53 protein-coding genes and 2 pseudogenes (1 of these 55 running past the window's edge) are annotated in these 57,671 nt (G+C 39.9%); 31 read left to right on the top strand and 24 right to left on the bottom strand.

Annotation, left to right across the window (positions count from 1 at the left end):
- Nucleotides 1-177 precede the first annotated feature (177 nt).
- The gene (ppa, locus tag I2F31_RS08665; RefSeq protein WP_195768619.1) at nucleotides 178-702 is read left to right on the top strand and encodes an inorganic diphosphatase; all 525 of its coding nucleotides are present in this window, start codon (nucleotides 178-180) and stop codon (nucleotides 700-702) included.
- A 67-nt stretch (nucleotides 703-769) separates the two neighbouring features.
- On the opposite strand, the gene I2F31_RS08670 is transcribed toward ppa, so the two are convergent.
- Complete coding sequence (locus tag I2F31_RS08670) at nucleotides 770-2,044, bottom strand: OprD family outer membrane porin (protein WP_195768618.1); 1,275 nt, start codon at nucleotides 2,042-2,044, stop codon at nucleotides 770-772.
- A gap of 305 nt (nucleotides 2,045-2,349) precedes the next feature.
- Here I2F31_RS08670 and I2F31_RS08675 point away from each other — a divergent pair, with 305 nt between their 5' ends.
- A complete protein-coding gene (locus tag I2F31_RS08675) occupies nucleotides 2,350-3,126 on the top strand; it encodes a TorF family putative porin (RefSeq protein WP_195768617.1) in 777 nt (258 codons plus the stop codon).
- A 43-nt stretch (nucleotides 3,127-3,169) separates the two neighbouring features.
- On the opposite strand, the pseudogene I2F31_RS08680 reads toward I2F31_RS08675, so the two are convergent.
- A pseudogene (locus tag I2F31_RS08680) lies at nucleotides 3,170-3,820 on the bottom strand (ATP-binding protein); the annotation flags it as partial.
- A 114-nt stretch (nucleotides 3,821-3,934) separates the two neighbouring features.
- Between I2F31_RS08680 and I2F31_RS08685 the strand changes: the two are divergent.
- The 6 genes from I2F31_RS08685 to I2F31_RS08710 all read left to right on the top strand — a co-directional run bounded on the left by I2F31_RS08685 (nucleotide 3,935) and on the right by I2F31_RS08710 (nucleotide 11,152).
- A complete protein-coding gene (locus I2F31_RS08685) occupies nucleotides 3,935-4,630 on the top strand; it encodes a heteromeric transposase endonuclease subunit TnsA (RefSeq protein WP_032047828.1) in 696 nt (231 codons plus the stop codon).
- Nucleotides 4,627-6,516, top strand: coding sequence for a Mu transposase C-terminal domain-containing protein (locus tag I2F31_RS08690; RefSeq protein WP_195768616.1), 1,890 nt, complete (start codon nucleotides 4,627-4,629; stop codon nucleotides 6,514-6,516). Before I2F31_RS08685 ends, I2F31_RS08690 begins: the two co-directional genes overlap by 4 nt.
- Nucleotides 6,513-7,364: a TniB family NTP-binding protein gene (locus tag I2F31_RS08695; protein ID WP_195768615.1), complete on the top strand. Its 852-nt coding sequence runs from the start codon at nucleotides 6,513-6,515 to the stop codon at nucleotides 7,362-7,364. The genes I2F31_RS08690 and I2F31_RS08695 overlap by 4 nt, the downstream gene beginning before the upstream one ends.
- A 19-nt stretch (nucleotides 7,365-7,383) precedes the next feature.
- Nucleotides 7,384-8,475, top strand: a complete 1,092-nt coding sequence (locus I2F31_RS08700; protein ID WP_195768614.1) for a TniQ family protein — start codon at nucleotides 7,384-7,386, stop codon at nucleotides 8,473-8,475.
- A gap of 18 nt (nucleotides 8,476-8,493) precedes the next feature.
- Nucleotides 8,494-9,924 (top strand): hypothetical protein, encoded by a 1,431-nt coding sequence (locus tag I2F31_RS08705; RefSeq protein WP_195773771.1) that lies wholly within the window; start codon nucleotides 8,494-8,496, stop codon nucleotides 9,922-9,924.
- A gap of 181 nt (nucleotides 9,925-10,105) precedes the next feature.
- Nucleotides 10,106-11,152, top strand: coding sequence for a GIY-YIG nuclease family protein (locus I2F31_RS08710; protein WP_195768612.1), 1,047 nt, complete (start codon nucleotides 10,106-10,108; stop codon nucleotides 11,150-11,152).
- A gap of 189 nt (nucleotides 11,153-11,341) precedes the next feature.
- Here the strand turns inward: I2F31_RS08710 and I2F31_RS08715 are convergent, their stop codons facing one another.
- On the bottom strand, nucleotides 11,342-12,343 hold the full coding sequence (locus I2F31_RS08715) for an MBL fold metallo-hydrolase (protein ID WP_323127573.1): 1,002 nt from the start codon (nucleotides 12,341-12,343) through the stop codon (nucleotides 11,342-11,344).
- Nucleotides 12,344-12,534: 191 nt separating this feature from the next.
- Nucleotides 12,535-13,599: an alpha/beta hydrolase gene (locus tag I2F31_RS08720; RefSeq protein WP_195768610.1), complete on the bottom strand. Its 1,065-nt coding sequence runs from the start codon at nucleotides 13,597-13,599 to the stop codon at nucleotides 12,535-12,537.
- Between the two features lie 327 nt (nucleotides 13,600-13,926).
- On the opposite strand from I2F31_RS08720, the gene I2F31_RS08725 reads away from it, so the two are divergent.
- Complete coding sequence (locus I2F31_RS08725; RefSeq protein ID WP_195768609.1) at nucleotides 13,927-15,108, top strand: MFS transporter; 1,182 nt, start codon at nucleotides 13,927-13,929, stop codon at nucleotides 15,106-15,108.
- Nucleotides 15,109-15,129: 21 nt separating this feature from the next.
- The gene (locus I2F31_RS08730) at nucleotides 15,130-15,654 is read left to right on the top strand and encodes a cyclophilin-like fold protein (RefSeq protein WP_195768608.1); all 525 of its coding nucleotides are present in this window, start codon (nucleotides 15,130-15,132) and stop codon (nucleotides 15,652-15,654) included.
- A gap of 56 nt (nucleotides 15,655-15,710) precedes the next feature.
- Here the strand turns inward: I2F31_RS08730 and I2F31_RS08735 are convergent, their stop codons facing one another.
- Both I2F31_RS08735 and I2F31_RS08740 read right to left on the bottom strand, forming a co-directional pair.
- Nucleotides 15,711-16,757 carry an NAD(P)-dependent alcohol dehydrogenase gene (locus I2F31_RS08735; RefSeq protein WP_195768607.1) on the bottom strand — a complete coding sequence of 349 codons (1,047 nt, stop codon included), beginning with the start codon at nucleotides 16,755-16,757 and terminating at the stop codon, nucleotides 15,711-15,713.
- Nucleotides 16,758-16,884: 127 nt separating this feature from the next.
- Nucleotides 16,885-17,529, bottom strand: coding sequence for an NAD(P)H-binding protein (locus tag I2F31_RS08740; protein WP_195773773.1), 645 nt, complete (start codon nucleotides 17,527-17,529; stop codon nucleotides 16,885-16,887).
- A 151-nt stretch (nucleotides 17,530-17,680) separates the two neighbouring features.
- Here I2F31_RS08740 and I2F31_RS08745 point away from each other — a divergent pair, with 151 nt between their 5' ends.
- A complete protein-coding gene (locus tag I2F31_RS08745) occupies nucleotides 17,681-18,577 on the top strand; it encodes a LysR family transcriptional regulator (RefSeq protein ID WP_195768605.1) in 897 nt (298 codons plus the stop codon).
- 131 nt (nucleotides 18,578-18,708) lie between these two features.
- Here the strand turns inward: I2F31_RS08745 and I2F31_RS08750 are convergent, their stop codons facing one another.
- The 7 genes and pseudogenes from I2F31_RS08750 to I2F31_RS08775 form a co-directional block, all read right to left on the bottom strand.
- Nucleotides 18,709-20,541, bottom strand: coding sequence for a hypothetical protein (locus tag I2F31_RS08750; RefSeq protein WP_195773775.1), 1,833 nt, complete (start codon nucleotides 20,539-20,541; stop codon nucleotides 18,709-18,711).
- 44 nt (nucleotides 20,542-20,585) lie between these two features.
- The gene (cap4, locus tag I2F31_RS08755) at nucleotides 20,586-21,980 is read right to left on the bottom strand and encodes a CD-NTase-associated endodeoxyribonuclease Cap4 (RefSeq protein ID WP_195773777.1); all 1,395 of its coding nucleotides are present in this window, start codon (nucleotides 21,978-21,980) and stop codon (nucleotides 20,586-20,588) included.
- Nucleotides 21,981-21,982: 2 nt separating this feature from the next.
- Nucleotides 21,983-22,444, bottom strand: a complete 462-nt coding sequence (locus I2F31_RS08760) for a Mov34/MPN/PAD-1 family protein (protein ID WP_195768602.1) — start codon at nucleotides 22,442-22,444, stop codon at nucleotides 21,983-21,985.
- A 5-nt stretch (nucleotides 22,445-22,449) separates the two neighbouring features.
- A pseudogene (locus tag I2F31_RS08765) lies at nucleotides 22,450-24,158 on the bottom strand (ThiF family adenylyltransferase).
- Nucleotides 24,158-25,171, bottom strand: a complete 1,014-nt coding sequence (locus I2F31_RS08770) for an SMODS domain-containing nucleotidyltransferase (RefSeq protein WP_195773779.1) — start codon at nucleotides 25,169-25,171, stop codon at nucleotides 24,158-24,160. Before I2F31_RS08770 ends, I2F31_RS08765 begins: the two are co-directional and overlap by 1 nt.
- 114 nt (nucleotides 25,172-25,285) lie before the next feature.
- Nucleotides 25,286-25,465 (bottom strand): hypothetical protein, encoded by a 180-nt coding sequence (locus I2F31_RS13255; RefSeq protein WP_213014843.1) that lies wholly within the window; start codon nucleotides 25,463-25,465, stop codon nucleotides 25,286-25,288.
- Between the two features lie 205 nt (nucleotides 25,466-25,670).
- Entirely contained in the window at nucleotides 25,671-26,753 is a 1,083-nt protein-coding gene (locus tag I2F31_RS08775) for a helix-turn-helix domain-containing protein (RefSeq protein WP_195773782.1), read from the bottom strand.
- Nucleotides 26,754-27,180: 427 nt separating this feature from the next.
- Between I2F31_RS08775 and I2F31_RS08780 the strand changes: the two genes are divergently transcribed.
- Both I2F31_RS08780 and I2F31_RS08785 read left to right on the top strand, forming a co-directional pair.
- Nucleotides 27,181-27,369, top strand: a complete 189-nt coding sequence (locus I2F31_RS08780; RefSeq protein ID WP_195773784.1) for a hypothetical protein — start codon at nucleotides 27,181-27,183, stop codon at nucleotides 27,367-27,369.
- Between the two features lie 18 nt (nucleotides 27,370-27,387).
- On the top strand, nucleotides 27,388-28,245 hold the full coding sequence (locus I2F31_RS08785; RefSeq protein ID WP_195768598.1) for a hypothetical protein: 858 nt from the start codon (nucleotides 27,388-27,390) through the stop codon (nucleotides 28,243-28,245).
- Nucleotides 28,246-28,347: 102 nt separating this feature from the next.
- Here the strand turns inward: I2F31_RS08785 and I2F31_RS08790 are convergent, their stop codons facing one another.
- A complete protein-coding gene (locus I2F31_RS08790) occupies nucleotides 28,348-29,259 on the bottom strand; it encodes a YifB family Mg chelatase-like AAA ATPase (RefSeq protein ID WP_195768597.1) in 912 nt (303 codons plus the stop codon).
- A gap of 396 nt (nucleotides 29,260-29,655) precedes the next feature.
- Here I2F31_RS08790 and glnK point away from each other — a divergent pair, with 396 nt between their 5' ends.
- The 6 genes from glnK (at nucleotide 29,656) to I2F31_RS08820 (ending at nucleotide 35,098) form a co-directional block, all read left to right on the top strand.
- Entirely contained in the window at nucleotides 29,656-29,994 is a 339-nt protein-coding gene (gene glnK / locus I2F31_RS08795; RefSeq protein WP_195768596.1) for a P-II family nitrogen regulator, read from the top strand.
- Nucleotides 29,995-30,053: 59 nt separating this feature from the next.
- On the top strand, nucleotides 30,054-31,439 hold the full coding sequence (locus I2F31_RS08800; protein WP_195768595.1) for an ammonium transporter: 1,386 nt from the start codon (nucleotides 30,054-30,056) through the stop codon (nucleotides 31,437-31,439).
- Nucleotides 31,440-31,562: 123 nt separating this feature from the next.
- Nucleotides 31,563-32,033 carry a transcriptional regulator NrdR gene (gene nrdR / locus I2F31_RS08805; protein ID WP_195768594.1) on the top strand — a complete coding sequence of 157 codons (471 nt, stop codon included), beginning with the start codon at nucleotides 31,563-31,565 and terminating at the stop codon, nucleotides 32,031-32,033.
- Complete coding sequence (ribD, locus tag I2F31_RS08810; protein WP_195768593.1) at nucleotides 32,030-33,121, top strand: bifunctional diaminohydroxyphosphoribosylaminopyrimidine deaminase/5-amino-6-(5-phosphoribosylamino)uracil reductase RibD; 1,092 nt, start codon at nucleotides 32,030-32,032, stop codon at nucleotides 33,119-33,121. Before nrdR ends, ribD begins: the two co-directional genes overlap by 4 nt.
- Nucleotides 33,118-34,422, top strand: coding sequence for a DNA adenine methylase (locus I2F31_RS08815; RefSeq protein WP_195768592.1), 1,305 nt, complete (start codon nucleotides 33,118-33,120; stop codon nucleotides 34,420-34,422). The genes ribD and I2F31_RS08815 overlap by 4 nt, the downstream gene beginning before the upstream one ends.
- A 16-nt stretch (nucleotides 34,423-34,438) precedes the next feature.
- The gene (locus I2F31_RS08820) at nucleotides 34,439-35,098 is read left to right on the top strand and encodes a riboflavin synthase (protein WP_195768591.1); all 660 of its coding nucleotides are present in this window, start codon (nucleotides 34,439-34,441) and stop codon (nucleotides 35,096-35,098) included.
- Nucleotides 35,099-35,102: 4 nt separating this feature from the next.
- Here the strand turns inward: I2F31_RS08820 and I2F31_RS08825 are convergent, their stop codons facing one another.
- From I2F31_RS08825 to I2F31_RS08835, 3 genes are read right to left on the bottom strand one after another with little or no spacing between them, the layout of a single operon-like run.
- Nucleotides 35,103-35,708 (bottom strand): hypothetical protein, encoded by a 606-nt coding sequence (locus tag I2F31_RS08825; RefSeq protein ID WP_195768590.1) that lies wholly within the window; start codon nucleotides 35,706-35,708, stop codon nucleotides 35,103-35,105.
- 32 nt (nucleotides 35,709-35,740) lie between these two features.
- A complete protein-coding gene (locus tag I2F31_RS08830; RefSeq protein ID WP_213014844.1) occupies nucleotides 35,741-36,145 on the bottom strand; it encodes a DNA polymerase III subunit chi in 405 nt (134 codons plus the stop codon).
- 2 nt (nucleotides 36,146-36,147) lie between these two features.
- Complete coding sequence (locus I2F31_RS08835) at nucleotides 36,148-37,578, bottom strand: leucyl aminopeptidase (RefSeq protein ID WP_195768589.1); 1,431 nt, start codon at nucleotides 37,576-37,578, stop codon at nucleotides 36,148-36,150.
- Between the two features lie 348 nt (nucleotides 37,579-37,926).
- Here I2F31_RS08835 and I2F31_RS08840 point away from each other — a divergent pair, with 348 nt between their 5' ends.
- Nucleotides 37,927-39,276 carry a uracil-xanthine permease family protein gene (locus I2F31_RS08840; RefSeq protein ID WP_195768588.1) on the top strand — a complete coding sequence of 450 codons (1,350 nt, stop codon included), beginning with the start codon at nucleotides 37,927-37,929 and terminating at the stop codon, nucleotides 39,274-39,276.
- The gene (locus I2F31_RS08845) at nucleotides 39,273-39,902 is read left to right on the top strand and encodes a cysteine hydrolase family protein (RefSeq protein WP_195768587.1); all 630 of its coding nucleotides are present in this window, start codon (nucleotides 39,273-39,275) and stop codon (nucleotides 39,900-39,902) included. Before I2F31_RS08840 ends, I2F31_RS08845 begins: the two co-directional genes overlap by 4 nt.
- 64 nt (nucleotides 39,903-39,966) lie before the next feature.
- Here I2F31_RS08845 and I2F31_RS08850 read toward each other — a convergent pair whose 3' ends face one another.
- A complete protein-coding gene (locus tag I2F31_RS08850; protein ID WP_195768586.1) occupies nucleotides 39,967-40,236 on the bottom strand; it encodes a DUF2798 domain-containing protein in 270 nt (89 codons plus the stop codon).
- A 253-nt stretch (nucleotides 40,237-40,489) separates the two neighbouring features.
- Between I2F31_RS08850 and lptF the strand changes: the two genes are divergently transcribed.
- The 4 genes from lptF to I2F31_RS08870 all read left to right on the top strand — a co-directional run bounded on the left by lptF (nucleotide 40,490) and on the right by I2F31_RS08870 (nucleotide 45,502).
- Nucleotides 40,490-41,581 carry an LPS export ABC transporter permease LptF gene (gene lptF, locus I2F31_RS08855; RefSeq protein WP_195768585.1) on the top strand — a complete coding sequence of 364 codons (1,092 nt, stop codon included), beginning with the start codon at nucleotides 40,490-40,492 and terminating at the stop codon, nucleotides 41,579-41,581.
- 9 nt (nucleotides 41,582-41,590) lie between these two features.
- The gene (lptG, locus tag I2F31_RS08860; protein ID WP_195768584.1) at nucleotides 41,591-42,661 is read left to right on the top strand and encodes an LPS export ABC transporter permease LptG; all 1,071 of its coding nucleotides are present in this window, start codon (nucleotides 41,591-41,593) and stop codon (nucleotides 42,659-42,661) included.
- Between the two features lie 109 nt (nucleotides 42,662-42,770).
- Nucleotides 42,771-44,318, top strand: coding sequence for a 2,3-bisphosphoglycerate-independent phosphoglycerate mutase (gene gpmI, locus I2F31_RS08865; protein ID WP_195768583.1), 1,548 nt, complete (start codon nucleotides 42,771-42,773; stop codon nucleotides 44,316-44,318).
- Between the two features lie 11 nt (nucleotides 44,319-44,329).
- Complete coding sequence (locus tag I2F31_RS08870) at nucleotides 44,330-45,502, top strand: S41 family peptidase (RefSeq protein WP_195768582.1); 1,173 nt, start codon at nucleotides 44,330-44,332, stop codon at nucleotides 45,500-45,502.
- Between the two features lie 317 nt (nucleotides 45,503-45,819).
- On the opposite strand, the gene gacA is transcribed toward I2F31_RS08870, so the two are convergent.
- A complete protein-coding gene (gene gacA, locus I2F31_RS08875) occupies nucleotides 45,820-46,455 on the bottom strand; it encodes a response regulator transcription factor GacA (protein ID WP_195768581.1) in 636 nt (211 codons plus the stop codon).
- Between the two features lie 209 nt (nucleotides 46,456-46,664).
- On the opposite strand from gacA, the gene I2F31_RS08880 reads away from it, so the two are divergent.
- Nucleotides 46,665-47,690 carry a serine hydrolase gene (locus I2F31_RS08880; RefSeq protein WP_407647872.1) on the top strand — a complete coding sequence of 342 codons (1,026 nt, stop codon included), beginning with the start codon at nucleotides 46,665-46,667 and terminating at the stop codon, nucleotides 47,688-47,690.
- Nucleotides 47,691-47,750: 60 nt separating this feature from the next.
- On the opposite strand, the gene thrC is transcribed toward I2F31_RS08880, so the two are convergent.
- From thrC to xerD, 4 genes are all read right to left on the bottom strand, one after another.
- Nucleotides 47,751-48,890 (bottom strand): threonine synthase, encoded by a 1,140-nt coding sequence (thrC, locus tag I2F31_RS08885; protein ID WP_195768579.1) that lies wholly within the window; start codon nucleotides 48,888-48,890, stop codon nucleotides 47,751-47,753.
- A 60-nt stretch (nucleotides 48,891-48,950) separates the two neighbouring features.
- Nucleotides 48,951-50,252 carry a homoserine dehydrogenase gene (locus tag I2F31_RS08890; RefSeq protein WP_195768578.1) on the bottom strand — a complete coding sequence of 434 codons (1,302 nt, stop codon included), beginning with the start codon at nucleotides 50,250-50,252 and terminating at the stop codon, nucleotides 48,951-48,953.
- A gap of 100 nt (nucleotides 50,253-50,352) precedes the next feature.
- On the bottom strand, nucleotides 50,353-51,168 hold the full coding sequence (locus tag I2F31_RS08895) for a DsbC family protein (RefSeq protein ID WP_195768577.1): 816 nt from the start codon (nucleotides 51,166-51,168) through the stop codon (nucleotides 50,353-50,355).
- A gap of 109 nt (nucleotides 51,169-51,277) precedes the next feature.
- Nucleotides 51,278-52,198: a site-specific tyrosine recombinase XerD gene (gene xerD / locus I2F31_RS08900; protein ID WP_195768576.1), complete on the bottom strand. Its 921-nt coding sequence runs from the start codon at nucleotides 52,196-52,198 to the stop codon at nucleotides 51,278-51,280.
- Between the two features lie 140 nt (nucleotides 52,199-52,338).
- Between xerD and I2F31_RS08905 the strand changes: the two genes are divergently transcribed.
- The 5 genes from I2F31_RS08905 to ftsW all read left to right on the top strand — a co-directional run bounded on the left by I2F31_RS08905 (nucleotide 52,339) and on the right by ftsW (nucleotide 57,433).
- Nucleotides 52,339-52,602 (top strand): FeoA family protein, encoded by a 264-nt coding sequence (locus I2F31_RS08905; RefSeq protein WP_195768575.1) that lies wholly within the window; start codon nucleotides 52,339-52,341, stop codon nucleotides 52,600-52,602.
- Complete coding sequence (gene feoB / locus I2F31_RS08910) at nucleotides 52,599-54,452, top strand: ferrous iron transporter B (protein ID WP_195773786.1); 1,854 nt, start codon at nucleotides 52,599-52,601, stop codon at nucleotides 54,450-54,452. Before I2F31_RS08905 ends, feoB begins: the two co-directional genes overlap by 4 nt.
- Nucleotides 54,453-54,469: 17 nt before the next feature.
- Nucleotides 54,470-54,721, top strand: coding sequence for a DUF6587 family protein (locus tag I2F31_RS08915; RefSeq protein ID WP_195768573.1), 252 nt, complete (start codon nucleotides 54,470-54,472; stop codon nucleotides 54,719-54,721).
- Between the two features lie 155 nt (nucleotides 54,722-54,876).
- Nucleotides 54,877-56,232: a UDP-N-acetylmuramoyl-L-alanine--D-glutamate ligase gene (gene murD / locus I2F31_RS08920; protein WP_195768572.1), complete on the top strand. Its 1,356-nt coding sequence runs from the start codon at nucleotides 54,877-54,879 to the stop codon at nucleotides 56,230-56,232.
- Nucleotides 56,222-57,433 (top strand): putative lipid II flippase FtsW, encoded by a 1,212-nt coding sequence (gene ftsW, locus I2F31_RS08925; RefSeq protein WP_195773788.1) that lies wholly within the window; start codon nucleotides 56,222-56,224, stop codon nucleotides 57,431-57,433. The genes murD and ftsW overlap by 11 nt, the downstream gene beginning before the upstream one ends.
- Before the next feature lie 40 nt (nucleotides 57,434-57,473).
- On the opposite strand, the gene gluQRS is transcribed toward ftsW, so the two are convergent.
- Nucleotides 57,474-57,671 carry the 3' end of a tRNA glutamyl-Q(34) synthetase GluQRS gene (gluQRS, locus tag I2F31_RS08930; RefSeq protein WP_195768570.1) on the bottom strand. 690 nt of this gene lie beyond the right edge of the window, so only the last 198 of its 888 coding nucleotides appear in the window; its start codon lies beyond the right edge, outside the window; the stop codon is at nucleotides 57,474-57,476.

Raw genomic sequence — 57,671 nt, forward strand, 5'->3', positions numbered from 1 at the left:
TGTCGTTAAGATATGTTCAGGTACAGAAAAAACTAGATTTATCAGCTATAGTATGGCGAAGAGCTACGTCATACGATTGCAATACCCTATGAATGTTTGAAAAAGCAGTTAAAAATCATGGTGGTAAAATGTATAATTTATGACGTAATCCGTTTGACTGTCATATAGAGTATTGAAATGAGCTATAACAATATCCCTGCAGGTAAAGATGCACCAAATGATATTTATGTCATTATTGAAATTCCTGCAAATGCAGCACCAATTAAATATGAAATTGATAAAGATTCAGATGCTTTATTTGTAGACCGTTTTATGGGTACAGCAATGTTCTACCCAGCAAACTACGGCTATGTACCAAATACTTTGTCTGAAGATGGCGACCCGCTTGATGTATTGGTTGTGACACCACACCCAGTTGCACCAGGTTCTGTCATTCGTTGCCGTCCTGTTGGTAAATTAAAAATGGAAGATGACGGTGGTATTGATGCAAAACTGATTGCTGTACCACACGAAAAACTTTCACCTTTGTACAAAGATGTACAAGAGTACACGGATTTACCTCAGTTACTGCTGAACCAAATTGAACACTTCTTTGCACACTACAAAGATTTAGAGCCTGGTAAGTGGGTTAAGATCTCTGGCTGGGAAGGTGCTGATGTTGCTAAAGCTGAAGTACTTAAAGCCATTGAAGCGGCTAAATAATTTTAGTCCAAAAAAAACCTACACATTGTGTAGGTTTTTTTTTGCTTAAATATAACGTGATTCTAGATTAGAAGTTCACAGTGTATTCAATGAAGCCACGCCAATCGCTTGCATTACCTGCATAAGATTTGTACGCATCGTTTGCACGGTAAGTTGAGTTACGTAACTTAATGCTCAAGCCTTTTGCAAAACCACTTTGAACTGTGTATTTAACTTGGTTAAAGATTTCGTGCTCAGTGCCTTTTTTGCTTTGGCCATCAACTTTAATGTTCCAACCGTATAGGTAGGCAGTTGTCCAAGATAAACCAGGTACGCCGAACTGACCTAAATCGACTGAGTACATCGCTTGCATAGATTTTTCGCTATTGCCGTTGTAGTCAGAGAAGTATGAGTTAGGTAAAGCAAATGTTGCACCACCATCGCCAGCAACGCCGTAGTCGTAGCCTACGTTACCACTGCTTTGTTGGTACGTTAACATACCAGTATGTGGGCCTTGGTTATAAGTTGCAGATGTTGCCCAAAAGTTGTTCTTTTTGGTCGTATCTTTAGCACCAGTTGGGTAAGATAAAGCACTGTAGATGCCAGCATCATATTTGGTATGGTAGCCACTTGCATCGAGTGTTAACGATGCATTGTTTGCTAAAGCCATTTTATAGTTTAAGTTTAAGAAGTTACGCTCTAAAGCATCTTCAAGTTTTGAACCAAAGTATGAACCACTTAATGCATCTGTGAATTTATAGCTTGCACCCCAAACGTCAGCACGTTTTAAGTGGTTACCATCGCTTGAAATTTGGTTTACGTCTTGGTCTTTTGTGAAGTGACCATAGGTTAATTCAAGGTTTTTAATTTCACGGCTTGTTACTAATGTACCTGTGAAATATTCAGGGGTTAAGCGGTAGTCGCTACTTGCAAGTACAGGAAGTTGTAAGTATTGCGTACCATACACAACGGTTGTGTTTGAAACACGTGCTTTAATGTTTGCACCACCACGTGTCCATTGGTCACTTTTTTGGCCATTTGCATAAAGCATTTGGTTGCCAGCTTTGTTATTTTCGCCTAGTTTAAAAGAGAAGTCACCAATTAAGCCTGCACCAAAGCCTACAAGACCTTGGGTATAGCCAGAGTCTACTTTAACAATTGCAGTTTGGCCCCATGAATTTGTGTCTGCACGTCCACCTGTTCTGTCGCGGTAGATCCAGCCATTACGAAATAGAATAGATCCTTTTTCATCTTCAACAAAGCCTTTTGCTTCACTTTGTTCGCTAGCATGTACTGTTGCAGTTGAAAGTATTGCCGCGTTTACAACCAATGCAAGTGCGAGTTTTTTGTGTATTTTTGGCATTTATATCCCCGAAGGTGGACTGTAGTTCTGAGCTAATCGAAACACAGTAAGGTAACAGAAAGACTAAACAATTTATAACAAAGAAAATCTCATTTACAAATTTATTTACCATATAAAGAAGTTAACCTAACAATTTGTCAGGTTTTTTTCAATATTTTTGGTAAAATAGTCATCATTTTAATATTCAAGAATTATACCAACTTGTTTTATTTTGCAATAAAAATGTAATTTTTTTTAAATACTTGTGTTGTTGGTGCGGTCTTTGTTATTTTTGTCATGTGGTTAAACTATAGAAGGGTGTCAACATGATTAAAAAAATCGTAACTTTATCATTGCTTGCAACGGCTTCAGGGCTGGTTATGGCACAAGATAATGCACTTCAAGCATATGGCTTGACCTTTAGCGGTGCAGCAACGCTTGCTTCTGACTATCGCTTTCGTGGTCAATCTCAAACGGAAAATGACCCAGCATTGCAAGGTACATTTACGTTAGCACACACTTCGGGTTTATATTTTAATGTATTTGCTTCAAATGTGAATTTTGGTAGCGGTAGCCCTGCACATTTAGAGCTAGACCCAACCTTAGGTTTTACAACACCAATTGCACTTGGGCAGATTAAACCCAATTTAGATGTTGGTGTTGCATATTATAATTACCCAAGTGCAAGTGATTTAAATTACCCAGAATTTTATGCAAAACTTGGTTTTGCTGATGCGATCATTAAAGGTGATTTACTGACACCAAGCGTTGCTTATACCTACAAGTATGGTGGAAATTCAACGTCTGATGGCATGGGTAAAGATGTCACAAATTGGAACTTTAACTTGGCATATACAGCCCCATTTGCTGATACAGGCTTTGGTGGTGTAGCAAGTGTTGGCTATAGCAAAGCAAATGCAGAAATCTATGGGAATGATGATAACTTTGTAGACTGGAAAGTGGGTGTCACATACGGATTTAAATCAGTGGCTGGCTTAACTGCTGAACTAGATGCTGTAGGCTCAACCATTGATGGTTACACAGGTGCAGCAAACCGTGCCGTTGATTCAGGTGCAATGTTTAGTCTGACAAAAACATTCTAATATTTTTATGTTAAAAAACACCCTCAAATATGAGGGTGTTTTTTTATTCAAAAAGTGTTCTGTAGGACAGTGCTTCTGATAAATGTTTGCTCTGAATATATTGCATGCCGTCTAAGTCAGCAATTGTTCGGGCCACACGTAACACGCGATGATAACCTCTGACAGATAAATTCAGTTTTTCTTGGGCAAGCGATAACATACGTTGACACTGCTGGTCTAATAAACAATATTGCTCTAACTCACTGGTTTTTAATGATTGATTTTGTTTGTTCTGACGTTTGATTTGTTGCTGATAAGCCAGTTGAACACGTGTTTGTACTGTATCTGAGTTTTCAGAGGCTTGCTCAATGTGCATGTCTTGATAGCTCATAGGTGGTACGTCTATATGTAAATCTATACGGTCGAGTAGTGGCCCTGAAATACGATTTTGATAGCGTTTGATTTGATCTATACTGCATTGGCAACGTTGGTCTTGATTAAAATAATAACCACATGGACAAGGATTCATAGCAGCAATGAGCTGAAAGTCCGCAGGAAAAATAGCTTTCCCAGAAGCTCTTGAGATAGTTACTTCTTTACTTTCAAGTGGTTGCCTTAATACCTCAAGTACTTTTCGGTCAAATTCTGGTAGCTCATCTAAGAAAAGCACACCATGATGTGCCAAAGTAATTTCTCCAGGTTTGGGTTGTGAGCCACTGTCATTTCCAAAGAACTATGCGACAATATGAGCTAGGGTCAATGACTTAGACTGCTTTTTACAAATAACTATGCGACAAATTTTATAAAGAACTATGCAACGGAACCCAGAATGAACAATCAATCATGCGACACCGTTAACATCGTACCAGCTCGAAGAAAAATTGGTAATACACGGATTAGTGTATCTGGTTTATACCCTTTTAAAAAAGATTCGGCAGTGGCCTTTGAATCAACACTGGAACGCGATTTTCTCATTCGATTAGAGGTTGACCCTAATGTTCTTGCTGTTGAATCTCAACCCTTTACGATTGAGTATTTTGATAATGGGCAGAAACGAGTTTACACCCCTGACTACCTGGTAACTTATAAGCATGATGATTTTCTTCCATTTATTGCACCTAAACTGGTTGAAGTAAAACCTACAGATGAATTGCAACTTAATTTACATCTATGGAAAGCTAGATATCGTGCTGCCATGAGGGTATGCAAAGAAGAGGGTTGGAAATTTCATATTGCACATGAGGGTCGTATTCGGGACCAGTTATGGTCGAATGCCATGTTTTTACAAAAGTACCGAAAGATGGAATTTCCCCCTGCTGATTCAAAGCACTTATTGGATTATGTGAGAGATCGAGAAGTAGTAACTTTTGAGACTCTATTAGCCAGACATTTTCTTGGCAAATGGGACCGAGCAAATGGAATTAGTCAAATCTGGTATTTAGTTGCTCATGGTTATCTGGTTTGCGATTTAAGTGCACCTTTACAGCCATCTACTGAACTCTGGGTAAGTGGGAGTTTATCATGAATGATAGGCGTGTGAATATCAAAATAGCTGCTGGGGAACCTGTTCAGATAAAAGGGATTCCTCATACGATTATTGAAGTCATTGACCTGAAATCAGTTTTTGTTGAAAACAATAATACAGGTAGGAAAAATATTGCGGCTATCAGTGAATTAAGGCCGTCAATAGCTGTGGAACAGCATGAAGATCTAGAGCTCATCGCTGATAAAGACTGGATTGAGGCTGAAAGACGTTTCAACATCATCCGTCCTTTCATTGAGGGAGGTGTGAGTGGTCGTAAGGAAGTAGAATTACGTGCTCAGGCACATGATATAAATCCAGCCACCATATATAGATGGTTAAAAATTTATAAAGCATATGGAACTATTGATGGATTGCGACCTAGAAAAGAGGGATTGCCACAAGGCAAGAAGATAATTAATAAACATGCTGAAGCAATCATTGAAAAAGCCATCAACGATTTATACTTAACTAATCAAAGAATAAGTGTTCAAAAAGTTGTACTTGAAGTGAAACGCTTATGTCATGAATACCATATCCTAGAGGTGCCTCATGCCAATACAGTAAGAAATCGTATTGCAGCGATTAGCCAGAAAGACTCTCTTCGTAAGAGGGGACATAAGGAAAAGGCCGATAACAAATTTACACCTGCCGCAGGGAAATTCCCTCATGCTGATTATCCACTTGCCGTTGTACAGATTGACCATACACCCGTTGATCTTATTCTGGTTGATGATTTTAGCAGGTGCCCTATAGGACGACCTTTTCTTACATTGGCAATTGATGTCTATTCGAGGGTAGTTGTAGGTTATTACTTATCATTGGATGCTCCCTCTGTTATGTCGATTGCAATGAGTGTTTCTCAAGCAGTACTGCCTAAAGAGAAATGGCTAGCTTCGCGCAAGATACAAGCTGAATGGCCTGTCTGGGGAATTATGAACACTATTCATGTCGATAATGGATCTGAGTTTCACTCAGAAACTTTTAGAAATGCTTGTATGGCCCATGACATTCGTCTGGAATACAGACCAGTTAAAAAACCACGTTTTGGTGGCCACATTGAACGTTTGATGGGAACATTTGCAACCGATATTCATGCAGTTCCAGGAACAACTTTTTCAAATATTTTTGAAAGAAAAGGCTACAACTCAGATACAGAAGCAGTTTTCACATTCTCCGAATTTGAGGACTGGTTGATTGATTTTATCTGTAATGTTTACCATAAAAGAAAGCATTCCGCTTTAGGTACTTCGCCACTACATGCTTTTGAGTTGGGTATTTTTGGCGATAAAAACACGTTAGGTTCTGGAGCAGCCAGATTGCCTGCAAATGATCATAATTTCTTTCTTGATTTTCTACCAAGTTTTGAAAGGACGATTCAAACAACAGGTGTAACAATCGATGGCCTTGCTTATTATGCTGATGTGCTAAGAGGTTGGATTAATGCCGTAGATCCTGATAATCAAAAAGAAAAACGTAAATTTATCTTTAGGCGTGATCCAAGGAATATTAGTGAGATATGGTTCTTTGATCCCGAAATCAAAAATTATTTTAAGGTTCCTTTAGCTGATCAAAGTATTCCACCATTTAGTATTTGGGAACACAAAAAGATTCAGGAACTAAAAAAGGAAACTGGCGAATATCTAAAAGATCATGAACTTGGACAGGCTCTAGCTAAACTTCGGGAACGTGTTCAGGAAGCAAGCACAAAAACTCGACGGGCTCGCAGATCACATCAGCGCAGTACCCAACACCGACAGAGTGTTAACCCTGCGTCAATTCAGGGCAAAAAACCTCAACAAGAGAGTACGATTTTGGAGCAACAGCTTGAAAGCGTATATGGTTTATTGCCTCTCGATGAGCTGGAAAATGATGAGGATATTTCATGACTAACTATTCACATGTTTTTCAAGAGTTTCGCCCTATTGTGGAACAGTCTAATGAGGACAGACTCTACTTCCTGGAAGAGGACCGATGGATTGGGTATCCAGCAGCCAATAACTTACTAGACCAATTGAAAGGATTCCTGACCCTGCCGAAGCGGAGCCGTATGCCCAACTTACTGGTATTGAGTAAGCCAAATAATGGTAAGACTTCAATTATTAATCAGTTCTTTAAGCTGTATGGGGAGGGTTATGTCAATGCAGAAAATAATGCAGTAAAACCTGTAATTGTTGTGCAGGCACCTGTTTCACCTGATGAAAAAGCTTTGTATATGGCTATTCTTGATAAGTTCTGGGTTCCCTTTCGAGAAAGAGACCCTGTTGCGAAGCTACGTTACCAAGTGGTTCATTGCCTTAAACTTTACGAGGTAAAACTCCTCATTATCGACGAAATGAATTCTTTATTATGTGGCAGCCCGATTAAGCAAAGAACAGTAATGAATGCAATTAAGTATTTGTGTAATGAAACACAGATACCCATTGTTGGGTTTGGTACAGAAGAAGCGATTAGTGTCCTGCGTACTGATCCACAGCATGTAAGCCGTTTTCGTGTGGTTAATTTGCCCTTATGGAAACTAGATAAGGACTTTCAGGCCATGGTAAATAAGTTTGAAAAAGTTCTTCCACTCAAACAGGCTTCCAAACTAGCTGAGCCAGCAACAGTAAAATATCTACATGATATTACCGATGGAAATTTAGGTAATCTGCGAACGATTTTACGGGAAGCTGCAAAGAAAGCTATTGTTTCTGGTCAGGAGTTTATCGACCGTAGCTTACTAGAAAGTGTGAAATAAGCCATGTGGAGGACTAGGTATGATAGGTACAACAGAAGTCCATTCATGGTTTATCCCCACGACTTTACAGAAAGATGAGGCATTGTCTTCATGGTTGATACGTGCTGCACTCGATAGTGGTTGTGACCCATTAAGTCTAACTGGGGTACTCTGGCCTAAATGGCGAATTTGGTCAGTAGATGTAGATCGAGGTTTAAGCTCAGAGCATTTACGGGCCTTGGTCAATACAACAAAAATTGATGAAAGCCAATTTGATTCAGCTACGCTTAGCAATTTCTTATTTAAATATAACTTGGATAATCGAACCCTTGATTCATGGTATCTGGTATTAGGTACAAGAAACCGCAAGCATCGAGGTGGCTGGCAATATTGTCCTAAGTGTTTGTCTGAGGATGATGTTGCCTATTTCCGTTTGCCTTGGCGCTTTGCCTGGCATACAGGCTGTATGAAACATAATCAGCGTTTACATGATCAGTGTCCGCATTGTCATAATGCCATTCAACCTAGGCGTCTTGAAGCCCCTGATCAGGTTATGACTTGCTGTTCAATATGTAAAAAAAGCTTATTGGAGGTTAATGAACGTTTTATGGATTGTCATGCCTTGGCATTCCAAAAAATCTTTGATCAATTCTTGGAACAAGGCCGTGCAACCTATCAGGATAATTTGATTTCACTAAATGATTGGTTAACGGTGATTAAGTTATTTTCACAATTTATTAGAAAAGTTCTAGCTAGTTCATCAACTGGAAAAGGATGGGCTTTTCTTGAACAACTCAAGATTCAGGTACCCCATTCTGAGCTTATCTCGAATGGATTGGTTATTAGCCAACTTCAAGTTATCGAGAGGGAAAGGCTATTTTCCTGTATTTTTCAATTACTCATCATTCCCCTAGAAATATTTATTGAAACAGCACAATCTTTAAATATGAACAGATCTTCATTTTGGGATAAGAGAAACCAGTTGCCAGCCATATTAAGACCTATTGAAGAACAGTTAGGTTCGGTTTATCGGAATTACCCTCCAAAGAGAGCATTGGTTGATCCCCTGAAACCTAAAAGTAAGGAGGCTGTAATACGAAAGTTTTTGAGATTAAAAAGAAAATTAGGATAACCTTTGGAGGGAAACTCCATGCCTCAGTGTGATGAATGTGGTGATGCGGTTGAAAAGATACATCGATGCTATAAACAGCGAAATTATTGCCATAAATGCTATGTACGAGTTTTTAAAAAACAGGATTGCCCATCATGTGGTAAAAGCTCAAGATTGCACAAAACTGATCAATTGGCTGTTTGCCAAAAATGTGAAACTAACCGTCCCTGTATTCGATGTCAACGTATTGATTACCCTGTAGGCAAAATAACGGAACAAGGACCTGTTTGTAATAGCTGCTCAGTTTATTTTAGAGAGTTTCAAGCTTGTGAACGATGTGGCGTGGCATCACAACGTTTGTCTCGTATCAGCCGTTTTGAGGATAATTTAAGAGTTTGCACAAAGTGTGCAACCCGTGATTACCAGACATGCCAAAGTTGTAGAAGATATAGGTCGGTTGAACAGGATGCTGTGTCAGGCAAAATGCTTTGTAAAAAATGTTCATGCTGTCCACCACTTCAATGTTTAACCTGTCAGCAACAAATTCCTGCTGGATGTGGAAAATATTGTGAATCATGTTCATGGCGAAGAATATTGGGCAATAGGATTAAAGAACTAGTTAATACATTAGTGAATCCAAGTGTTAAAGGTTACTTTGAAGAATATATGAATTGGCTTGATCATGAGGTAGGACCACATAAGGCTGCATTGCTAATTCATAAACACATTCAGTTCTTTGAAAAGACCAATAATCTTTGGAGAGATCAGATCCCAGATTATGTCCCTTTATTACACAGACTAAGAGCAAGCGGTCTACGCAAATATGAGCTACCAATGCGATGGTTAGTTTCAATGTATAAACTAGAAATCAATACTGAATTAAAAGATCAGTGTTCAGAATTGGATCAATTGGAGAGGTTGGTAAAGTCATCCCCAGAATTAACCTTGTCTGCCCAAGTGCTTCAGGAATATGATCAATATTTAAAAAATAAAATGCAACTGGGTAACACCACTCTTCGCTCGACCCGTTTAGCCATGAAACCAGCCTCCGCATTAATGCAATTGGTTAATCAGTCTCGATTAGACTTACCTACGATGTGGCATGTGAAACATTACTTATATCAATCACCAGGACAAGCAGCGGCATTAACAGGCTTTCTTAACTTTCTAAATAAAAATTATGATACTCAGTTGAACTCAACAAGAATGTTGGATAAAGAATCGAAAAATAAAAGTAATTTGAAGAAGTTAGAAAAAGATTTACTAACAATGATGAAAAATCCAACAGAAAATTTTGATGAGTTAACCTGGGTGAGACTGTGTTTGGGATATTTTCATGGATTGGATAAAAACATTTGTAATCGTGTAGATAAAGTTGATATGAATGTTGAAATAGATGGTTTTAACGTCTTGATCAATAATCAGCAATATTGGATACCGAATATGGAGTTTTCCTCAATAAGATTCTAATCCAGAAGTAAGTATCTTCCTCACATGATTTCTGCCTATGAAATAGAAATAAAAATGAGAAAGAATAGTGGGGAAAATATCAATAAATAGGGTGAAAGTTAGACTTACTTGTTATAAACATGGTCTATTTATATTCTATGTTTCATAATTAGAAAAATGGACATCAACTATAGGAAAAGCAATGGATTATAAGTATTACGTTTATGTACATGAAACATTATCAGGTGAAGTATTTTATGTTGGCAAGGGATGTGGTGATAGAGCGTGGCGTAAAGGTCGAGATTTAAATTGGGATTTGTATGTTGAAAAATATCTAAATAATCAATACAACGTTAGAATCGTACTTGATCAATTATCAGAAAACCAAGCATTAGAAGAAGAGGAAAAGCTTTTTTCAAAATATGGTGATCAGTTGGTTAATCGTCAAAATATGAGCCGAAGCTTAAATATGGAAGCTTTAAGTCACCGAAATGAGATTGAGTCCAAGTTAAAGAAAGCTGAGTTAGATGCTGAGTTAGCGACGGAGGTGAATGAAAAGGCTGATCTATTTATAGAAGCATTGAGGTATCACAAATTATTTGCAAACACTATTATTGAAAATGGTTTACTGGCTGAGCTTCTTGCTCTACGCCCTCTGGGTTCTATCCAACTATTAGATAAAGCAGTCCGAGCATTGGTTGCTGCTAATAGACAAGAACAGGCTCAAATTGTTTTTGACCAATATTTTGTTGACTATCCTCATGAAAAAGAACTGACCAAGGTTGCTTTAATTGCCAAAGTCATTGAGCGTGGAACAGTACGATTAACAGAGCAACAAGATTTTGTACCGCCCGAACCCCTGCCACTAGGATGGCAATACGCTAAAGAGCGAAATGAGCAAGTCTTACGTTTAGATCACAAGATGTACGAAACAGATAAATCAGAAAATTATGATCTAGATGTACTTAAAAATCTGATGGATCAGGATATGTCGGCTGCAATGCTGTATGTGAAAAAGTGGATTGTTCAGGATGAAAGAGTTAGACGCAAAGATCCTTTGGATAATGCATTATGGTTGTATTCAGAAGCACGTAAAATTGCCAGTAAGCAGAAGAATCTGCTTGAGGAGTGTTTATTTCAGCAACGATTGACTAATTTACTTAAGGGGCGAAATAAACATTATGAAAAGAATTTAATAACATTAAGAAAACTTGCAGCAAAACTTTCCAAGCAAAAAATGGTGAAATGAAAAGATGACGTATTGCTTAAAAAGCTTAAAGAAACCTTTTTCATAATTGCTAGATAGATATCTAGTTACCTAAAAATATTAAACTCTTTAAATTTCTAGCTGAGGCATTTACTTCATTTTGCGCTGATCTTAGAAAGAAAAACTCAGCTAGAAGACTGTAAATAATATATTCAAGATATGTCTGTTTTTTTATTCATCCCACCACGCTGAAAACTCATTTTTTTGACCATCTAACCAAATTGGTTGTCCAATCTTAGGTGTATATATTGGCAACTTCGCTTTCTCACTGGCTTTAACTGCACGTTTAAAAGGTTCATCCCAAGCATGTGGTGAAAGAGAAAATCGTCCAATATGCATTGGCATCATGGCTTTAGCCTTTAAATCTACCGCTGCCTGTATGGCCTCTTCTGGGTTCATGTGGATGAGTGGCCAACGAGGATCGTATTGCCCGCTATCTAGCATCACTAGGTCAAAACTACCTAACTTGGATGCAATCTGCTGAAAGTGTGGGCCGTAGCCACTGTCACCACCGAAATAAATTTTGTGGTTCGGCGTTTCTAGCGCATAGCTAGCCCATAAGGTTTTATTACGGGTAAAGGTACGCCCTGAATAATGGCGAGCAGGTAAAATATGAATGTTTAGCCCAGTATCAGTTCTCAGGGTATCAAACCAGTCATTTTCATGGATTTTTGATAAGGGATAACCCCAGTATTCAAAATGCGAACCGATACCAAGCGGTACGATGACATTTTTAACCTTATCCTTGAGCTGGGTTACGGTCGCATAGTCCAGATGGTCATAGTGATCGTGGGAAATGAGTAGATAGTCAATCTCAGGAATATCTTTAGCTTTATATAGCGTACTTCCCTTAAATGCTTTCACTAAACATGAGAAAGGTGCAGCATGGTCACTAAGTACAGGATCAATCAGAATACGCTTTCCAGCCAACTGAATATAATAAGCAGAATGCCCTAACCAGATCACTACATCTTGTTGTGGATTCAAAGCCAATAAATTTGTCTTAACAGTTGGAATAGTCTGTGTGGGTACAGTCTGTTGTTTCTTTGCCCAGAAATTATCCCAAAAGATTTTTAGGGTACTTTCTCCATCACTTAGCATAGGAGTTGCGACAGGATAAACAAATTCATCCTGAATATAATGAGGAGATTGCTTGATTCGTTCCAAGCGCACCTGTTCTGGTAATTTTCCGAATTGTGGACGATGTAAAGTGGTACAGGCGGTAAATAGTATGCCTATACCCACTACAATCAAAATAAGGATAGCTTTATATTTTTTTCTCTTCATGGTTGGACAATAATCTGGGCTTCCGATAAAAAAAGCCAAGCTGACTTGAGTCTATTCAACTTGGCTAAATGATGGGCTTACTTTAAGTTTTTAGTAAAGAAGTCAGCTAATTTATCGAAAGGGATTAAATCAACACGGTCATAAAGATCGACGTGTCCAGCACCTTTGACGTAATACAGCTCTTTAGGTTCACCTGCACGCTTATAAGCATCTTCACTGAACTCCTTTGAATGTGCCTGATCACCAGTAATAAATAGCATTGGACGAGGTGAGATGGTTTCTATGTCATTAAATGGATAGAAGTTCATAAACTTGATATTACTCGTCAAAGTTGGATGTGTAGTCAACTCTGGGCTTGAGCCTTTAGGTGTAAATTCACCACGTGGCGTACGGTAAAAGTCATAAAATTCACGTTGAATAGGATGGGTATCGGCAGTGAGTTCATGTACTGTACCACTGGTATACTCTGTTTTACCCCCAGTAAACTCTACATAACGCTGTTGAGCTGCATCAGCAATAAGCTGTTTTCTCTGCTCTAAGGTTTGAGAATGGTTCAATGCATTACGAGCAGCAGAACCCATGTCGTACATGCTGACAGTTGCTATAGCTTTCATCCGTGGATCAATTTTCGCTGCACTAATCACAAAGCTGCCACTACCACAAATCCCTAAAGCGCCAATACGGTTACGGTCAATAAAATCACGGGTTCCCAAATAGTCTACAGATGCACTAAAGGCTTCTGCATAGATATCGGGAGCGACCACATTGCGGGGGTGACCATCACTTTCACCCCAGAATGATTGATCAATTGCAAGCGTTACAAAACCCTGTTCTGCCAACTTTTGGGCATAAAGCATGGAACTTTGTTCCTTAACCGCTCCCATCGGGTGTCCAATGACAATTGCAGGGGCCTTAGCATTTTTCTTGAGATTTTTAGGGATGACCAGATTACCTACAATATTCATGTCGTACTGGTTTTTAAAGGTTACCTTTTGGATAGTGACCTGACTGCTTTGATAAAAATTATTTGCACCGTTTGACATATCTGCCGCCATCGTTGAGGTTGAAGAAAATAAACCAACTGTAGCTGCCAGAGCAGCGGTTAGGGCCACATTAAGAAATTTTTTCATACGAGTTTGCATGATCTCAGCTCCCATATAAGATTTGTTTTAACGAGTTTAGGTATGGAAGAAGTCTAGCTGCTTTAGACGCTTAGGATTAGTCTAAAAAAACAGCATAGACTTATGAGTAATATTCATGAGTGGATAAACTAAGTTTTTTAATTTTTAGATATTAATAGGTTAAGAGTAAATTTCTTATTTGAAAAAATAGGTATTAGAAGCTATTAATCCCATAGCTTTAGAGATCGATTCATGAATTATATACATAACTCTATTCTGTATAATACCCTTATTCCCATGTATGGTTATTTTTATAATTGACGTCTCAATCTTATATCGGGAATAACGATGTCAAGTCCTCTAGAAAAACAAGATCATGTGGAACCACCTGCATATTGGAGTGGTGTTTTTGCAATGACCTTATGCGTTTTTGCATTGATTGCCTCTGAATTTATGCCCGTCAGTTTACTTACTCCGATTGCAGCGGATCTTAAAATTACTGAGGGAATGGCAGGGCAAGGAATTGCCATTTCAGGAGCTTTCGCTGTAGTAACGAGTTTGACAGTCTCCCGCTTGGCAGGAAGCATTAACCGTAAAACCTTATTATTAATTTTAACTGCCATCATGGCTGTGTCAGGTGCAATTGTCGCACTTGCACAAAGCTATACAATCTACATGATTGGACGGGCATTGATCGGTATGGTAATCGGTGGCTTTTGGTCAATGTCGGCGGCGATGGCAATGCGTTTAGTGCCAAGTGAACAAGTTCCTCGTGCATTGGCGATTTTTAATAGTGGTAATGCCTTGGCTATGGTCATTGCTGCACCTTTAGGCAGTTATCTGGGATCAATTATCGGTTGGCGAGGTGCTTTTTTTAGTTTGGTTCCTGTTGCTTTACTAGCATTTATTTGGCAGTGGATCAGTCTGCCATCCATGCAGGTTACATCTGAGCCAACAGAAAAGCGTCCATCAATTGTGGGATTATTACGCAATCCTGTGGTGATGATTGGCATGTTGGCAGTTAGCTTGTTCTTTATGGGGCAATTCTCACTTTATACCTATGTCAGACCATTTCTGGAAACCATCACCCAGGTTAATATTTCGACCTTGTCCCTGATTCTGCTTGGAATTGGAGTGATGGGATTTATTGGCACCAGCGTCATTAATACTTTCCTGAAACGTGGGTTTTATACAACCTTAATCACGATTCCAATCATGATGGCTGTCATTGCAATCAGCTTAATCTTTTTTGGAACATGGCCAATAGTAGTCGCTGTGTTGCTAGGTATCTGGGGATTTTTGGGAACTGCTGCCCCTGTAGGATGGTGGAGCTGGTTAGCCCGTACCTTGCCTAATGATGCTGAAGCTGGTGGTGGTTTAATGGTGGCAGTTGTTCAGCTCGCAATTGCATTGGGTTCGACACTAGGTGGTGTGTTATTTGACCATAGTGGTTATCAGGCGACTTTTGCAGTCAGTGCCATTATTTTAGTGATTTCTGCGATTTTAACTTCACGCTTAACCACGAAGTAAAGATTTTAAGGAAACATAAATATGAATATAAAACATCGAATGAGGGTGATTTTTGTCATGGTTATAGCGGCCATGACAGGATTAAACGTCTGTAGTGAAGAGCAAGGCACAGCAACAAATCTACCTGCAATGAATCAAAATTTAACCCAAATGGAAAGCATGCAAAATACAACGGAATCAATCAGGAAAAAGGAACAACTAAATATGTGGATGACAGCCAACGGACATCGTTTTGAAGTGATTCTTGAGGATAATGTCACGACACAAGCCTTGATTGCACAACTCCCAGTGACCTTGCATCTGGAAGAACTGAATGGCAATGAAAAGCACGGTCAGTTATCAGGTACTTTACCAACAGATGAAAAGCGTCTAGGCATTATTCATAATGGCGACCTTATGCTTTATGGTAATCAAACTTTAGTGGTATTTTATAAAACATTCTCTTCAATATATTCCTATACACAGATCGGTAAATTGAAGCAGCCTGAAGAATTACAGAAAGTATTGGGCAGTGGTAATGTAGGGATCACTTTTAATAAAGATTAAACAATAAAAATCAGCTTATCGACTATAGACAAGCTGATTCTTGTTATGGTTTTTAATCATTCAGTTAAGGTTTGATTATCAATTACAAATCGATATTTGATATCACCTTTCAGCATCCGTTCATAAGCAATATTAATCTCATTGGCAGCAATTAATTCAATATCCGCTACAATATTATGCTCGGCACAGAAATCCAGCATTTCTTGAGTTTCCGCGATACTACCAATCATTGATCCAGCAATTGATCGACGTTTCATGATGAGATTCATGACATTCGGTGACTGATGTGGAGATGCAGGTGCACCAACCAGTGTCAACGTACCGTCTCGCTTTAATAATTGAGTATAAATATCTAGATTATGGGAAGCTGCAACAGTATTTACGATTAAATCAAAACTTCTTTGATGGGTTGCCATCTCGTTTACGTCTTTGGAGATGACAACTTCATCAGCCCCTAGAGCTAAGGCTTCCTGCTTCTTCGATTTTGATGTGGTAAAAGCGACAACATAAGCCCCCATAGCATGAGCCAGCTTAATTCCCATATGTCCCAAGCCACCAATTCCTACGATACCCACTTTTTTACCTGGGCCAGCACTCCAGTGTCGTAATGGAGAATAGGTCGTAATTCCTGCACATAGTAAAGGTGCAACCTCAGCGAGTTGCTGTTCGTTATGCTTGATCTTCAACACATAGTTTTCATTAACCACGATGTCCTGAGAATAGCCGCCCAGCGTATATCCAGGTGCATCTGGGGTAGGAAAGTTATAGGTTCCGATCATGTTGTCACAGTAATTTTCCAGACCCTCTTCACAGTCAGCACAATGACGGCAGCTATCAACAATACAGCCTACACCAACCAAATCGCCTATTTTAAATTTGGAAACATGTTCTCCGATTTCGCTTACTCGCCCAACAATCTCATGACCGGGTACACAGGGATATTGTGTACCTTCCCACTCGGAACGTACCTGATGAATATCAGAATGACAGACACCACAATATGCAATATCAATTTTAATATCATGCTGGCCCACAGCACGACGTTGGATCGTCAATTTTTCTAAAGGTGAGGTGGCTGTAATCGCACCATAGGCGTGGCTCATCTTGAATTCTCTCATGAATATGTTTAAACCATTATGGAAACTTTACGGCAGACAGATAAAGCCCCAAAATCAACATAGTGTTATGAGTAGAATTCATCAATGAACTATTACCATTCAGATATTTGATTTAACGATAGGCTGCTGGTCGATCTCCCTCTGTATTAGGTTGACTAATTCCCAAATTCTCCCCGATATGCAGTTGTGGATTCTCTACAATATTCGCGATAAAACGTCCGAGACTTGCCCGTGAGGTTTCTGTTCCCTTAAAAACTTCCCCTTTTTTCGTTAGTTGGAATTCTTCACTTGATTTGTCCGTAAGCCATACAGGACGTAAAATGGTATATTCCAGAGGAGCATGTTCAATCACTTCAGCGGTTCTTAAATTAGTTGGTCGAGTATATCCAACCACCTGCTTATCCCTGGAGTTAAAAGGTTCAGGCAATTCATCATAAATACCCCCCGCACTGATCGCTATTAAACGTTTGACTCCAAGTTCTCGCATAACCTTGACGATATTTTCGGTTTTAACATCCAAATCCATACCTCCCAAGGTGCTGATCACAATGTCCTGTCTCTGGATGGCAGCTCTAAGATCATCCATATTTATGGCATCTCCCTCCAATATGTTGATCTGTTTATCGTCATGGACAGTATGAAGCTTACTTGCCTGACGAATAAATAAACTCAGTTGTACATTCGATTGTTTGATCAATCGTGAAATGATTTGTTGTGCTGTAAGACCATTTGCACCTATCACGATCACTTTTTTCATTTCAACTTATCCATTAAATTTATATTGTTACTAGTATAAGAATGGAAAAAGAGAAGATTAAGGACTTAAAATGGAATAGAGTCATGAACAAAACTAATCAATAAGTTCTATACTGATTTCAAGCGCAATTTAAAATAGGGATAAATGCATTGTGATTTCAAAAGAAAATTACAACGATCTTTATGCTTTCCTGATGGTGACACGGGAGGGTAGTTTTACCAAGGCAGCAGGAAAATTGGGGGTTTCTCAATCTGCCTTGAGCCATACGATCCGAGGTCTTGAAGAACGATTGGGGATGCTTTTGCTCACCCGAACCACCCGTAGCGTTTCACCCACTGAAGCTGGAGAGCGGTTAAGACAAACTATTAGTTCCAGCTTTGACCATATTGATAATGAGCTTTCATTACTTACCAAACTGAGGGACAGCCCTGCGGGAACTGTAAGAATTAACGCCAGTAGCCATGCAATCCGTCAAATTTTATTGCCTAAATTACAAAAGCTGACCCAGCTTTATCCCGACATCAATATCGAGTTAACAGCGAATAGTGGTATGGTGGATATCGTGGCAGAACGCTTTGATGCAGGTGTCCGTTTTGGTAGTCGAGTTGCTGAGGGAATGATCGCTGTTCGAATTGGTCCAGGTGTTAGAATGGCTGTCGTTGCAACACCTGAATATTTTGAAAAAAATGGTAGACCGCAAACTCCTCAAGACTTATACAATCATTCATGCATTGGCTTTCGATTAATGACTCAGGGAGGAATATATGTCTGGGAATTTGAACATGAGGGGTTGCAGGTTAAAATTAAAATAAATGGGCAATGGGTCTTTAACGAGTCTTATCATAGTGTGGATGCGGTGCGCTTAGGTTTGGGAATAGCTTATATTCCTGAGGACATGATTGAGGATGATCTGCTAAGTGGTCGTTTGATCAAGGTACTTGAACCATATAGTATTCAATTTCAAGGATATCATTTGTATTATCCACATCGACGTCAACAATCTCCAGCATTGAAGTTGGTCATAGATGCTTTAAGATTTAGTGGATAGACAAAAAATTAATCTTTCTAATAAAGTCATATACTAAAATTTGGGGGAGATCATGGAATTGTTGCAAATACAATTAAAAACACGTATTAAATTCTCATGCTTTATATAGAATAAATATATTTATTTTACTTTCACATTTTATGTTCCTTATCCTCTTTTAAATTGATATTCGTAATTCCAATTTTTCTAAGAGCGTTTAGCAATGTTGATTCACCCTCTGACAAACTAGCAGATTTTGAATGTCTAAAAACAAATAACTGGGTAACCATATTGGAACCCAAGAGAGTTGTTGTATAAGAGCCTTCAGATAAAGGTAAGCTCTCCATGAGATCAGAAATATACTGTTCAAATTGTTCTAGGGTTCTTGACCTAAATATTACTCCAGCATGCCCACGTTCCTTTAGGACGCTTTCTCCATCTACAGTTGAAACATAAGTCGCTGGTTGTATATCGAAAATATAAACTGGTGGGTAATTTATAAGAGATAATCGAATGACTAATGCCCCACGGAGTGCTGTCTTGGATGAATCAGCGTAACACCAGTTTATATGAGCTTGTTCTTCTGAACTTGTAATAAAGGCCATAAGAGTTGGTTTATCATCGTAATCAAATTCTTCCTCAAAAGTGTAATAGTGTACTGCATTGACAATACTGCGATTTAATCTGCGTGCTTTTAAGCAAGCATTCCAAAGGCCCATAATTCTTCCATGATCTGGAGCTTCAAACTCCGTTGCCTTATCTTCATCAGTAGTCGGCTTGATTTGGGAGTTGAGAACGTCTTTAGAGCTATCTGGTTGCCCTGTACCAATTGTATTTGTTTCCTTTGTATTTTTCTTTCTTTGTGGTTGGGTGATGGTTTTTTCATATTTTGTTTTACTTTTCTCTCCTACTGGTCCTGTTCCTAACCAGGTAAATTCATGACCTAAAATAACTGATTGTGATAATGGTTTGCGCCCTCCTTGGTCTTCAGATACGTTAATCTGGCCAGGACCTAGTTGCAATTGAGGAGGATTGGGTGAGTTAACATCTACAGGTTTCTTAACGCGGTGAATTACTTTTGGAACGCGTCTGATGAATGTTTGATCAGGTAATTCTATTCCAAGAATAGTTAAGGCTAAAAAGGCATTAGTGTCAGGGAGACAGAAACCTGAAACCCTAATTTTTCTCGTTTCCTCATGCCATGGCATTACTTTAGGGTATATATGGTTTCTTTGAGTAAAATCATCATGTTTTGCAATACTGCTAAATAAGATCCTTACGGCATCCTGGGTATATTCGCTGTATTTATAGTAGGCAATAAATACATGATCATCTGATGTGAGGCTATCACCAATAAGGATCGTCCAGGTATTTTCTTCTTCTGGATGAGGTGTGTAGAGCCGTTCATGTCTTTCGGCCTCATCATATGTTGGCAGAATTCTAGGAAGTTCTGTAGAGAGACCATATCCTCTTACCAGAAACTCAAAACAAGGTACGAGAAGCTCCTTATATTCCTGATCCTTTAAGGAGAAAGAAATACAATTCTCACGTTGGCCTGGGTTAATATAAAATTTATTCCTATCTGAGAAGAAATGATCTATTTTCCCTGTCTTTTCGTCTCGCTTATATGTTTGAACATAGGTATGTTTAAAATCCGTATGGTCAATATCAAACTCCCGTATTTCTAAGGGAAGATAATCAACCAATCGTTCATGATGCCAAACTGTGCCAATGGGCCAAGACACTAAATCTGTTATATTGGCATCAATAAAAATAAAATTATCTGTGGGTGTGTAATCTTCCAGAAGTTCCCTAAAAGCAATATGAACTTTAGGTTGGGTATTTCTACGTTCAGCTTTTGCTAACGCCCCATACCACCACACCATTAAGAACTTTTCAGCATTGGATTCAAGAACTTTGAATGCGGGTGATTTTTTTTTATCTGAAGAGTTATCAGTATTTTCTTCATTAGAATGATTGTTCATGATCAACCTCTCTATTGGTAATATTATCGACTAGTCAATTCTTCTTATAAGTTCAGTTCGGCTGTAGGGATATATTGCCCATCTACCCAATCGTAAAGCTGGATATCGCAAATACCATTCAAGCGATGTCCCAAGACCATTGCAAAAACTGAGGGTGCTTTAATAAAGAGGTGTAATTTAGATAACTTATTTTTGGATTTAAATGAAACTAAAGCAGATTTTGCCTCTCTCACAGCAAGATTTAGAGTCTCCATATTATCAATGGCATGGGAGCTTTCTATATTCAATCTAGGCAAGCTCTTTACTTCATTAATTGTAGAGTCAATGTCTTTACCTATAGCTGTAGGAAATCCGATAGTGACTATGGCTTCACTTTCATCCTGTCGTTCAACAGCGTCGATTTTAGTAAAAAATTGTCCCTCTTTTTGTTTATGGTCATCAGTGCGATATGCGAGGCCATTATGTTCTATTTCAAGTAGGAAATTACGTGTGGCACTAAAAATATAGCCAAGCATACATGCAGTGGACATTCTTTGTTTACCATCTATAAGGAGGGTTCTACGGTCACCACTGCTATGAATGAAATCCCCAATCGATACTGCTTTTTTGATTAGGCTGTTCCAGTCGCTGGAGGTTTTTTGAGCACGATCAGGACCATTGAAATCACTAATATCTAAGTTTAAGTCTTGATACTGACTGGATGATGCTGAAAGATTAATTTTAATAGGATCTAATAGCCACTGGCTTCTATCTTCTTCAAGAGCATGGCAAATAAAATTTTCAAAGTCTTTGCGATATATTGGACCAAAAGAAGAACGAGAAATCAGGTTTTTAAACTGATCTCTTAACTGTTTGGCTTTACGTGTAGTGAGTTCAATATTGGATAATTTCTCTTCAATTTCGCCTATAAATATAGAGTCACTATCTTCAGCATTGAAAGACAGGAAATCAACATGATCAAGTGCGAACTCAGCAAGTGAGGTTTCGAATCCCTTATCGCTACACCACTGAATAATATCCTGACGACTTTTTTGTAAAATCACAGAGTCTGCACTGTATGAAGAACCAACACCTCTAATTCTCTCAATTTGGGCAAGAAATGGGTGAAGTGTAGAGGTATAGAGTGGGCATACTAAACCAAAGCGAGTATATTCACTTGATGGAATATCAAAAGCCTCCTTGAAGCGCTTAATTTCTTTCCAAAAATCTGTAGAAGTCAGCGGATGATTTTTGGCTTCATACATGACACGCTGTAACTCGTTTTCTGAAGAGAAGTAGCAAACCTCGACATCACCTATTGATTCACTCACAATGTGGCTAAAAGCACTTTCAGATAGCCAGAGAGGCAAGTTCTTTAATACAAAAGCATCCTGATACTCAAACCCTACTCGTGCAATTGCACCACCAGTTGATTGTTTTTCTAACAGACTTGCAATCATTATTATCTCTCTAAATTTAGGGTGGATGGGTAACAGGAACCATCTGGTAGGTAGGTGTGGGCACTGCCCTCAAGATGATTGTTTTTTAAATGAAAAATCAGTAAGACTACAAAATTTGCACCCACTTTGGGATCGGACACCAATTCCCTCATGGTGTGATGGTCTTTACTGCTGGGTTGTACACTAAAGAGAGGATGGCTATGCCATTCACCTAAATAGTTAAATTTTTTATAATTATTGTTTGTTGATTTATGAAAAAGGCGAATTGCTTTAATAGCATCCGTAATTCCACGTACAAAGGATGCTATCGTTCCACTCTTTTGGACAGTTAATGAGCTAACTCTAAAATGGTTTGTACCTATATGCTCACCCATTAAAACACCGCCACATTCGTGGGTTCCAGACTTCAACAGGGCTTTTATCAGTAAAATTTGTATATCAGTAGGAATGGATATTTTCAGCATTAGTATTAACCTTTCATCGGTTCAGGCTCTTCAATAGAGTTGTCATTTTCACTTTCAGATATCTGTTTATCCGTAGGAGATTCTGTTACTAACGCACCTGAACAATCGATAGGATGGGTATCAAAAGGACATTGAAATATCCAATATTTACGGAACCCTATTAAATATGCTGAATATGGATAAGAGGATTGCTCATCAATTGTACATAAAGTATCTAATATGAACTGAGTCATAGACGCTGCAAGAGCCGTTACATCTGCATCTGATGCAATATATGTTTGGTTTTGTGTTTGAAAGCCGTAATTATTAACTTTGCCTTCTGGGATTGGTTTTAACGTTTGTAAGACACCATAAATATGATTGCGAAGCTCTAAAGGTGAGGCATCTAACGTTGGGCGACTACGAGCCATCATTGCTCCACCACCACCACCAAAGATTTCACCCCATACCATTGGTATATGTTTTCTTTTAGCAATCGCAGCTAAGGTTAGAAATGTATGTGAGCTTGCTGTCGCATCAATAATCAGATTACATGTACCAATGGCATTAGCAATATTGGAATTTAAATGAGGATTTTCCTGTCCACCAATTTGCATTTCATACGTTTCAACTTGCATGTCTAATGCAGTTCGTTTTAATGCTCTTTCAACAGCATGGGTTTTAGCAAAGCCAACATCTAACCAGTTGAGTTCATTACGGACAAGATTCTGGGGTGCCAGAATATCATCATCAATAAGTAGAAAGTTTTTACAGCCAGACCGTGCCAGTGAAATTGCAATTTTACTTCCTAACGATCCAAGACCAACAATTACTATCTTTGCATCATTGATATTGCTAAATTGTGCTGGCAATCTTTGATTCTGATCATCATGTAGATTAATAGCTGGATAACTTACGAAAAGTGGTGCTGTATTATTAATTAAGAATAGTTCCAAGTTACCTTTTAAGTCATATAACAATAGAGGCTTTATGGAACTTGTGAATTCCTCCTGAGTAGGCCATAAATTGCCTAAAAAGGATTCTAACGAAAGTCGATCATTTACAGATTCCTTTAATAAAGGAACAGAATCAACTCTTATTGCCCATCCAGACAATTCAAATCTTTCATTAGAAAATGATGGGACGATGTCAGGTAGAGGTTTGTTCTGAATATTTGTTGGAACAATAACAGTCTTGTCCCGAAAGCTTGAGATGGCAACCTTAAAGTCCATTTTTTCAGGGTCACTATTTAAGAGTATGTGACGTAACATTGGTGTTTCAATGAACCTTTCTGAAATACCTCTTAATTTTTGACCTATTGTTTCAGAATGCCTAGAGGGCACAGGTTCTACATCCATCTCCAAGTCATTGCGTCTGTTAATAAAAGAATCTGGGCACTTCTAATTAGTTCCACTCCACTGATATTGGTATTCCAATTATCTGGACCGTATTCTAGACACAGCACTCCTGAGCCACCGTACTGGTGCAAGATACTCCATCTTTCACCAGATTTTTGTGGGCGTATATATGCTGGTAGCTCTGGGAAAAGCTCTGGATATACTAAAACACCATTAAAATCTATAGTTCCTATCTTGAGAGAGAAGTTTAAATGCAGTTCATTAGTGTCTGTTGAGTTCCACTCCTGAATCTTAAAACTGTTTTCCTCATTTTCAAGATCGGTCAATAACTGCCGTTCTTGAATCAAGCGTTCTAATGGTGTTTTTAGCAGTTCCATTACGCAAAGCCTCCTGATTTATTTGGATAAACAGGGGTTGATGGAAATGTTAATCCTGCACCTAAAGCTGAACGGATTAAAGAGCTGGCCATATCAGCAGAATTTGCACTTTTGTGTGATGCCGAACGAGGAAAACGATTACCCAAGACCTGCCGCCATAGAGCTAATGCTTTATCATCATCTGTTTCATTTAAGGCATTTCGTGCAATAGCAGCTTGTTCTTTTACCTTTTCATAAAAGGTTTTGAACTCATCTGCTGTGACCGCAGAAAAAACATTATTGCCTGCAACACCAGGATCTTCTAAATGTGGAATTATGCCTAGTGACGCATAAATCCCATAAGAATCCCTGATTGTTTCTAAAAGATAAACAAACAACTTTTCATAGTTGGATTCGTAGTAATTCATATGCTTGGCAACCAGGCATTCTAAAATGAATCCTTTTGGTCGTTTTAAATCAGATAAGTTCTCACGACGCCACCATTTAAATAGCTTCACAAGAGGCTTAAATCGACCATTGGCATTTTTATTCACCTCAACAGTCCACTCGGTATGGGCTGGAGGGTTGGTAACTAGCCATTCTTCAAGATGAATGTCTGGAATCAGATAGCCACCATATCCATCTGAAATGATAGGGACAACATCCATATCAACTTTTTTCAACTTAACATTTACTGAACGACGGTTAACGGTAAGATCGGTATATCCAATATCCTTTAATGCTGTATGGACTGCATCTAAGACAATTTGGGGATCATCGTTAATTGTATGGTTGGTGCGAGCAATAATATCTACATCTGGTCTTTGTGTAATCCCGCCTATGGTGGTCGGACGTACTGCCGTATTTCTTTTATAAGAACCTGATAAGAATGTATGCACATGTACTTTGCTGAATTCATTATGCACTTTTAAAGCATCACGAAGCGTATTATGTGCGCTTGAACAATCATTAACCGTTGTTGTAGATGGTTCAATATCGGAAAGTAGGTCGAGAAACTGCTGCTGAGTTGTCATAATTCTCTCTGAGCCCATGTATTAAAATGGGGCATAAAATTAAGTGCGATCAGAAAAATTAAGTAACCTACTGCTGTGAACTTTGATGCACAGCAGTAGGTTATTTAACCTCGTTTACGATATTGAGTTTGAGTTATCAGGATCATCCGATTTTTTATTACGGATAGCACCCTTTTCTTCTTTCAATGGCCGAGTTCTGGGAAATTTAAAATATCCAGTTGGATGGACAATAATTTTTCCAGATTTATGGCGATAAGATTTACAAAACACGAAGTCTTGATTTTCGGTAGGCATTGTTAGCCCTCCTATTTTGGCGGCTCGTTTTTCAGGGCGCATACCAAAATAAGCGGGTAAATCTTGAGATTTACGGGCCTAAATGTTAGAATGGGGTTCTGACAGCCAGATCTAACATGAGGTATGCGTAGGGCTTAGAGCCATATGCCTTTCCTGTGTGAAAATCTATCAAGCCGACTCTACCCAATAGAGTCGGCTTTTTAATTTATGAAACCATCTCGATAGTCTCCATTGAATCAAGTTCAAAATAATATAGTTTTTTAAAGTCATCTTCATATAAGTCAAATAATTGAGATAACTCACTAATGACAGATGTTGATGTTTTTTTTGCGTCTATTGCGTAGTCAAAGAGCATTGAAGCTACTCTATATGTCGCTTCTCGATCCAATTCATTTGGTTCAACTTTACGATAACCACGCATAGCCATTTGCCGCCATAAATTGGCACTTTGACTTGAAGTTATAGTTCCTAACTCTGACGCCCTATAGATTAAGGCCGCCATTGAGGTTTTCCATTCCTTTTTAAGTCTTAGATAATGAGCTAAATTGGTTGAACCTAATTGATCAATAATTTTTTCTTCTGGCATTAAGAATTCGGCAGCAAAATCATTTGCTTCTTTTTCCATGAACTCAGATGGTTCTTCATGGAGGACCAAATGCCCAAGCTCATGTGCTAATGTGAAGCGTATTCTATCATTTGGCTGGTTTGCATTTAGAAATACGCATGGAGACACGCCATGCATTTTTAAGGATACGCCATCAACATTGTTATCTTTAAAGTCGCATAAAAAGACTAAAACCCCTGCATCTTCCACAGTGGCAGTTAGGGTTTCAAGAGGTTCATTTCCTAACGCCCACAATGATCTAAGCTTTTTAGCCGCTTCTTGAGGAGTGTTTACATCTAGGCCAATTTTAAAAGTTGGTAAGGAATTTTTTCTTTTTGGCACATTTGTGAACAATTCTAATGTTTGTACATGGCCCATTTTTAACATCATTTCAGCATTCATGCGGCTCAATGCTTTAGCTGTGGTAGAGCTTTTTTTTCTATATGCATGCAAACTAATTGGTAGTGCATTTAGCTTTTCAATATGTTCGAAAAATCGTATAGGGAAATGTAGGGCATTGGATAGATTTTGGATAACTTCATCGGAGGGTTTTAAGTCCCCACTTTCAATTTTAGATAATGAAGCCTGGGTAATAGACTGTCCCATTACAGCAATTAGTTCAGTTTGACTAAGACCACGAAAGTTTCGTGCAATACTAAGCATGTCAGGATTGAAATGAGTCATATTCACCTCCAAGATCATTGACTTACAGATCAAGTTAATCGAATGATAACTGAACAAAAAAGCATATGCAAATTTTTCTTCAAATTATTCCTAAAATGTTTCGTTTTTATCTAATCTTGCTTTATGTAGTAGTGGTTTTTTATTCAGGCACAATATATAGTGTTTTTGATTTTACATTTTATTTGAATTTTTTAAATTTACTTGAAATCTTATATCAAAATTTGAGCATGAGAATATTATGGCAAAGATAGAAAATGATCAGTGTTCTTGTGAGAGGTAGCTTAACTTTTGAGTATTTAGAAAAGGCTACTTTATTAAATCTTTGATCATTTTTGGGGATGTTAAAGTGATTTATTCTTATAAAAATCAGGTTTAAGGGCGATTGGGTTTTTTTGGTAAGTTAATTTTGATTATTTGAGGCGAGATAATGACTGAAGATGCGAAATGTAAGATTCTAGATATTCTGTTGGAAAAGTGGAAGAAAATTTTACTTGGGCGTTATCTTGGCTGTGAAGAGTTAATTGAATTAGCACTTAAAAATCTTGAAGCATTAACAGAACGCTTTTATGGTTATGAACTTAATGATACCCAATTCGACACGGCTATTTTATTATAACAACAATATCATCAAAGATTGGGTGAATTAATTGTTGCTGACCGTCTTTTAAGAGATGGATTTGAATTGAGTAGTAAAGATTTCGGACCTGATTTCAAAGCTACAAAAAACGGGAAAACAGTTTGGTTTGAAGTTGTTACTCCGAATCCAAATTATGAAATGGTTCAAATCTTGGAAGATGTGCAAGGACGGTTATTTCCAAAACATGAAGCTAATTGTCGAGAGAATTCTTTAGCATTGCTGAAAATGACAGGGGTTATAGAAACTAAGGCTAATATTATAAAAGGTTATATTGAGAATAAAATTATTCCTGAAGATGAGCCAGTTGTAATTGTTGTAAATGACTCATTGTTTTATCCACTAGATGTCTATATGGTTGGGGTAACTGAAGAGGTACAAAAAGGGTCAAGTGGCTTACCACTTGTTATAGAAGCTTTATTAGGTTTAGACAGGCCTTATTGGCAGCCTCCAGAATCCCCAACTGAGCCTTATCAACTTAAATGGAATACAAGAACTGATGTATTTAAAGATAATGGCAGCCCTGTATCAATAGATAGATTTCAATCGGACGAATATAAACATATATCTGGTGTGTTTGTAATGACTGCACGAGAAGATTACGGAATTAGCCTTTCTGTATATGGTGATGAAAAAAATGTAGGCTTATTGGTTAAGAACTTAAATAGTAATAATATTCTGCCAGATGGCCTACTTAAGACACGCACTTATGATAGTAATGAATTGCGTAAGTTAATAGATCCAACTATGCGTAAGCCAATAACTAGTTTAGTTACCCGCACTTTACATGGGCAGTATTTCTTCATGGTTCAGCATCTGAACAAACTTTCCCAAGAACATGTAATAGAGGAATCGTAGTAGAAAATAAATTTAATGAAAAATACAAATACAAAAGATATGGCTGAAGTTTTTTAAAAGTTAGGAATAGATTTGACTATTTTGAAGCAATTTACTCTTCTTTTAGGTGTTATTAACTTTTTTAATTTTGTCGCACAGTTCTTTGTAATGTCGCATAGTTCTTTGGAAATGACAGCCACCACCCACCAAAGCGACTGCCGAGCAGGTATGATGCGGTGACCTGAATGGGCGTGTGCCTAAAAGATATTTTTGGTCTGCAATTGAATAGATGTTTGCCACTTCTAGCATGTGCTGATGTTCTAGTTTTGGTAAAATTCCTGCCAAACAAGAAGATAAAAGGGTTTTTCCTGTGCCAGGTGGCCCTCTAAAAAGTAAAGAATGACCGCCAGCTGCTGCAATTTCAAGCGCTCTTTTTGCTGCACATTGCCCTTTTACATCGGCAAGGTCTGATGTACGTTTGTAATGTTGTAGTGTAGTGTCTGCTTGCCCTTGTGTAAGTGGCTTTAGCTTTAAAAAGTGATCGCAAACAGCATTTAATGTTAGGGCTGTGAACCATTTTAAGCGGCTGAGTTGTTGAATATGTTGCTGGTTTTCTATAGGTAAAATTAAAGCACGTTGATCTTGTTCACATGCCATAGCAATGGTCAGTATGCTACGAACAGAGCGTAAACGTCCATCGAGGGCTAATTCTCCAACAAACTCATAATCATTGGCATGTAAGGATGGAATTTGCCCAGAAGCCATTAAAATGCCAATCGCAATGGGTAAGTCTAAACGAGTACCTTCTTTGGGTAAGTCAGCAGGAGCTAAATTAATGGTCATTCGTTTGCTTGGAAAGGTGAAACCACTATTAATAATTGCAGAGCGTACGCGGTCTTTACTTTCACGTACTGCAGTTTCAGGTAACCCAACAATGGTGAGAGAGGGAAGACCCTGACTAATATGGACTTCAACTTCAATACATGGTGCAGATAATCCACAAATACTACGAGTATATATTTTAGAAAATGACATTTTTATTCCACTTCAGTGCCTTTTTGTGACGCATTAAATTGAAATGTTAAGTTTTGGTGCGAAATATATGCACTATTATTGTGCTATCAATAGCATGAACACTGAAAAAACATTGAACAATTTTATATACCATATCTTACTTTAAGAAAAAGTAATTTATTGGAGCGGAGTCTCGATGGGTAGATCATTTGTTATTGCATTAAAAAAGATCAGAAATAAGCAAACGGTGAAGAGATACTTACACAGACTGATTAAATTATATTAATATAAAGTGAATAATTTCAATATTAAAGCATGACATTTAAGCAAAACTAAAAAGATTATAAGGTATTATTGGCACGAAATTTGAACATAAAACCATGTAATAACTAAGCAATCAGGCGAAGGAAATAAAATATGAAGCTCGTAACTGCCATTGTAAAACCATTTAAGTTAGACGATGTCCGTGAAGCCCTTTCGGAAATTGGGGTTCAAGGGATTACCGTTACAGAAGTCAAAGGCTTTGGTCGTCAAAAAGGGCATACTGAACTGTACCGTGGTGCAGAGTATGTGGTTGATTTTCTTCCTAAGGTTAAAATTGAAATTGCAATTAGTAGCGAGATGTTAGACAGCGTTATCGAGTCAATCACGCGTGTTGCAAGTACTGGTAAAATCGGTGATGGTAAAATTTTCGTCACTAGTCTTGAACAGGTCATTCGTATTCGTACGGGTGAAACAGGGCCAGATGCTGTATAGCTTGGCATAAACATTGCTAACAGCTGAGTAACTTGCAAAACATACAGCTTGGGGGAGTCATGAAAAAGATAATAATGGCACTAGGTTTAGCCAGTGCATTGTTCGGTGGTAGTGTAGCATGGGCGGAAGACGCCAGCTCTGTTGCTCAAACATCTACATCGGTCAGCACAAGCACAGCGACTGCACCTGCGACAACAACTGCAACAGTTGCACCTGCAGCAACGCCAGCTACACCTGCAACACCAAAACTTGACACAGGTGATACTGCTTGGGTACTCATTTCAACAGCACTGGTGCTGATGATGACAATTCCTGGGCTTGCATTATTTTACAGTGGTATGGTGCGTAAGAAAAACGTCCTTGCAACCATGGCACATAGCTTAATTGCAACTGCAGTCGTGAGTATTGTATGGGTTGTCATTGGCTATACGCTTGCATTTGATACGGGCAATGCCTTTATTGGTGGTCTAAGTAAAACCATGCTTTCAGGCATTACGTTAGATGCATTACAAGGCACCATTCCTGAAATTCTATTTGTTATTTTCCAAATGACATTTGCGATTATTACTGTTGCAATTATTAGTGGTTCGGTTGCAGAACGTATGAAGTTTGGTTCATTTGTGGCCTTTATTGCGATTTGGGTTGTTGTGGTTTACGCACCAATTACCCACTGGGTATGGGGTGGTGGCTGGTTAGGTGCAGATGGTGCACTTGATTTTGCAGGTGGTACAGTTGTTCACATTAACTCAGGTGTAGCAGGTTTAGTGGCTGCATATGTATTGGGTAAACGTGTTGGTTTAGGCAAAGAATCAATGGCACCGCATAATCTTACACTAACTGTAATTGGTGCAAGTTTACTTTGGGTTGGCTGGTTCGGCTTTAATGGTGGTTCTGCTCTAGGTGCGAATGGTGCTGCAGGCTATGCGTTGGTAACGACACAAGTTGCAGCAGCAGCAGCTGCCATTTCATGGGGTTTAATTGAAAAATTTGTAAGAGGCAAAGCTTCTATTTTAGGTATTGCTTCTGGTGCGGTTGCAGGTCTGGTTGTGATTACACCTGCTGCAGGTTTTGTCACTGTAGGTGGTTCTCTCGTGATGGGTCTGATTGGTGGTGTTGTATGTTTCTGGGGTACAACTGCACTTAAACGTGCATTAAAAGCAGATGATTCACTCGATGCATTTGGTTTACATGCAGTCGGTGGTATTGCGGGTGCAATTCTAACAGGCGTATTTGCAAGCTCATTTATTATGGGTGATAAAGCACCAACAGACCTAATGCATCAGCTTTGGGTACAAGTTGAAGGCGTACTTGCAACCATCGCTTATAGTGCTGTATGTACATTTGTGATCTTAAAAGTGATTGATGTCATGATGGGCTTACGTGTAAGCACAGATGATGAACGTATGGGCTTAGACCTTAGCCAACACGGTGAACGTGTCGAGTAAGAGGTTTAACCACTAAAAATAGCTCCTATATAGGGGCTATTTTTATTTTAAACACAACATTTAGTATCTCTAAGTTTTTTGATACACTAGATGAAACAAAGCTGATTGACAGAAAAAATCATAATGTATTGTCCATTTTGTAATGTTCCAGATAGTAAAGTCATTGACTCACGCCTTGCCGCTGAAGGGAGTCAAATTAGGCGCCGTAGAGAGTGTGCAGGCTGTGGTGAGCGATTTACCACGTTTGAAACCTATGAAGTGGTCATGCCTCGTGTGATTAAATCAAATAAAAAAAATGAACCTTTTGATGAAATGAAGCTGCGAAAATCTTTGATGCATGCTTTACAAAAACGCCCTGTCACACAAGAAAAAATCGAAGCAGTGGTGAATGACATTCAACAAAAAATTCGTAGATTGGGCGAGCGAGATGTCACCTCATTAAAAATTGGTGAGATTGTGATGCAGGCTTTGTTTGTACTAGACCATGTGGCGTATGTGCGTTTTGCATCGGTCTATCAAGATTTCCAAGACGTTGAAGCCTTCCGTAAACATATTGCACAAATGCAACAAATACAAAAGACAGGCAACACATGAGTGAGCATTTTTCGGTACAAGAACAACAATATATGTTAGAGGCGATTACTCTTGCAGGTCAATCACCTTATGCCACCAAACCTAACCCAAATGTAGGGTGTGTGCTTGTTAAAGATGGCAAGATTGTAGGTAGAGGTTTTCACCCAAAAGCAGGTCAACCGCATGCGGAAGTGTTTGCATTGGCTGATGCTGGTGAGCAGGCAAAAGGTGCAACAGCTTATGTAACTTTAGAACCGTGTGCACATTTTGGAAAAACGCCACCCTGTGCATTGGCTTTGGTGAAAGCAGGTGTGAAAAATGTAGTGATTGCAAATTTAGACCCAAATCCACTGGTGGCAGGTAAGGGTATAGATATACTCAAACAGGCGGGTATATCTGTACGTCACGGTCTGTGTGATGCAGAAGCGAAAAAGTTAAATCTGGGTTTTTTAAAAGCCATGGCCATAGGCTCACCGTATGTACGTTTAAAAATTGCCTCTAGCCTAGATGGTCGAACGGCCATGGCATCGGGTGAATCAAAGTGGATTACGGGTGTTGAAGCTCGCCAAGATGTACAGCATTTACGTGCAATTTCTGGGGCGGTTGTAACAGGCATAGATACGGTTTTAGCTGACGACTGTCAGTTAAATGTACGTGAACTGACAGGTGTCGATATAACTAGCATTACACAGCCGAAAAGAGTGGTATTAGATCGACAAGGGCGTTTGCCATTAAATGCCAAAATCTTACAACACCCTGAACAAACCATTGTGATGACGCCTTTTCGTAGCGAACTTGAGGCACTGGGTGTTATACAAATTGAGCCACAACCTTTAAGTTGTTTATTTCAGTTATTAGCTAAACAATATCAAATCTATGATGTTTTAGTAGAAGCAGGGGCAACACTGGCCACCGCATGTTTAGAGCAGGGTTTAGTTGATGAATTCATTCATTACATTGCCCCAACCTTACTTGGGCAAACGGCACGTCCAATGTTTAATGCACAGCTCGATGCGTTGGTATTGCAAAAGCGGTTTAAACTCAACGATATAACAAAAATTGGGCAAGATGTACGCCTGACCATGACACCTGTTACAGGGGGCGTATGAACGTAGAGCAACAACAAACTGTTTACCATAAACGTAAACATGCAGCCCGCACCACAGATGAATATTTGTTTCATCAGCTTGTCCCTTATTTAGGCAATAAACGCCGTTTATTACATTTAATTTTAGAAGCCCTTGAAATGACGGGCACACTCAATACTGATTATAAAAAGAAACGTGCGCCCATCTTTGCCGACTTTTTTGCAGGCAGTGGTGTGGTCTCTCGCTTGGCACGTCAAAATGGTTATCGTGTGATTGCCAACGATTGGGAACCTTATAGCCATGCACTGAATCATGCTGTTTTAGCCAGTACAGAAGCACCTGAATTTAAACAATTGGGTGGGTATCAAAAAGCCATCGACTATTTAAATCGGTTGCCTTTAGCTAAGGGCTGGGTGACGCATAACCTTTGCCCACGTAATGATGAAGAGTATGATCCTGCCAAAGACCGTTTGTTTTTTAAGCGTAGAAATGGCATGCGGATTGATGCAATTCGTCAGCAAATTGCCATTTGGCAGTCTGAAGGTGCCATTGATGATGTAGAAATGAGTGCACTTTTAGCACCACTGTTGTATTCAGCCAGTTTTGTGAGTAATACCAGTGGTGTATTTAAAAGCTTCCATCATGGGTGGGGTGGAAAAACGCAAACGGCTTTAGAGCGTATTGAGTCTTTATTGTGGCTTACGCCAAGTCGCTTTTGTGATAAAGGTGATTTGAAGCAGCCGATGGCAGAAATGTGGTGTGTTGATGCCCAGCATCTTGCCAATCAAATGCGTGACTTTGAAGTGGATGTGGCCTATTTAGATCCACCGTATAATCAGCATGCGTATAGCAGTAACTATCATGTGTTGAACTCACTCACGTTATGGGATCAAGTTGACTTACCATCACCAGATACCAAGGGTTTTAAAAGTGGGATTGACCGTGCATGGCGTAAAGAGCGGCCGAGTCTTTATAATTCATCTAAATACGCCAAAGAAGCCTATGAGAAATTGCTAGAAACAGTAAATGCTCGCTTTATTTTGACCAGTTATTCAACTGATGGCAATATTTCAGCCACAGACTTACTCAAAGCCAATTTGGCGCGTGGTAAAGTAACACTGCTCACTCAAGACGTGCCACGTTATCGGGTGAGTAAACAGCGTCAATCTGAACGGGCACGTGTACTTGAGTTTATTGTAATTACAGACACAAAAGCCAAGTCAGGGCCTCCATTACGCCAACTGTTGGCACAGTTATATCATTATGCTGAACTGGGTGGCGTAGATACCTCAGGGGTCAGCTCACAACTTGCATTGTGGTAATGTTGAAGGAAAATATATGTTTACAGGTATTGTTGAGCAAGTTGGCCGAGTTAAAAGCCTACAAAATATTGCAGGTGATGTACGCATTACCATTCAGACTGACTTAGATTTATCAGACGTACAATTAGGTGATTCTATTGCAACCAATGGCATTTGCTTAACGGTAGTGGCTTGGGGCACAGACTGGTATGCCGCAGATGTATCTGTTGAAAGCTTAAACCGAACCACATTGGCACATTGGCAAATGGGGCAAGTGGTGAATGTAGAAAAAGCCATGCTTCCAACCACCCGTTTTGGTGGCCATATTGTGAGTGGGCATGTAGACGTTGTGGGTGAGATTACTGCTACACGTATTGATGCACGTTCGTTATATTTTGAAGTGACCGCACCTAAAGAGATTGCAAAATACTTAGCTGAAAAAGGCTCAATTACAGTGGATGGTATTAGTTTAACCATTAATCATTTAAATGGCTGTGTTTTAAGTTTAAATTTGATTCCGCATACTGCTGAACGTACCAATATTTCATCTTGGGTCGTGGGTGCAAAAGTCAATTTAGAAGTTGATATTTTGGCACGTTATATTGAACGCTTATTGTTGGGTGACCGTGCAGCGGACAGTACCCCAAGCTCTAATATTAGTATGGAATTTTTAGCCAATAATGGCTTTTTAAGATAGTAAACTATTTGTTTTTGGCATGTGTGGCCTCTGCCATTTGTGCCAATGAGAGTTTAATTTCTTCTTGAGTGGCTTGATGCAAGTTTTGAGTAAACTCATTCACCACTTGCTTGAGTTTATTGGCTAACTCTTCGGCCTCAAGCTCTAACAATATATTCATACTTTCAAGTGCTTGTTGCTCTTTTTTATTGCTTGTTTTAATGGTGCTAATACCTCGGCTTGCTTCGAAAGTTGACTGTTGTAAGAGTTCAGTCTTAAGTTGCTGTAAGCTTTGCATACGCTGTTGTTGCTGTTCATGCTCATGTTCGGTGAGTGCCAGTTGTTGCTCTTTTTCTTGTTGGCGTTGTTGTGCTAAGTTTTGCTCTCTTCTAAGTTGTTCTTGTTGTTTGGCTTTTTCCAAACGCTGTGCTTTTAATTCGGCATAGGTCGCATCAATACATTGTTGAGACTGTTGTTGTGCTTGCTCATTGTGTTGTTGCCACTCATCAAGTTGACTATTGGGCTGTAGTAACTGACAAATACGCTCAAGGTCTGCAATATAGGTTGCACGTACAGCATCTGGGGTATTGAGCCAGCGTGTTGTAAAATTTTCTCCAACGTTTAAAGTCATGTGATTTACTCCCGCTTTAAGCAACAATGTATTTATAGTTTAAATGTTTTGGGGCTGATATTGAATTGTCGGTAGTATTTAAACTTATCTCGTCCAATGATTTTGGCATTTTCGTTATTTTCTATGATTTCAATAATATCGCTGATTTGATCAGGTGCACTGATGGGTTGGTCTGAAAAATTAAACACAATCCATTCATGGCTCGTAGGTAGTTGTGCAGAAATGCAGACTTGGCCACGTTGACATTCAATACCGTGAGTAATAAAACTGGTGGGGTCAAATGACCATAATAAGTCATCCAGTTGTTGCTGTTGTTCGGGGTTTGGACAGTACCACCATAATTTCGAATGGTTTTTAACAATTTTACGTGCCAAACGGCAGGCACTGTGTGCCTGCGGTTCGGTACTCGTTTCAAATAGATAAAAACGAACTTGCATGATTACGCTTTGACACGGTTTGCAATAAACTGTGTAAGCAGTGGTACAGGACGACCTGTTGCCCCTTTATTTGCACCTGACGTCCACGCTGTACCTGCAACATCTAAGTGTGCCCATGTGTAATCACGGGTAAAGCGTTGTAAGAAGCATGCCGCTGTTGTTGCACCTGCACCTACAGGGCCAGTAATGTTGCCCATGTCTGCAAATGGTGAGTCTAGGCCATCTTGGTAGTCATCAATGACTGGCATACGCCATACACGGTCAAACGTTTGTTCGCCCGCTGCATTTATTTCGCTCACCAGTGCATCGTTTGGAGAGAACACACCACTTAAAATTTTACCTAGAGCAACCACACACGCCCCTGTAAGTGTTGCAATATCAATCACTACTTCAGGGTTAAAGCGTTTTACATAGGTCAGCGTGTCACATAGCACTAAACGACCTTCTGCGTCTGTATTTAAAATTTCAACCGTTTGACCGCTCATGGTAGTAACAATATCACCTGGGCGAGTCGCATTGCCTGAAGGCATGTTTTCAGCAGCAGCAATTGCACCAACCACGTGAATTGGTAGACGTGCTTCGCAAAGTGCACGGATCGTACCAAATACAGAGGCAGCACCGCACATATCAAACTTCATTTCGTCCATGCCTGCACCAGGTTTTAACGAAATACCGCCTGTATCAAAAGTCACACCTTTACCGACTAAAACAATTGGTGCTTCTTCACGCTCGGCATTGTATTCAAGTGTAATGAGTTGGCCTGCACGCTCAGAACCTTGGCTGACTGCTAAAAATGCACCCATACCAAGGTCTGCCATTTTTTGTTCGTCAAGCACAGTGACTTTCAATAGGTCAGGGAATTCTGCAGCGAGTGAATGAGCAAGCTCTGCTAAGTATGCTGGAAAGCAAACATTACCTGGTTTGTTGCCAAGATCACGTGCAAAGTTTTGACCTGACTCTAATGCATTGAGAAGTTCAACTTGAGCTGTTGTGAGCGTTGTACCAACAAGATGAATTTCAGTTAAGACTTGTTCGTGTTTTTTTGATTTAAACTCATCAAAGTGGTAGTTGGCTTGAGTCAGGTTTAAGGCAAAAATGTAGTGAAATTGTTCAGGTAAAGCAGACAGATCAACCTCAATTACATCAAACTTTTTTTGTGCAAGTTGAATCACCTGTTGAGCCAGTGTGCTGAGTTGACGAGTATTGAGGGTACTTGCATCACCTAAACCAATTAAAGTTGTGGCAACTGAATAGGTGCTTTGACCAAGTGTTGGTAACACTTCATTGAAGTTAGCCGTAAATTTTGCATGCTGTGTAAGGGTGTCTAGCTGTTCGATGCCTGTTTTTTGAGATGCTTGAGCAAGCTGTGTACAATCAACGAGAGAAAAAAGGGCAGGGCTATTGTTAAGTTGAGGGGACAAGAAAAGTTTCATATGTACTGAACGACCTTTAGTTTATCGATGGTTTGATTAATATCGCTGGCAATTTAAGATGCCATTTTACATATGTACACGCCTAAGTTGAGGAGGTGATGACGATTGGAAAAATGGCAATATTGTACTAAAACCTGAGGCCAATGATATTAACATGAGCGAGTCATAATATATGGCTTATTTCACTTAAGTTTAGCTTAAGCAATGATGAGAAAATAGGTTTTAATGGGTTTATTTGAAAATAAAAAAATCTGAAAATGTCATTTTTCTGTTGATTATCTGTAGTTTTTTTGTACGTGGCATAACTATTGCTTTAAAAATGTACAACATATCTTCTTGGATAGACTTATGACCCAAAGTAATGACATTTTGTCTGTGGGTATTGAAGACAAACTCCCATGGAATCAGACCATTTTATTTGCAGTACAACATCTTCTTGCTTTAACAGGAATTTGGATTTTTCCTGTGATTATTGGTGCATCTTTAAATTTAACGCCTGAACAGACCGGTATGATGGTACAGGCCTGCTTTTTTACCACAGGGATTGTGACACTTTTACAGTCGAGTCGGTTATTACGGTTGCCGATTGTACAAGGGCCAACAGCAGCATTTATGGTTGCGGTATTGGCGTCAGCACATTCTGTAGGGCTTGGAACAACATTTGGTTCAATGATGGTGGCGGCCTTAATTTTTGCTTGCCTTTCTTTACCATTTAAGTCGTTTGGCATAATGGGTAAGCTGAGTCACTTTATTTCTCCTCCAATTGTATTTGGTACATTGTTGGTTATTATTGGCGCACAATTGGCCAGTATTGGTCCGATGGGGTGGTTTAGTACACGTAGTGGTGGAACACTCACAACCAGTTTAATCGCCTCTTTAGTAACAGTTATGACGATTATTGCGTGCATGGTGCTGTTTAAAAACCATCTGATTAAGCGAGGTGCTTTGTTATGGGGCATTGTTGTTGGTGTATTGACTTTTTATGCATTAACTTCATGGCATTTACCCAACTTTAGTCAGGTGAAGGTTTTTAATTTTCCAGATTTTTTTGCATTTGGATTTGGGGTGTCATTTCCTGTTGTATTACTGATGATGCTGGCTTTTTTACAGGCCTCTGCAGAAGCGATGGGAATGTATGGTTTAGTGGCAGGTTGGGGTAAGCAGACCTTAACTACTCAACGAATTAATCGTGGTTTATTTACAGAGTTTTTGGGCTGTGCAGTTGGGGCTGCTGCTGGTGGATTAGGTACAACATCGTATCCTGAAAATGTAGGGATTATTCGAGTATCTAGAGTAGCTAGCCGTTATGTGACATTAACTGCAGGCGGGTTAGCATTGATGTTGGGGCTATTGCCTCAAGTTGGCCTCTTTTTTGCCAGTTTGCCCGAACCTGTGCTTTCAGCAGCATCGTCTATCTTGTTTGGAATTATTGCGATTAGTGGTATTCAAATGCTGGCTAAAGTGCATTGGGATGAATTGAATCTTGCCGTTGCAGCACCTGCATTTATTCTTTCTTTAGGCAGTATGTATTTACCACAAAGTGTGTTGGATGTATTACCTGCAGAGGTGAAGGGTTTGATTGCTCAGCCCATGATGTTGGGAGTGATTTTGCTTATGGTTTTACACGTGGTGATTAATATCTGGATTCGTGAAAAAGTGCAAGCAACAGCACAACATACAGGAGAGCATATCGGATGACAAAAAAAGTCACATGGGATATTAATCCACAGCGAACGGCCCTGATTATTGTAGATATGCAAAAAGTATTTTGTGAGAAGGGGCAAGCATTATATGTTCCAGATACAGCACAGATTATCGGTCATATTCAATCTTTAACTGCTTTGATGCGAAGTAAAAATATGCCTGTTATTTATTTACGTCATGTTGTCCGTGGCGATGGTAGTGATACAGGACGCATGAAAGATTTATATCCAAATGTAGATGAGATTTTGGCAAGAACGGATCCTGCCGTTGAAATTATTGATGAGTTATCTCCTCAAGTTGGCGATATTATTGTCGATAAATTATTTTATAGTGGATTTCATAATACAGACTTAGATGCCATCTTACGCATGAAAGATATAGATACATTAATTGTTTGTGGAACAGTGACCAATGTGTGCTGTGAAACGACGATTCGTGATGGTGTGCATCGCGAGTATAAAATGATTGCAGTGAGTGATGCGAATGCTGCAATGGCTTATCCTGATATGGGCTTTGGTGCAGTGAGTGCTGCAGAGGTACAAAGAATATCATTATCTGCGATGGCTTATGAGTTTGCAGAAGTCACTACGACAGAAAATTTGATCCAACGTATGGCTTAAGCTCAGTTTATTCGTTGAGATCACGTGAGTATCTATGACTAGGACTGATTGAATGTGTATTGAATCAGTCCTGTGAGGTATACATAAAAAAGGTTAAAAAACGCCGTACAAGCGGCAGAAAAATTAAAATACATGGGTAGGCGACGAGCCAAGAGATACCCCATGCTGAAAACCACAGAGAGATAAATGAGCTGAATTGGTCTGCTCGATGCTGTAAGGCAAGGTTAACGCATGAAAGAATGCCACTCATGATTCCAGAGAGAAATAAGGGCATGAGCCAAGAAAGATGTTTGATATGTATTTTCTTGTGACGACAAGGAGCATTGTGTGCCATAGGTCAATAAATTATCTCAAATATTGATTGTATTTTACACAAAAAATAACAAAAAAAGTCATGATTTTTAACATTTATACCCATCATGGCGGATTGCGTTTGACTCGTGATATTCCTTTTTTATCATATGGTGTATGCCATCGTGATTAGATGAGTAACAAACTGACGATTAAAGACTGTGCCATATGCTTTTTTATTCTGTGTATTCAGTTAAACTAGGCGGATATTTGTTTTTCGATCATGGAAAATACTTTTGATTATTCGGCGTTATCTGGTGAAACAGGTTGTGGCAACCACAGTTGTTGTGGTGGCATTGCTCACACTCATTATGATGGGTGCACGACTCATTAAATATTTTGGTGTTGCCGCACAAGGGCGTTTAGACAGTGGGGTGCTCTTTAGTATTATTGGCTATCGCTTACCCGAGTTTCTTACACTGATTATTCCATTGGGCTTTTTTATTGCTTTAATGCTGGTGTTTGGGCGTTTGTATACCGACAATGAAATGGCGGTGTTTAATGGTAGCGGTATTAGTCGCAACCGTTTAGCAGGGTTACTCATACCTATGACAGCATGCCTATTGGCCTTACAAGTGGCACTTATGGGTTGGATTTCTCCTTGGGGGTTACGTCAATTTCAACAGCTCACCAGTGCGCAGGCCATTCGTACAGGGTTTGATTTGGTGCGTCCGAAAGAGTTTGTTTCTTCTGGTCCATACACCATTTATGCCAGTGATTTATCTGAAGACCGAAAGAACTTAAAAGATGTGTTGTTTTACCAACGAGCCCAAGCTGAAAATAAGCCTGATGTTGTTATTTTAGCCCGTGAAGCCAAGCGTGTAGACATTCCCGATAACACTGCCAATGTCGTAGATTTGATAGATGGTCGCCGTTATGAGGTACGGCCAGGTCAAGCACAATATGCACAAGCTGAGTTTAAGAACTATCGTTTACGGATTGAAAATGACCGAGAAGCGGCGGTGTCTGGCGACCAAGTCGAGTCGATGAGTATGGCGAAACTTTGGAAAAAACGCAGTGATACTGTGGTGCAAAGTGAGCTGGGCTGGCGTGTTTTTGGCCCTTTTGTGATTGTGATTGCACTGATGCTTGCCACCATTTTATCTGAGGTGAATCCAAGACAAGGGCGTTACTACCGCTTACTACCGGGTATTTTAATTTTTGCCAGTTTGATTGTGGCACTCATGGCCGTCAAAACACGTATGACCCGTGGTGAACTACAAATGTGGGTATATCCTGCAGTGATTTTATTGTACGGCGTAGTCACATTGGTGTTTATGAAGTCGCCAAACCTAGCCCCTAAAATTAAATCTAAATTGAGCAAGTGAGGTTTATCAATGTTTGCACGTCGTCTTATTGCTAAGCATGTGACAAAAACCACAGCACTTGCCATGTTGGGGGCAACCGCTGTTTTAACCATGCTACAAGTCTTATTTACTTATTTAGCTGAATTGAGTCAGTTAAAGCATGGTTATAATGCCATTCAAGCGTTGCGGTTTGTTGGATGGAATACACCACATTATTTATATCAGATTTTACCTATTTCTGCCCTTATTGGTGCAGTAGTGGGGCTAGGCACATTGGCATCGAACAGTGAGTTAGTGGTCATGCGTTCGGTTGGCGTGAGCCTATGGCGTATTGTTGGCTGGGTTGTTCGATCAGCCATGCTTCTGGTGATTTTATCTTTTGCACTTAGTGAGTGGGTGATTCCCTATAGTAGTGAAAAAGCAGACAACTTAAAAAAATATCAAACAGTGGCTTCACTCGGTGAAGTGAAGGGTTATTGGACACGTGAAGGTCAACGCTTTATTTATATAGACTATGCTAATGCACAAGGAGCTTTAAAGGGTGTACAAGTACTGAACTTTGATGATGAATACCGTTTAAATACGCTGACCAATGCACAAACAGGCCAGTTCGAAAAAGATGGTCATTGGTTATTGGGTGACAGCGATGAAGTAACAATTCAGCAAACGGGCAACGCCGTATTGCAACATTTAAAACAACAAGATTTTGAGTTGGCACTACAGCCGAAATATGTACATATGGTGACCATCGACCCTGAAGACTTATCGCCAAGTCAGTTGGTTTCATTTATTGGTTATCTATCTGAATACAGCCAAGTGCCTAAAACGTATCAATTGGCATTTTGGAAAAAAGTAGCTATGCCATTTTCCTTAATTGCTTTGGTTGTTGTCGCATGCTCATTTATTTTTGGCCCACTTCGCCAACAATCAATGGGTTTTAGATTGGTGATTGCTTTATTTGTTGGTTTAGGTTTTTACTATTTACAAGACTTTTTAGGCTATGCCAGTTTGGTCTATACACCGTCACCTGTATGGTTTGTTTTTGGCCCTGTTGCACTGATTTTACTGATTGGTGGTTACTTATTACACCGCGCGAAATAATGCGTATTTGGGTTGTAAATCTTTGTAGCCTACCACCTTGGTAACATAGTCTATTGGTTAGAAATTAGGTAATATAGATATTTCAAGTAGACAACAAAGAGAATATATAATGACGGACGCTAAGGTTGGCAAGATTCCGCATATCTTGGTCATAATGGATGGTATAGGTCATAGAGAAATAGCTGCTGATAATGCTGTGCTTGCAGCAAAAACGCCAAATCTAGCCCAAATGAAAAAGAACCACCCACATAGTTTGATCTCTGGTTCAGGTGAAGACGTAGGATTACCTGAAGGCCAAATGGGTAACTCAGAAGTTGGGCATATGAACCTTGGTGCGGGGCGTATTTTATATCAGGACTTTACCCGTATTACTAAAGATATTCGCACAGGCGAGTTTGAAAAAAATCCAGTACTTGTAGATGCAGTAGAAAAAGCCAAAGCAACTCAAGGGGCAGTACATATTCTTGGTCTGCTTTCAGCAGGTGGTGTACACGCACATGAAGACCATATTGCTGCCATGTCTGAGCTTGCACTTAAGCGCGGTGCAAAAGTCTATTTGCATGCATTTACAGATGGTCGTGACACGCCACCCAAAAGTGCACAACCCTCATTAGAAAAGCTAGATGCTGTATTTGCTAAATATCCAAACCAAGGGCGTATTGCCACAATGGTTGGTCGTTACTTCGCAATGGATCGTGACAACCGTTGGGATCGTGTAGAACAAGCTTACCGTGTGATTACAGAAGGCGAAGGTTTACGTACCGCAACTTCTGCACAAGATGCTTTAGCTCAAGCCTATGAAGCCGGTGAAACCGATGAGTTCGTGAAAGCGACGCGTATTGGCGATAAAGCCCCTGTACAAGATGGCGATGTTGTCATTTTTATGAACTTCCGTGCAGACCGTGCACGTGAGTTAACCCGTGCGTTTGTAGAAACAGACTTCACAGGTTTTGAGCGTAAAGTACAGCCAAAATTGTCTGAGTTTGTGATGCTGACTCGTTACCAAGCTTCCATTAAAGCTCCCGTTGCTTATATGCCTACAGAGCTACACAACAGCTTAGGTGAGTATGTATCTAGTTTGGGTAAAACACAGTTGCGTATTGCGGAAACTGAAAAATATGCTCATGTGACTTTCTTTTTCAGTGGTGGCCGTGAAGACGAGTATCCAGGTGAACAACGTATTTTGGTGAAATCGCCAAATGTTGCGACTTATGACTTACAGCCTGAAATGAGTGCGTATGAAGTAACAGACAAAGTCATTGAAGCACTTGAGTCTGAAGCGTTTGATTTGATTATTTTAAACTTTGCCAATGGCGACATGGTTGGTCATACAGGCGTATTTGATGCTGCAGTGAAAGCTGTGGAAACAGTAGATACCTGTGTAGGTCGTATTTACGATGTTGTGATGGCGAAAAAAGGCCATATGTTAGTGACAGCTGATCATGGTAACGTAGAGCAAATGCAAGACTACGAAAGTGGTCAAGTGCATACGCAACATACCACTGAGCCAGTACCGTTTATCTATGTTGGTCCAACGCAAGCGACTATTGCAGATGGCGGTATTCTAGCCGACGTTGCTCCAACGCTTTTAGCACTTATGAAGTTACCACAACCTGAAGAAATGAAAGGTCGTAACTTAGTGACACTAACCCCTTAAAAGGAATGTACATGATTGCACCACACAAAATACTGATCCTGTGGTTGGGTTTAATAAGTTGTGTGGGCAATGTTGCATCTGCTGCCGATACACAGTTTTCGGCAGCACCTTCAGATTTTGATAAAAATACTGCAAGTAGCCAAGAGATTCCGATAGAGTCTATTCAAAGCTTTGTGCAAATCTATGCCTTAATTAAAGACAATTATGTTGATGAAAAAGCAGATGACCAACTGTTTGACCAAGCCATTAAAGGTTTGGTGGGTGGTTTAGATCGTTACTCACGTTATTTGTCGCCAGAAGATTATAAAAAATTATTACAGTATACCGATGGTGATTTGGCATCGATTGATTTTGAACTCATTTTAGACAAATCAAAACAACAGTGGTTTATTCGTGGTTTAAAAGATACTTCAGATTCAGCAAAGCTTGGCTTACATAATGGCCAGTCTATTTATAAAATAGATGGCGTTGAGTTGAAAGATTTAACAGTCGAGCAAGTCAAAAATTTGGTTTATGGTGCAATTGGTACAGCCATTAATGTGCAGACTACGCCAACATCACCCATAACAATTATTATTAGAAATCGCAAAATTGAAGCAGAAGTGAGTAGTACTTTATTAAAAAACCAAGTCTTAGTCATTAAAGTACCTGTCTTTCAACAAGAAACAGCCAGTGAAATTAAAAATACTCTAGATCGTTACGCGCGTAAACATGTAAAAACTGTACTTATTGATTTAAGAAATAACCCTGGTGGCTTATTGTCTTCAGCGGTCGAAACAGCAGATCTGTTTTTAACCAATGGCATGATTGTAAAAACGGTGAGTCGCTCTGAAGGAAGTCAGACTTTTCAGGCTTTGCCAAATAAAGAATTTAATGATTTAAAAATAGGCATTTTAATTAATCAGCGATCTGCCTCTGCGGCTGAAGTGTTTACTGCTGCCTTAAAAGACCACAGCCGTGCATGGGTCATGGGTGAAAAAAGTTATGGTAAAGGCGTAGTGCAAAAGTTATTTCCATTGCCGAATGGTGCTGCCGTGCAAATGACTGTGTCGCATTACATTACCCCAAATGGCAGTATGATTGATGGTAAAGGAATTATCCCTAATCAAGTCATCACGCCTGTAAGTGATGAAAAAGATGCGACGTATTTAGATACAGTATCAGAAGCGCTGCTTTTACAATAATTCACTTCATCGTAAGTACTTTCACGTTAGCTCAGCTTTTTTTACTGTGCATTTTTAGAAGTAGACGCCGTAAAGATTTTATATCGTGAAGAAGTATATTTAAGAAATTTATTTTAAATACTGTTCGGGCCAGGTAGATATTTATCCACCCGAGTGTCCCAAAATCAGCAGTTACAAGTTGGCTATCAAAAGCAGACTCTATACGATATAAACGCTTTGTCTACCACCATATGATTAACAAAATAGATGATTTGGTTCTGTGATTAAATCCAAGCACGATGTCATTTTTTAGCGAAAATATAGGCCTTGAAAAAGTTTTACACCTGAATGAGGTTATAGCGTAGTGCTAAATGGGTTAATTTCACATCACTGTCAATATTGAGCTTTTCAAAAATACGGTAACGATAGGTGTTGACAGTTTTTACACTGACAAAAAGCTTATCTGCAATTTCTTGAGCACTGTGGCAATTTACAACCATCATGGCCACTTGCATTTCTCGTTCAGACAATTGGTCAAATGGTGATTGTTGTTGATCAGATAAATATGAGCTGGCCAATTGCTCGGCAATATCTGCACTAAAATATTTACCACCTTGCATGACTTTTTTAATGGCACGAATCATTTCATCAATGGGTGCACCTTTGGTGATATAACCTTTTGCACCTGCTTTTAAAATCAGTGATGGGTAAGGTTCTTCAGACAGACCACTCACAGCAATTACGCGTGTTTCAGGTGCACTTTGTACAATACGACGTGTGGTCTCAATCCCACCAATGCCCGGCATATTTACATCGAGTAGAACAATGTTTGGGTGATGTTGTTTTGTCAATGCCAGTGCATCTTCGCCAGACTCAGCTTCTGCAATTACATGAATACCAACTTGGTCTGCTAACATTCGACAAATACCAGTACGTACCAATTCGTGGTCATCTACGACTAAAACTGAAATCACATTTTACCTCGTGGGCTAACTTTTTTGTTACATAAAGCAAATTAAACTTGCAATTTTACCGTAAAGTTAGCAATGTTAACTTAAGACACAAACAGGTCTCGTATTTATGCGAAACCATGAGTTTGCAATGTTCTTCTATATGCCAATGTAAGTCAATTGGTGATTATAAGCAAATGTCTCTCAGCGTCCTTTGAGTCGAGTGTAATATTTTGAAAATTTTGAAGAAAATCTCGATATGCTTTTTAGGTATGTCGCTTTTTATGGGGCTATCTAGCACAAGTTTTGCTGAGCTCCAGATAAATAGTACGCCTATCAGTGTACCTAAAGCACATATCAGTTGGTCTGATGATGATGCTAAAAATCTATTGTCTGATGATACCAGCGAAGAGGATACGCCTGAGGGCAGCACCGTTGTTTCTATTACGCATAGACCAAGCACGACAAGCAATAGTGCCCCTGTTTCTGACACGCGGTTTTTTAACAATGCAGGGCCAATGGTCAAGGCAGGTTCAGCTTTGGTGATGGATGCTCAGACAGGTGAGGTGCTGTTTAGTAAAAATAGCAGTACAGCACGCCCAATGGCTTCGATTACTAAATTGATGACTGCTGTAGTGATTGCAGATGCACATTTAAATATGTCTGAGCAAATTACTTTAGACCCAATTGACTTTGTTGGGCCCAAACAGGCGAGTACTAAGCTTCGTGTGGGCGACCAAATGAATCGTGCAGAAGTTTTACTGATGGCACTGATGAAGTCTGAAAACCCAGCGGCAGCGGCATTGGCTCGTACTTACCCAGGTGGGAAGCCTGCTTTTATTAGTGCAATGAATTTAAAAGCACAGCAACTCGGTATGAGTTCTACGCATTATTTTGAATCTACAGGTCTAGATGCTCGTAATGTCTCTTCGGCTCGTGACTTGGCCATTTTAGTGGCTGAAGCGTATAAATATGGTGTGATTCGTCAGTTTTCATCAACGGCACATTATGACTTTGATTTAGGTTATCGTGTTTTAAATGCCAGTAATACCAATGCGTTGGTACGTAATGGTGGTTGGAATATTAACTTGTCAAAAACAGGTTATATCAATGAAGCAGGCCGTTGCGTTGTTATGCACACTACGGTGAACTCTCGCCCTGCGGTTGTGGTATTAATGGGTGAACCATCTACTGAAGCACGTAATGCAGATGCCACTGATTTATTAAACTGGCTGAGTGCTTTACCAAAAGATGCTTAATATCATTGAAGTAAGCATAAAAAAACCCTGTGATAGCACAGGGTTTTTTTATTAAGTCTTTTACATATTGGCCAAGATAGATGTTTTAACATCGTTCATGGTGGCATCAATTGTCAGCATTACTGCATCTGCACATTGTTTAATGGCAGTGTCTGGGTCTTTTAGACCGTTACCTGTTACGGTACATACAATCACTGAACCTTCAGCAATTTTACCTGCTTTAATGTCACGGATTGCACCACCAATAGATGCTGCAGAAGCAGGCTCTACAAACACACCTTCATACATTGAAAGCATACGCTGTGCTTCTAAAATTTCGCTGTCTTGAAGTTCGTCAAACCAACCATTTGAGTCTCGTACTACCGCTTTAGCATGGTTCCAGCTTTGTGGATTACCAATACGAATGGCTGTAGCGACAGTTTCAGGCGAGGCAATTGGTGCACCACGTAAAAAAGGTGCAGCACCAGACGCTTGGTAACCCACCATTTGCGGTAAACCTTCAGGTTTTGGCCCTGTAAATTGGTCAGTTTCAGCATCATAAACTACTTGCTCAAACTCGCCAGCAGGTTGGTTTGCCACGGCTTCTGTGTAACCCATCCAGTGTGCAGTAATATTACCCGCATTACCTACAGGTAGGCAGTGGTAATCTGGTGCACGACCGAGTGCTTCAACCACTTCATAAGCAATGGTTTTTTGCCCTTGTAAACGGTATGGGTTAATTGAGTTTACAATCGTTACTGGTGCTTCGCTGGCAATTTCTTTAACCAAACGCATACCATCATCGAAGTTACCACGAATTTGCATGGTAATTGCACCGTACATCATGGCTTGTGCCATTTTACCCATGGCAATTTTGCCTTCAGGAATCAGTACAAATGCTTTGATGCCAGCACGAGCAGCATAAGCGGCGGCAGCTGCCGATGTATTACCTGTAGATGCACAAATAATGGCTTTAGAACCTTCTTCAACCGCTTTTGTGACAGCCATGGTCATACCACGGTCTTTAAATGAACCTGTTGGGTTTAGGCCTTCATATTTGACATAAATTTCAACATCTTTACCAATAATACGTGGAATGTTTTCAAGCTTAATCAGTGGCGTGTTACCTTCGCCCAAAGAGATTGCACGTGTGGTTTGAGATACAGGTAAACGATCACGATAGCGATCTACAAGACCAGTATAACGATTGGCATTCGACATGATGATGTTCCAAAATTTGTTAAAGCAGGTGAGGGTTTGATCCTCACCGAGGAAAATTGATTAGCTATCAAGCGATTCTAAACGAATTCTTACGATTTCGCCATGTGTTGCAGGCAATGCTTGAATTTTTGTGATCGCTTCATCCATCTGAGATTCAGTAATTGGATCAGTCATAATCACAATCGGTACACGGTCTTTTAAGCGAGGCTGTTGCAAGATAGCATCAATACTAATACCACAACGGCTTAAGATGGTGGTAATGTCAGCCAGTACGCCTGTGTGATCGTCAACATTAACACGTAAGTAGTAACCTGTTGTGAATTCTTCACGTGTTAAAATATTGATGTCTTCAAGTGACTCAAACGCCAGCTGAGGGATTGTCCCTGAACCATCTTCGGTATAAGAGATATCACGTACAATATCAATAATATCTGCAACCACAGCAGAAGCTGTTGGGCCACCGCCTGCTCCTGGACCTGAGTACATGGTTTGACCAACGGCACTGGCTTTTACAGACACTGCATTTTGTACACCATTTACATTTGCAAGTGGTTGTTCTTTCGGAATAAGTGTTGGGTGGACACGTAGTTCAATGCCTTTTGGCGAACGGCGAGCAATCCCTAAGTGTTTAATGCAAAAGCCAAGCTCTTCGGCATATTGCACATCTTGTGCAGTGATTTTACTGATGCCTTCGGTATAGACTTTGTCAAATTGTAGTGGAATACCAAAAGCGATAGATGCCAATAGGGTGAGTTTGTGAGCAGCATCAATGCCTTCAACATCAAAGGTTGGGTCAGCTTCTGCATAACCAAGCTCTTGAGCTTCTTTCAGTACTTCTGGAAATGGGCGAGCCTTGTCACGCATCTCGGTTAAAATAAAGTTGCCTGTACCGTTAATAATGCCTGCTAACCATTCAATACGGTTAGCTGCAAGGCCTTCTCGCATGACTTTAATAATTGGAATGCCACCTGCAACTGCTGCTTCATAGGCAATTTGCACGGTGTTTTGGTCCGCTGCAGTAAACAGCTCGTTACCATGCTCTGCAAGGAGCGCTTTATTTGCAGTGACGACTTGCTTGCCGTGTTTAATGGCTTCAATAAAAATTTCTTTGGCAGGAGAGAGGCCACCAATCAGTTCAATGACAACATCGACATCGGGCTGACGGACGATGTCGAGTAGATCTGCACTTTGTTTAATGCCTTCAAGGTTAAGGTCTGGGCGTGGGCGACGGGTACCAACATGGGTAATCTGAATTTCTCGACCTGTACGGCGTTTAATTTCTTTTGCATTTTCTTGTAATAGTTGCAGTACACCAGCACCGACAGTGCCTAGGCCAAGAATGGCCAAACGAACAGGTTTCACGTTACACTCCAAAAATAATCTAACGATTGACTTTAGATCATAGCTAAAAAAAATGAGATTACATAGGTAAAGATGTGTGAATCTTTACCTATTTTTTTAATTATTTGCTTAAACGTTTCGCTAAGTCATCTGCTGTGAGGTAGCCACCAAGGTAGTGACCATCTTGGCTGTAAATTGCAGGTGTACCATTTACGCCAATTTTCATGCCGAGCATGTACTGTTCTTTTACAGGGTTTTTACATTCAGCAGGCGTGACACTTTCGCCTTTTACAGCAGCAGCAAAAGCGGCCTTACGGTCTTTGCTACACCAAATGCTTTGCATGGTTGGGTAAAATTGTTCACCACGTGGCCATGCAATATAACGAACTTCGATGCCTTTGGCGGTAATTTCAGGCAATGATTCGTGGAGTTTGTGGCAATACGGGCAACTTGCATCGGTAAATACATAAACAATATGCTGTGTTTTGCCTTGTGCTGGGTAAACAATCAGGTCTTTATTGTCTAAAGCTGCGAAAAGCTTTTTATTTTCTACGGCTTGTAAGTCATCACCTACATTGTGAATTTTACCTTCGCCAAGACCCAAAATATCGCCTTGAATAACATATTTACCATCTGCTGTGGCATATACAGCAGGGGCACCATCTAAACTGACCCAGTAAATATTGGGTACTTCAGTTTTTTTAATGTCTGTGACTTTAATGTTGATGTTTGATTTTTTGAATTGTTCTTCAAATGTTGCGATCAGACGCTGTTTTTCATTCCGCTCCAAAATAGGCGATGCTTCACCTGTAGCAGGTGTAGTGGCAGTGAGGGTATCACTTTTTTGTTCATTAACTTTGTCTTTTGAACAACCTGAAAGCAATGCACTGAGTGCAAGGGTGCAGGCAATGGCCGTTTGAGTATAACGAAAGAACATAAAAAACCTTTTCTAGTCAAATAGTAGTCAATAACTGTGGCTTAGCATAGCAAAAATATTTCACATATTTGTGAATTTTCATGGTGTAAATGTCACAGGGCATTTTACGTTAGCCTCTTGGGTGAAACTTTTCATGGAGTTGCTGTAATCGAACTTGTGCAACATGGGTATAAATTTGAGTGGTCGATAGGTCCTGATGGCCAAGTAGCATTTGTACCACACGTAAGTCTGCACCATGGTTAATTAAGTGTGTGGCAAAAGCGTGGCGTAGGGTATGTGGAGAAAGTGGTGCATTGATGTTGGCGATTAATGCATATCTTTTAATCATATACCAAAAATTTTGTCGACTCATGAGTCCACCATGTTGGGTGAGAAACACATAGTCAATGGTACTTTGATACAGTTGTGGTCGTGCTTCATGAAGATATTTTTCGAGCCAATCGATTGCTGTTAAACCCAGCGGTACAAGGCGTTCTTTATTGCCCTTACCTTTAATACGAATAAAACCTTGTTTAAGATTGAGGCGATCTGTTTCTAATGTAATAAGTTCGCTGACGCGTAGACCAGATGCATATAATACTTCAAGCATGGCTCGATCACGTAAACCGAGCGTGGTATTGATATCTGGGGCATGTATGAGTGCTTCAACATCTTGTTCACTCAAGTCTTTGGGTAATGCTTGGCCGAGCTTCGGGCTTTTATGTTGTGCCAAGGGGTTATCTGTACGTAGTTTTTGTTCACGTAAGAATTTAAAAAATGAGCGCAGTGCCGAAAGAGTACGAGCAATTGAGCGTGGACTTTTATCTTGGGTTTTGAGGGTGTCTAGCACAGTAGAGATATGTTCATGGTTCCAATAAGGTATGGGCTCATTGCAAAGTGGTGCACACTGAATTAAGTCGCTTAAATAGGCATTACGGGTATGGGGGCTGACGGAATTTGCCACCAAATAATCACGGTAGGTCTGTAAAAAAGGCATGCTTGGTGGAATATTTATGGCACTGGGGGTACGTGGTTTTTTATTGGTTGGCATATTTAACAGGATAAATACATTTAATTTAATTTAATTTGATTGTGAAGTCGATGAAAGAGGTCATGTTTGTTCACATTTACAACATATAAATTATTCTCATTTCGCTTTATAATCATAAAAAATAGTATGGAATCATTACGGTGCGACTATCAGAGTTAAAAGTCAAGCAAGCTGCTATTATCCAAAGCGTGAGCTGCCATTCTTCTGACGCAGAGCAAAGTGATTTAATCGCAAGTCGGCTAGACACGTTAGGCTTTGTGCCTGGGGTACAAGTGAAAGTGATTGCACGAGGTATTTTCGGTGGAGACCCAATACTAATTCAGGTAGGATTCACGCGTTTTGCACTGCGTAAGTCTGAAGCAGAAAAAATTGAAGTCAGTTTAGAGCGGGGAGTTTCCGCATGAGTGAGGCACTAAGGGTCGCCCTTGTGGGTAACCCAAACTGTGGTAAAACATCTGTATTTAACCAACTCACAGGTACACGACAAAAGGTAGGTAACTATGCAGGTGTGACGGTAGAACGTAAGGTTGGCTTTTTTAATCTACCCTCAGGTCAACAGGTTCGTGTTTTAGATTTACCAGGGACGTATAGCTTAAATGCGACTAGCCCAGATGAAGCAGTCACACGTGATGTATGTTTGGGTAAAATTGAAACTGAAGCACAGCAAGATGCTTTTTTATGTGTGGTTGATGCCACCAATTTAAGTCTACATTTAGGTTTAGTGCTTGAAGTGATTGCTTTGGGTAAGCCTGTGCTTGTTGTGTTGAATATGATGGACGAAGTACGTCGCCGTGGTATTCAAATTAATGTGCAAAAGTTGTCTGAGTATCTGGGTGTAGCAGTAGTCGAAACTGTGGCTAAAAATGCTTCAGGTGTAAGCAATTTAGTCAACGCTTTGCAAGAGCGTCGCTTTTCTTTTCCATCACACGAAATAAATCAGCTGACGGGAACATCACATCAAAAAGTACAGCGTATTTTAAAAGATGTAGTGGTTTATGTAGACCAAGAAGATAAGCGTACTGAATTTTTAGACCGTATTTTTCTACACCCTGTACTGGGTTTAGTGACCTTAACTCTACTCATGTTTATTGTCTTTCAGGCCGTGTTTACATGGGCTGCACCATTTATGGACAGCATTGAAGGGGCGTTTAAGTGGTTTGGTGAGCTTGTCGGTGGCATGATTTCACAACCACTGTTACATAGCTTGGTGGTCGATGGTGTGATTGCAGGTGCAGGTAGTGTAGTGGTGTTCTTGCCACAAATTATTATCTTATTTTTCTTTATTTTATTACTAGAAGAAACAGGATATTTACCACGTGCCGCATTTTTACTCGATAAGCTGATGTATAAAGCAGGTTTGAGTGGTCGTTCATTTATTCCACTGCTGTCGAGTTTTGCGTGTGCCATTCCAGGGATTATGGCGACTCGGAGTATTCATGACTCTCGTGATCGCTTGACCACCATTTTAGTGGCACCACTGATGACGTGTTCAGCACGTTTACCTGTGTATGCTTTACTGATCTCAGCATTTATTCCCAATGAAACGGTATTAGGTTTCTTAAGTTTACAGGGTTTGGTGTTATTTGCACTGTACATGGCAGGTATTGTGAGTGCACTCATAGTTGCGTCTATTATTAAACTGTTTCAAAAAGATAAATCTCAGTATGCTTTACTGATGGAATTGCCAAGTTATCAGTTACCAAGTGTAAAAAGTATTGCGATTGGTTTATTAGACCGAGGTAAAATCTTTTTAAGACGCGTGGGCGGTATTATTTTTGCGTTGTCTATTTTGTTATGGTTTTTGTGTACCTTTCCACAAGCCCCAGAGCATGCCACATTACCTGCGATAGATTATAGTTTTGCAGGGCGTTTAGGGCAGATGATTCAACCTTTGTTCGAACCGATTGGTTTTAACTGGCAAATTTGTATTGCACTGATTCCTGCCATGGCGGCACGTGAGGTGGTGGTTGCGGCGCTCGGTACGGTATATGCATTGTCTGGTGCGAGTGATGATGAAGTTGCACAAGGTTTATCCCACCTCATTAGTTCACCAAATTCAGGTTGGACGATTGCGACAGGATTATCTTTGTTGGTTTGGTTTATTTATGCACCGCACTGTTTAGCAACACTGGCAACAGTACGCCGTGAAACAGGTTCTTGGCGTATGGTTGCATTTATGACAATTTATTTGTTTGGTTTGGCGTATTTGGCAGCCTTTCTGACCTATCAAATTGCCTTACATTATTTTGGCTAAAACTGAAGGAGGCTAAAATGGTTGAGATCGTGATTATTGCAGCATTGGTGATTTGGAGTGCGGTCTATACGTTTAATAAAGTATTTCCGAAATCTGCATTCAAAGTATTTAACGCTTTAGCCAATGTTTTAGAGCAACAGAAACTCCATAAATTGGCCTCTTGGGTTAGACCTGCCATGGTGACAGGCTGTGGTGGTGGTTGTGGCTGTAGCTCCGCCGAAAAGCCAGCGAAAGTTACTGAAACGACAAAAGCAGTGAAGTGGAAATAAAATTTAACTGCGCTGTATAATAAAAAGCCACCCAAGCGGTGGCTTTTTACTTGAATAACACAAAAAACCTTTGCTAGATTTAATCTGTAAAAGCAATCTGAAAAACAAAGTGCTACCATTTGGGCATTAAAAAATCACAATACAAAAGGATCTATATGTTAATTCAGCGTGGCGGGTTAAAAGTCGTGGCAGGGCTTGGTGTGTCAGGTGTTTCGGCGGTTAACTTTTTGGTTGAAAAAGGCTACCGTGTGGCCGTAACGGACTCTAGAGCGACACCACCAGGTTATGATCAGATTCCAAAACATATAGACACTCATTTTGGGCAACTTGACCAAGAGTTATTGCTTAGTGCTGAAGAGATTATTTTAAGCCCTGGGCTCTCACCACAAACGCCTGAAATTCAGCAGGCCATCGCTCAAGGTATTTCGGTCGTCGGTGATATACAGCTACTACGCCGTGCAACAGATGTGCCGATTATTGCGATTACTGGCTCAAATGCAAAAAGTACTGTCACAACCTTGATGGGTCAAATGGCCCAAGATGCAGGGAAAAAAGTGGCTGTAGGCGGTAATTTGGGTCGTCCTGCATTAGATTTACTCAAAGATGAGCCTGAATGCATTATCTTAGAGTTGTCTAGTTTCCAATTAGAAATGACCTCAAATTTACATGCAGAAGTGGCGGTGGTGTTAAATATCAGTGAAGACCACTTAGACCGTCATGGAGATATGCTTGGTTACCACACTGCAAAGCACCGTATTTTTCAGGGTGTAAAGCATGTGGTATATAACCGAGATGACAGCTTAACTCGCCCTTTTGTACCAGATGCAACGCCTATGAAAAGTTTTGGCCTGACTGCACCAGACATGAACCAATACGGTATTTTAACAGACTTAGATGGCACGATTTGGCTTGCCCGTGGTCGTGAACGTTTAATTAAAAGCAGTGCGTTATATATTCAAGGGACACACAATGTGGCCAATGCTTTGGCATGTTTGGCAATTGGTGAGTTTATGGGGCTTGCTCAACAGAGCATGCTCGAAACACTCAAACACTTTAAAGGTCTTGCACACCGCTGTGAGTATGTAGCCACTAAAGCTGGCGTTCGCTATTACAATGACTCCAAAGGCACAAATATTGGGGCAACCATTGCTGCAATAGATGGCCTAGGTCAAGCGATTGCTACACAGCAAGGCAAGGTTGTTTTAATTTTAGGTGGGCAAAGTAAGGGGCAAGACTTTAGCGTACTTAAAACTGCATTGGCACGTTATGTGAAGCATGTGGTGATGATTGGTGAAGATGCCAGCAAAATTAACACTGCACTGGCAGGCATTGTACCAGTCACGTTTGCCAACACCTTGGTAGACGCTGTGCAACTGGCGCAGCAACAGAGCGAAAGCCAAGATGTCGTACTGTTATCGCCTGCTTGTGCAAGTTTTGATATGTTTAAAGGCTACGTAGACCGAGGCCAACAGTTTGTGGCGTGTGTGGAGGCTTTGAGTCATGATCGGTAAAAAAAAGGCAACCATAGCAGCTGTCAAAGGATCGCGCTGGTCGGCGTGGTCTGAACGTCTGACCGAGATATTTCCACAAGAATTATGTGCTAGAAACATTCTTTTATTTTGTGTATTTTCTTTATTTGTCATTGGTGCGGTCATGGTGGCCTCAGCTTCTATGCCGTATGCAAGTACTACCTATAAAGACCCATTTTATTTTTTAGAGCGTCATATTATTTCAATTTTTGTGGCATTTATGGTTGCGGTGATTGTTTCTCGGTTTACCCTTGAAACATGGTTTCGAAATATTTTAACCATATGGCTGATGACGTTCTTTTTACTCGCAATCACCTTAATTATTGGTACAGAGGTCAATGGTGCACGGCGTTGGATACGTGTAGGCTTTTTTACCATACAACCGTCAGAAATTGCCAAACTAGTCATGGCTATTTTCACAGCAGATTATGTGGTACGCCGTGCCAATGAGGTCCGAAGTGGTTGGAAAGGACTTCGTCGGTTGATTTTTGTGATGGTTTTCTCTTTGATCGGTATTATCTTTGAGCCTGACTTTGGCTCGACTTTTGTGATCGTGGTGATGATGTTTGGGGTGTTCTTTTTAGCAGGTGCACCGTTTAAACAGTTTTTGATATTGGGTGGCGCACTGGTACTGGCATTGGGTGCACTGATTGCATTTGAGCCGTATCGTCTAGCACGTGTGATGTCTTTTTCTAATCCGTGGGAAGACCAACTGGGCTTGGGCTATCAGCTATCCAATGCACTCATGGCATTTGGCCGTGGTGAGTGGTTTGGGGTGGGGCTTGGGCATAGTATGCAAAAAATGTCTTATTTACCCGAAGCGCATACTGACTTTATGCTTGCAATTTTAGCCGAAGAGTTTGGTCTGTTTGGTATTGTGACTGTGTTGTCGTTAGAATTTATTATGTTGGCGTGTTGTTTGAAAATTGGTCATCGAGCGCTGCAAAATAACTACTTACGTGCAGGTTATTTGGCCTATGCAATTAGCTTTATTTTTCTGATGCAGATTTTAGTCAATGCAGGTATGAATATGGGGTTATTGCCAACCAAAGGTTTGACGCTACCCTTTATTAGTTATGGTGGCTCGTCTTTAATGATGTGTACAGCCATGATTGTATTGATTTTAAAAATTGATACATCGACTAAAAAAACCAATCCACAAAAAGAAATTTCTGATTTTTGAGTCTTAAAGAGGGCATGCTCAAGGTATTTGGGCAATCCTGTTATTCGAAAATACCGTTTAAGCATGTATGGCGAGGTATTTGCTCAGTAGACCATTGTGTAATGGCTTGCTTAAGCATCTTACTAGGGCGGTCAAGCTCAACAGGTGCTTGACCTAAACATTGCAATGCATGTTGAATGAGTTGTGGTGCTTTGTTGAAATCTAAAGCCTGTGCTAAATTTTGTTTTGAGAGTTTTTG

This window comes from Acinetobacter rathckeae, assembly GCF_015627125.1.
GTDB lineage: Bacteria > Pseudomonadota > Gammaproteobacteria > Pseudomonadales > Moraxellaceae > Acinetobacter > Acinetobacter rathckeae.

Coding starts and splice junctions, on each gene's coding strand:
- glnK (WP_195768596.1), top strand. CDS start 29,656: ATGAAGCTCGTAACTGCCATTGTAAAACCATTTAAGTTAGACGATGTC.
- I2F31_RS08800 (WP_195768595.1), top strand. CDS start 30,054: ATGAAAAAGATAATAATGGCACTAGGTTTAGCCAGTGCATTGTTCGGT.
- I2F31_RS08850 (WP_195768586.1), bottom strand. CDS start 40,236: ATGGCACACAATGCTCCTTGTCGTCACAAGAAAATACATATCAAACAT.
- I2F31_RS08870 (WP_195768582.1), top strand. CDS start 44,330: ATGATTGCACCACACAAAATACTGATCCTGTGGTTGGGTTTAATAAGT.
- I2F31_RS08675 (WP_195768617.1), top strand. CDS start 2,350: ATGATTAAAAAAATCGTAACTTTATCATTGCTTGCAACGGCTTCAGGG.
- lptG (WP_195768584.1), top strand. CDS start 41,591: ATGTTTGCACGTCGTCTTATTGCTAAGCATGTGACAAAAACCACAGCA.
- I2F31_RS08835 (WP_195768589.1), bottom strand. CDS start 37,578: ATGAAACTTTTCTTGTCCCCTCAACTTAACAATAGCCCTGCCCTTTTT.
- I2F31_RS08790 (WP_195768597.1), bottom strand. CDS start 29,259: ATGTCATTTTCTAAAATATATACTCGTAGTATTTGTGGATTATCTGCA.
- ppa (WP_195768619.1), top strand. CDS start 178: ATGAGCTATAACAATATCCCTGCAGGTAAAGATGCACCAAATGATATT.
- I2F31_RS08815 (WP_195768592.1), top strand. CDS start 33,118: ATGAACGTAGAGCAACAACAAACTGTTTACCATAAACGTAAACATGCA.
- I2F31_RS08695 (WP_195768615.1), top strand. CDS start 6,513: ATGACTAACTATTCACATGTTTTTCAAGAGTTTCGCCCTATTGTGGAA.
- feoB (WP_195773786.1), top strand. CDS start 52,599: ATGAGTGAGGCACTAAGGGTCGCCCTTGTGGGTAACCCAAACTGTGGT.
- I2F31_RS08840 (WP_195768588.1), top strand. CDS start 37,927: ATGACCCAAAGTAATGACATTTTGTCTGTGGGTATTGAAGACAAACTC.
- I2F31_RS08725 (WP_195768609.1), top strand. CDS start 13,927: ATGTCAAGTCCTCTAGAAAAACAAGATCATGTGGAACCACCTGCATAT.
- I2F31_RS08730 (WP_195768608.1), top strand. CDS start 15,130: ATGAATATAAAACATCGAATGAGGGTGATTTTTGTCATGGTTATAGCG.
- I2F31_RS08770 (WP_195773779.1), bottom strand. CDS start 25,171: ATGACAACTCAGCAGCAGTTTCTCGACCTACTTTCCGATATTGAACCA.
- I2F31_RS13255 (WP_213014843.1), bottom strand. CDS start 25,465: ATGCCTACCGAAAATCAAGACTTCGTGTTTTGTAAATCTTATCGCCAT.
- I2F31_RS08750 (WP_195773775.1), bottom strand. CDS start 20,541: ATGAACAATCATTCTAATGAAGAAAATACTGATAACTCTTCAGATAAA.
- I2F31_RS08690 (WP_195768616.1), top strand. CDS start 4,627: ATGAATGATAGGCGTGTGAATATCAAAATAGCTGCTGGGGAACCTGTT.
- I2F31_RS08915 (WP_195768573.1), top strand. CDS start 54,470: ATGGTTGAGATCGTGATTATTGCAGCATTGGTGATTTGGAGTGCGGTC.
- I2F31_RS08830 (WP_213014844.1), bottom strand. CDS start 36,145: ATGCAAGTTCGTTTTTATCTATTTGAAACGAGTACCGAACCGCAGGCA.
- murD (WP_195768572.1), top strand. CDS start 54,877: ATGTTAATTCAGCGTGGCGGGTTAAAAGTCGTGGCAGGGCTTGGTGTG.
- nrdR (WP_195768594.1), top strand. CDS start 31,563: ATGTATTGTCCATTTTGTAATGTTCCAGATAGTAAAGTCATTGACTCA.
- I2F31_RS08705 (WP_195773771.1), top strand. CDS start 8,494: ATGCCTCAGTGTGATGAATGTGGTGATGCGGTTGAAAAGATACATCGA.
- I2F31_RS08780 (WP_195773784.1), top strand. CDS start 27,181: ATGACTGAAGATGCGAAATGTAAGATTCTAGATATTCTGTTGGAAAAG.
- I2F31_RS08825 (WP_195768590.1), bottom strand. CDS start 35,708: ATGACTTTAAACGTTGGAGAAAATTTTACAACACGCTGGCTCAATACC.
- I2F31_RS08760 (WP_195768602.1), bottom strand. CDS start 22,444: ATGCTGAAAATATCCATTCCTACTGATATACAAATTTTACTGATAAAA.
- cap4 (WP_195773777.1), bottom strand. CDS start 21,980: ATGATTGCAAGTCTGTTAGAAAAACAATCAACTGGTGGTGCAATTGCA.
- thrC (WP_195768579.1), bottom strand. CDS start 48,890: ATGTCGAATGCCAATCGTTATACTGGTCTTGTAGATCGCTATCGTGAT.
- gpmI (WP_195768583.1), top strand. CDS start 42,771: ATGACGGACGCTAAGGTTGGCAAGATTCCGCATATCTTGGTCATAATG.
- I2F31_RS08820 (WP_195768591.1), top strand. CDS start 34,439: ATGTTTACAGGTATTGTTGAGCAAGTTGGCCGAGTTAAAAGCCTACAA.
- I2F31_RS08735 (WP_195768607.1), bottom strand. CDS start 16,757: ATGAGCCACGCCTATGGTGCGATTACAGCCACCTCACCTTTAGAAAAA.
- I2F31_RS08740 (WP_195773773.1), bottom strand. CDS start 17,529: ATGAAAAAAGTGATCGTGATAGGTGCAAATGGTCTTACAGCACAACAA.
- I2F31_RS08720 (WP_195768610.1), bottom strand. CDS start 13,599: ATGCAAACTCGTATGAAAAAATTTCTTAATGTGGCCCTAACCGCTGCT.
- I2F31_RS08670 (WP_195768618.1), bottom strand. CDS start 2,044: ATGCCAAAAATACACAAAAAACTCGCACTTGCATTGGTTGTAAACGCG.
- I2F31_RS08685 (WP_032047828.1), top strand. CDS start 3,935: ATGAACAATCAATCATGCGACACCGTTAACATCGTACCAGCTCGAAGA.
- ftsW (WP_195773788.1), top strand. CDS start 56,222: ATGATCGGTAAAAAAAAGGCAACCATAGCAGCTGTCAAAGGATCGCGC.
- I2F31_RS08845 (WP_195768587.1), top strand. CDS start 39,273: ATGACAAAAAAAGTCACATGGGATATTAATCCACAGCGAACGGCCCTG.
- I2F31_RS08775 (WP_195773782.1), bottom strand. CDS start 26,753: ATGACTCATTTCAATCCTGACATGCTTAGTATTGCACGAAACTTTCGT.
- I2F31_RS08700 (WP_195768614.1), top strand. CDS start 7,384: ATGATAGGTACAACAGAAGTCCATTCATGGTTTATCCCCACGACTTTA.
- ribD (WP_195768593.1), top strand. CDS start 32,030: ATGAGTGAGCATTTTTCGGTACAAGAACAACAATATATGTTAGAGGCG.
- xerD (WP_195768576.1), bottom strand. CDS start 52,198: ATGCCAACCAATAAAAAACCACGTACCCCCAGTGCCATAAATATTCCA.
- I2F31_RS08710 (WP_195768612.1), top strand. CDS start 10,106: ATGGATTATAAGTATTACGTTTATGTACATGAAACATTATCAGGTGAA.
- I2F31_RS08895 (WP_195768577.1), bottom strand. CDS start 51,168: ATGTTCTTTCGTTATACTCAAACGGCCATTGCCTGCACCCTTGCACTC.